We start from the raw sequence: 46,505 nt of genomic DNA, 5'->3' as shown, positions 1-46,505 counted from the left end.
GACCGCTCGGCCGCGCGCGGCGCGGCAGCGCCCGGGCAGGACTCGACGGCATCCCTGCCCACTGCCGGAGCGGTGGCGCCCACTGCCGGAGCGGTGGCGCCCTCGGCGGCCGCCGCGGCGGCCTCGTGCTCCGCCACCAGACGCCGGCCCTTCTCCAGGACCCCCGCCGGCAGGCGCACCGTGCCCTCGGCCGTGGCCACCAGGTCGATCCGGGCGTCGATCTCCTTCGCGAAGGCCTCCACGCGGCCCAGATCGGCCGCCGAGCGCATGTCGACGAGGGCGACGATCACGTACCGCTTGCGCGGGTATCGCTCGTGCAGGTCGCGGATCGTGTTCAGGACGGTGTTGCCCGTGGAGAACTCGTCGTCCACCAGGACCAGCGGACCCTCGCCCGCCAGCAGTTTCGGGTCCTCGGGGAGCAGGAGGTGCGAGGTGGCGTGGGAGTGCGACTCCTCGAAGCCACCGGCCTGGGCGAGGCCGTCGACGGGGCGCCGCGTCGAGTGCAGATAGGGCACGATGCCCAGCCCGTCGGCGACCGAGTGGCCGAGGCCGGTCGCGGTCTCCGCATAGCCGAGGACCATGGCGCGCGCGGCCTCCTCATGCCCGAGCAGCTCGCGTACGCGCAGGCCGAGCGCGAACCCGTATCCGTACACGACGGCCGGGCTCTGCGGCACATGCTTGCCCAGTACATGCGACACCAGCAGGTGTGCCCGCTTCGGGTTGCGCCGCAGGGCCAGGCCCAGCAGCGACCTCAGCTCGCCGTCGGCACCGTCGCCGTTTGCGACGAGCTCCACTCCCAGCCGCTGGGAGACCCAGCTACCCGACCACACCACTGCTTCTTCTTCCTCCTTCATCAGCCTGCCAGACCGGCGGTGAGCAGCTCCACAAAGCCCACGTCCTCACGAGCGACGCCGAACACCTCGGCGCGCAGCAGAGTGCGCTCCGCCCAGGCGCGGTGCGGCTTCACTTCATTCATCTTGTTCGTGTACGCCGAACGCATCACCCCTCCTCCTCCCCGCTCGGGGCGAAGGATGTCCTGCGCGTCGCTGAACTCCTCATGACTGACCACTGACAGTGCGTGTACGGGCAGTACGTGGGAGGGGTGGATGCAGGTCTTGCCGAGCAGTCCGTTGGCGCGGTCCAGCTCGATCTCCCGCAGAAGTCCGTCGAGGTCGTGCTCGATCAGCGTGGTGCGCAGTTTCTCGGCCCGTACCTCGAGGAACGGGCTGCGCCGGAGCTGCGGTTTGAACATCCGCTCCTGAAGGCGGAAGTACTCCCAGACGGGCCCGGTGATGGTGAATCCGCTCCCGTCGGCTCGGCCGAGGACATTGACGACGTCCGCGATGACATGGGCGACGATCTTGACGTCGTACGCCGTCATGTCGGGCGAGCGGCGCAGTCCGTACGCCGAGCAGAAGTCGGTGACGCCGAGGCGGAGCGCGAGGATCCGCTCCCGGTGCCTGCCGACGGCGCGGGAGATGCCGGCGAGCGTGTCGAACCTGGTCTCCAGGTGGAGCAGCTCGGGCGATTCGAGCACCGGCATCGCGTACAGCCGGCGGCCGGTCGTGGCCTCCGCGGCGCTGAGGGCCTCCAGGAACGGGCCGCCGCGCTCTTCGGTGAATTTGGGGAGTACGAATCCGGACAACAGCCGGACCGAGTCGCCGAGACGCCGGACGAGGTCCTCGATCTGGCCGGATTCGCGCACCCGGATGAAGAGCAGCGGCACCTCGACGCCGCGCGCGTCGAGGTCGGCGAACTGGCGGACCAGGTTCTCCTCGGCGTCGGAGACCTCGGCGTCGTCGATCGAATCCTCCAGGCAGAGCACCATGGAGACGACTCCGCGCGCACCCTGCTTGATCACGTCGTCCGCGAGTCGCGGCCGGGTCGCCGGGCTGTAGAGCGTCGCTCCGAGCGCGCAGGAGAGCATGCGGGCAGGGGAGCCGACGTCGAATTCGGACGGCTCCTGGTAGAACAATTCCTTCCGGGCAGCGGTCGAGATATGCCCGAAATGACGCATCTGAGTCCCCCGTACTGCCTATGCGGCCCTGTCGATTGGTGGCCGGTAATAGTACGTAGGGACAGGTGTCAAGAGTTCCCCAAGTGCATGAAATCCAGGTAACTCGTCCCCTTCGCGTCCCCGACACAGGCTGCCCCGTACCGGGCCGGGACATGCCCTGGCGCCCCCGCGTTGTCCGCCCGGGGCGTGGGAAGGCAGGATGACGGGCATGACGCACGCGATGCTGAAGGGCTCCAACGTTCCGCTCGGAGCGACCGCCGTCCGAGCCGTTCTGCGCTGGACCACCGGCGCCGGGGTCCCGGACGTGGACGCCTCCGCCCTGCTGCTCGGCTCCGACGGCCGTGTGCGCGCCGACGAGGACTTCGTCTTCTACAACCAGCCCCGCCACCCCTCCGGGCTGGTTCGGCTGCTGCCCAAGAAGCGTGTCGCCGATGGGCTCACCGACACCGTCCAGGCGGATGTCGGCTCGCTCGACGCCTCGGTCGACCAGGTGGTCATCGCGGCCTCCTCCGACGGCGGCACCTTCTCGGGCGTACCGGATCTGCGGATCATGCTGTACGACGCCGCCACGTCGGACGGCGAGCCGCTGGCCGTGTTCGACGTGCGGCCGGAGACCGGCGAGGAGACCGCGATCATCTGCGGTGAGCTGTACCGGCGCGGAGAGGGCTGGAAGTTCCGCGCGGTGGGTCAGGGCTATCCGACCGGGCTGATCGGCCTGGCCACGGCCTTCGGCATCTCGGTGGACGACAGCACCCCGGCGGAGGAGCCGCCCGCCCGGCCCGAGACACAGACCCAGGCACAGAACCAGGCACAGACCCAGGCACAGGCCCAGCCACAGCCGCAGGCACAGACCCAGCCGCAGGCACAGCCGCAGCCGGAGGCACAGCCCGGCTACGGCTACCCGCAGCCGGCCTCGCCCGCGACCCAGCCGGCCTACGGCTACCCCCAGCCCGCTTCCCCGGCGACGCGCCCCGCGTACGGCTATCCGCAGCCGGCGACGGCGCCCACGGATCCGCAGCCCGCGTACGGCTACCCGCAGCCCGCCGCCGCGGCCGCCCCGGCGCCCGACCCGAACTTCCGGCTGCCCCCGATGGGTCCCCAGTTCATCCGGCAGTAGCGGCGGGCGGGCGGCTGCTCAGATCTTGGTCTTGTAGCCGCGGCCCCACTGCAGTCCCCAGCCGTACAGCCGGTCCAGCTCGGCCTGGAAGCCGTATACGAACTTCACCTCGCGGCGCACGATGAGCTCGCCCTTGACGTTCTCCACCATGAACACCGCGCACGAGCGGGCCTGCGGGGCGCGCTCGTCGAGCTCGATCTCCACGCGCGGCCCGTTGCTCGGGTAGAGCGTCACCTTCGCGTGCGTACGGTCGAACGCCGGCGTCCGGTCGTAGATGTAGACGAAGAACAGCAGCCGCCTGATCGACTCGCGGTGGTCGAGATTGACGAAGAGCGTCTCGCCGGAGGGGGCGCCGAACCGGTCGTCGCCGCTGAGCCGCACGAAGGGCGGCTCATTGAGACTGCCGAAGAAGCTGCCCAGCGGCTGCACCACGCCCTTGCTGCCGTCGATCAGCTCGTAGAGGCAGCCGAGGTCGAGGTCCACATTGACCACGCCCTGGGTGTGCGCCTGGACCACATCGGGCTTGAAGAGCTTGAAAGGGTGCCTCAGCAGCCGGCCGCTCTGCTTGGAACGGCCCTCGATGTCGGACGTCCGCATCCGCCACGAGAGGTTGACCCGGAGGTTTCCGGTGGCGGCGCCCTGCTTGCTGAGCGAGACCGCGGGGTGCCTTCTGGTCAGCTGGATGGAGTTGGTCGAGGCGCTGCCCGAGTCGAACTGCGCTGCCCTGCCGCGCCACAAACCATCCCAGAAGGCCATGTCCCACCCCTGCCTGCGCCGGCCCCGCGAGGGCCGGTCCCGATACAACCGCGAGGGGCGGCCCGGAGGCCGGTGTGCCTCCTGGCCGCCCCGCTGAGAGCGTTCCTCAAACCCTGCGGCGTCACACTTCCTTCGCCGCGAGCTCCTTCTCCTCGGACTCTTCCGCCGCGAGCCGCCGGTTGCGCATCACCGACGAGAGGAAGGACCAGGCGATCAGCACGACGCCGATGGTACCGGTGACGAGCTCGGTGATCTCGTGCTCGATGGTGACGAGCAGGATGACGGCGAGAGCGCCGATCGCGTAGTGCGCGCCGTGCTCCAGGTAGACGTAGTCGTCGAGGGTGCCCTGGCGGACCAGGTAGACCGTGAGCGACCGGACGTACATGGCACCGATACCGAGGCCGAGGGCCATCCAGAAGATGTGGTTGGTGATGGCGAAGGCGCCGATGACTCCGTCGAAGGAGAACGACGCGTCCAGCACCTCCAGGTAGAGGAACAGGAAGAACGCCGCCTTGCCGGCCAGGCCGACTACCGAGACCTGCTTGCCCTCGGCCTTGGCCCTCTCCTCCTCCTCGTGCTCGCGCTCCTCCTCTTCCTCCAGCTTGTTCTCGAAGTAGCCGGAGAGGCCGCCGACGATCAGATACGTGATCAGACCGGCGACGCCGGAGAGCAGCACCGTGGCGGACTTGTCCGCGTAGCCGGTGCTGGTGTGGGCGTGGGTCGCGAAGGTCATGGCGCTGACCAGCAGGGCGATCAGGGCGACGCAGACCGACAGCATGTCGACCTTGCCGAGCTTGGCGAGCGGGCGCTCCAGCCAGGCGAGCCACTTGATGTCCCGCTCCTCGAAGATGAAGTCGAGGAAGATCATCAGCAGGAACATGCCACCGAAGGCCGCGATGGCCGGGTGCGCGTCGGTGACCAGGGCCTCGTACTTCTCGGGATCGTCCAGCGCGAGGTTGACGGCCTCGATGGGCCCGACCTTTGCACTGATGGCGACGATGGCGACGGGGAAGACCAGCCGCATACCGAAGACCGCGATGAGCACGCCGACCGTGAGGAAGATCTTCTGCCAGTAGGCATTCATCTTCTTCAGGATTCCGGCGTTGACGACCGCGTTGTCGAACGACAACGAGATTTCGAGGACCGACAGGATCAGGACGATCCCGAACGCCTCCCACCCCCACTGCCAGGCGGCGAATGCAAGGCCGATCGCTGTAATGGCGAACGACCAGCCGAATGTTCTCAGGACCACTGCCTATCCCATCGGTTGTACGGGCCCCGCCGTAGCGGGTCTCCCCCGTGCCGCACGCGGCTCCACGCTGCTTTCTCCCGGGGGGCGACCCCCGGACCCCCAGCACAAAGCCCTGAGGGCCGGCCCGGACTTGGACCGGGCCGGAGCAATGTTTTAGGAAACATTGACTCCGAAGTCTAGAGCGATGCCCCGGAGCCCCGACGCGTACCCCTGTCCTACGGCCCGGAACTTCCATTCGCCGCCGTAGCGGTACAGCTCGCCGAAGATCATCGCGGTTTCGGTCGAAGCGTCCTCGCTCAGGTCGTACCGCGCGAGCTCCTGGCCGTCCGCCTGGTTGACCACGCGGATGAAGGCATTGCTGACCTGGCCGAACGTCTGGCCACGGTTGTCGGCATCGTGGATCGAGACCGGGAAGGTGATCTTGTCGCAGTGGGCCGGCACCTTGGAGAGGTCCACGATGAGCGACTCGTCGTCCCCCTCGCCCTCGCCGGTGAGGTTGTCACCGGTGTGCTCGACCGAACCCTCCGGGCTCGTCAGATTGTTGTAGAACACGAACCACTCGTCACCGAGCACCCGCCCCGACTGGCAGAGCAGCGCGCTGGCGTCGAGGTCGAAGGGCGCTCCGGTGGTGGAGCGTGCGTCCCAGCCGAGACCGACGAGGACCTGGGTGAGGTTGGGTGCGGCCTTGGAGAGGGAGACATTGCCTCCCTTGGCGAGCGTGACGCCCATGACGGTGAGTCCTCCCCTGGATGTACGGAATTACAGGCGCGTCCGGCGCCGCACGGATGGTGTGCGGCGCCGGACACAGAGGTGATGTCGGCTCAGACGTTGACGCCGAAGTCCTGCGCGATGCCGCGCAGACCCGAGGCGTACCCCTGGCCGATGGCGCGGAACTTCCACTCCGCTCCGTTGCGGTACAGCTCACCGAAGACCATGGCGGTCTCGGTCGAGGCGTCCTCGCTCAGGTCGTAGCGCGCGAGCTCATCGCCGTTGGCCTGGTTCACGACGCGGATGAACGCGTTGCGCACCTGGCCGAAGGACTGCTGGCGGGTCTCGGCGTCGTAGATCGAGACCGGGAACACGATCTTGTGAACGTCGGCCGGCACGCCGGCCAGGTTCACCTTGATCTGCTCGTCGTCGCCCTCGCCCTCACCGGTGATGTTGTCGCCGGTGTGCTCGACCGAGCCGTCGGGGCTTTTCAGGTTGTTGAAGAAGACAAAGTTCCCGTCGAGCGCGACCTTGCCCTCGGCGTTGGCCAGCAGGGCGCTGGCGTCGAGGTCGAAGTCGGTACCGGTGGTGGTACGTACGTCCCAGCCGAGACCGACGGTGACCGCGGTCAGGTTGGGGGCGGCCTTGGTCAGCGAGACGTTGCCGCCCTTGCTGAGGCTGACTCCCACGAGTCCTCCCATATGGTTTTCAGGGGCAGCGCCCCCGTCGTGCGTTGGCATTCGGATCAACGACTGGATCCTAGTGACCGGTTCCCGGACGAAACAGTCTTTCGGACGGGGGTTCCGGGGGGTGTCCCCCGGAGAAGCACAGCGGCCGGGGGTTCCGGGGGGTGTCCCCCGGGAAAGCACAGCGGACGGGGGTTCCGGGGGTGTTCCCCGGGAAAGCACAGCGGCCCGCGGCCGGGGAGTCACAGAGTGTCGAGAGCCTTGACGTAATCGGTCAGGTCCCGCGCGTCGGGCAGGGCGTTGACCACGGTCCAGCGCACCACGCCCTCCTTGTCGATGATGAAGGTGCCGCGCACCGCGCAGCCCTTGTCCTCGGCGAAGACTCCGTACGCCCGCGAGACCTCGCCGTGCGGCCAGAAGTCCGACAGCAGCGGGTACTCCAGGCCTTCCTGGTCGGCGAAGACCCTCAGGGTGTGGATGGAGTCGTTGGAGACGGCGAGCAGCTGGGTGTCGTCGTTGACGAACCGGGGCAGCTCGTCACGGAGTGCGCAGAGCTCACCGGTGCACACGCCCGTGAAGGCGAAGGGGTAGAAGAGCAGCACCACATTCTTCTCGCCACGGAACTCGGCGAGGGTCACCGTCCGCCCGTGGTTGTCCTTCAGCTCGAAGTCCGGGGCCAAGGTGCCGACCTCGATCGCCATGACTCACGTATCCCTTCACTGGCCGCTCCGGCACCGGTCCGTGCCGGTGGCGTCCACCCTACGCACAAGGCCCCCGCCGACGGTCGTCGGCGGGGGCCCTCTACAGCTGCGCCTCAGCGCTTGGACTTGGGTGTGACCAGCCTGCTGCCGGTCCAGTCCTTGCCGGCATTGATGCTCTTGGTCTGCGACAGGCCCGCCGTCTGGGAGGCCTCGTTGATGTCGCTGGGCTCGACGTAGCCGTCACGGCCGGTCTTCGGCGTCAGCAGCCAGACCGTTCCGCCGTCGTCGACCAGACCGATGGCGTCCACGAGTGCGTCCGTAAGGTCGCCGTCCTCGTCGCGGAACCAGAGCAGGACGACGTCCGCGACGTCGTCGTAGTCCTCGTCGACGATTTCCTGGCCGATCACGGCCTCAATGCCCTCACGGAGCTCGTGCTCGACGTCATCGTCGTAGCCGATCTCCTGGACCACCTGTCCGGGCTCGAACCCCAGCCTCGCTGCCGGGTTGGTCCGCTCCTCCGCGTGGTCCGCGGTCGCGCTCACGGCTTGCCTCCTGATCTTGTTTCGGAAAATGCTTCAGCCGCGCGCGTACGCGAGGCATTGGCCGTAGTCCACACGGGCGGGACGGATCGCGCAAGTACCCGGCCGTTGAGACCGCCGAAACGGTGACGTTTACGGCCGTCTCGCCGCAACTACCGGCCCGGGGCTCCGTCCGCCCTGGTGAGATCCACTCACCCCTTCGCCACCTTTGTACGCTTCCGAGCCCGCGGTCCGCCAATCGGGGCCGGTTGGTTACCGTTCGGTAGAGATGACGTTTTGCTCCCCTGGGGTACACGATGGTGACCGGCGAAACGACACAGCAACCGACCAGCGAAGGAACAGCGTGGCTTCCGGATCCGATCGCAACCCGATCATCATTGGCGGCCTTCCGAGCCAGGTCCCGGATTTCGATCCGGAGGAGACCCGGGAGTGGCTCGACTCGCTCGACGCAGCCGTGGACGAGCGCGGCCGTGAGCGTGCCCGCTACCTCATGCTGCGTCTGATCGAGAGGGCTCGCGAGAAGCGCGTGGCCGTGCCCGAGATGCGCAGCACGGACTACGTGAACACCATCGCGACCAAGGACGAGCCGTTCTTCCCCGGCAACGAGGAGATCGAGCGCAAGGTCCTCAACGCGACCCGCTGGAACGCCGCGGTGATGGTGTCGCGCGCGCAGCGCCCCGGCATCGGCGTCGGCGGGCACATCGCCACCTTCGCCTCCTCCGCCTCCCTCTACGACGTGGGCTTCAACCACTTCTTCCGGGGCAAGGACGAGGGTGACGGCGGCGACCAGATCTTCTTCCAGGGCCATGCCTCGCCCGGTATCTACGCGCGCGCGTTCCTCCTGGACCGGCTGGGCGAGACGCAGCTCGACGCCTTCCGCCAGGAGAAGTCGAAGTACCCGAACGGGCTGTCGTCGTACCCCCACCCGCGGCTGATGCCGGGATTCTGGGAGTTCCCGACCGTGTCGATGGGCCTCGGTCCGCTCGGCGCGATCTTCCAGGCCAGGATGAACCGCTACATGGAGGCGCGCGGAATCGCGGACACCTCCGCGTCGCACGTCTGGGCCTTCCTCGGCGACGGCGAGATGGACGAGCCCGAGTCGCTGGGCCAGCTGTCCATCGCCGCCCGTGAGGGCCTGGACAACCTGACCTTCGTGGTCAACTGCAATCTGCAGCGCCTCGACGGCCCGGTGCGCGGCAACGGCAAGATCATCCAGGAGCTGGAGTCGCAGTTCCGCGGTGCCGGCTGGAATGTGATCAAGCTGGTCTGGGACCGCTCCTGGGACCCGCTGCTCGCGCAGGACCGCGACGGCATCCTGGTCAACAAGCTGAACACGACGCCGGACGGTCAGTTCCAGACGTACGCCACCGAGACGGGTGCCTACATCCGTCAGCACTTCTTCGGCGACGACCACCGGCTGCGCGCCATGGTCGACGGCATGACCGACCACCAGATCCTGATGCTGGGGCGCGGCGGCCACGACCACAAGAAGATCTACGCGGCGTACTCGGCGGCCCGCGCCCACAAGGGCCAGCCGACCGTGATCCTCGCCCAGACCGTCAAGGGCTGGACGCTCGGTCCGAACTTCGAGGGCCGCAACGCGACGCACCAGATGAAGAAGCTGACGGTCGACGACCTCAAGGGCTTCCGCGACCGGCTGCGGCTGCCGATCACCGACAAGCAGCTCGAGGACGGCCCGCCGCCGTACTACCACCCGGGCCGTGACTCGGAGGAGATCCAGTACATGCACGACCGCCGCAAGGGGCTGGGCGGGTACGTCCCGACCCGGGTCGTGCGGTCGAAGCCGCTGGTCCTGCCGGACGAGAAGACGTACGCGGCCGTGAAGAAGGGTTCCGGTCAGCAGTCGATCGCCACCACCATGGCGTTCGTCCGGCTGCTGAAGGACCTGATGCGGGACAAGGAGATCGGCAGGCGGTTCGTGCTGATCGCGCCGGACGAGTACCGCACGTTCGGAATGGACTCCTTCTTCCCGAGCGCGAAGATCTACAACCCGCTGGGCCAGCAGTACGAGGCAGTGGACCGTGACCTGCTGCTCGCGTACAAGGAGTCCCCGACCGGTCAGATGCTGCACGACGGCATCTCCGAGGCCGGCTGCACGGCCTCGCTGATCGCCGCCGGCTCTGCGTACGCGACGCACGGAGAGCCGCTGATCCCGGTCTACGTCTTCTACTCGATGTTCGGTTTCCAGCGGACCGGCGACCAGTTCTGGCAGATGGCCGACCAGCTGGCGCGCGGCTTCGTGCTGGGCGCGACCGCGGGACGTACGACCCTGACCGGTGAGGGTCTGCAGCACGCGGACGGCCACTCACAGCTGCTGGCCTCCACGAACCCCGGCTGTGTCGCCTACGACCCGGCCTTCGGTTTCGAGATCGCCCACATCGTCGAGGACGGTCTGCGGCGGATGTACGGCTCCGACGACGAGCACCCGCACGGTGAGGACGTCTTCTACTACCTGACCGTCTACAACGAGCCGATCCAGCACCCCGCGGAGCCGGAGGGTGTGGACGCCGAGGGCATCCTCAAGGGCATCTACCGCTTCAAGGCGGGCGAGGCCGGTGCGGTCCCGGCGCAGATCATGGCGTCCGGTGTCGCGGTGCCGTGGGCGCTCGAGGCCCAGAAGATGCTCGCCGAGGAGTGGAACGTACGGGCCGACGTGTGGTCGGCGACGTCCTGGAACGAGCTGCGGCGCGACGCCGTGGCGGCGGAGGAGCACAACCTGCTCCACCCCGAGGAGGAGCAGCGCGTCCCGTACGTGACGCAGAAGCTCAGCGGCGCGGAGGGCCCGTTCGTGGCCGTCTCCGACTGGATGCGGTCGGTGCCGGACCAGATCTCCCGCTGGGTGCCGGGCCGCTACAGCTCGCTGGGCGCGGACGGCTTCGGCTTCGCGGACACCCGCGGTGCTGCGCGCCGTTACTTCCACATCGACGCGCAGTCGATCGTGCTGGCGGTGCTCACCGAGCTCGCCAAGGACGGCAAGGTCGACCGCTCGGTGCTGAAGCAGGCGGTGGACCGCTACCAGCTGCTGGACGTGGCGGCGGCCGACCCGGGTGCGGCGGGCGGCGACGCGTAGCTCTCCGTGCTCTCCGTGCGGGGGGACTTCGTCCCCCCGCGCACCTTTACGATGCGCCCCATGAAGGAACGAACGGCCCAGGTCCGCTGGGAAGCGCGTACGCAGGGGCCACTCATTGCGCTCGCCGTGGTGTTCGGCGTCGCGTACGCCGTGCCGATCGTGGCGCCCGACGCACAGCGCTGGGTGCATCAGCTCTGCATGGTCGTGGAGTGGGTGGTGTGGGGCGCGTTCGCCTTCGACTACGTCGTACGGCTGACGCTGGCGCCGTACAAGCGGCTGTTCGTCCGCAAGCATCCGCTGGATCTGCTGGCGGTGATCCTGCCGCTGGTGCAGCCGCTGCGGCTGCTGCGGGTGGTCTCGACGCTGCTGCTGGTGGGGCGGCGGGCCCGGATGGCCCCGCAGATCACCCTGACCACCTATGTGGCCGGGGCGGTGGTCGGGCTGATGATGTTCGGCTCGCTCGCGGTGCTGCATGTCGAACGGGACGCGCCCGACGGGAACATCAAGACGCTGGGTGACGCCGTGTGGTGGTCGTTCACCACGATGACGACGGTGGGATACGGGGACCACGCACCGACGACGGGCCTCGGGCGGGTGCTCGCGGTCGGGCTGATGCTGTCCGGGATCGCCCTGCTCGGTGTGGTGACGGCGAACATCGCGGCCTGGTTCATCTCCCGCTTCGAGCGCGACGACGCCGAGGAGCGCCGGCAGACGGCGCTCCTCGAAGCCCTGACCAGGGAGGTCCAGGAGCTGCGGGCGGAGGTGGCGCAACTGTCGGGGGCGACGCGTGCCGTGCCCGACGTGCCCGGACAGGCCCCTACGTCTCCCACACCTTGAACGCCCGCACCTTGTACGGGGATTGCGGCACCCAGGTGCCGCCGCCCGGGTACGTGTCGAACTCGCCGGTCTCCGCGCACTCCGCCGACTGGTAGGTGGTGACGGGCCGTCCGGTGCGGTTGGCGAGGGCCTGGGCGGTGATGCCTGCGGGGAGCGGGACGCAGGACTCGATGTCGAGCCCGGACAGGTCGTACACGTGCTCGGTCCCCTTGAAGTCGGGCTCCTGCCAGAGGCACAGCTCGCCGGGGCCGCAGACACCGGGCGTGGGCCGGGGCGCGGCGGCGGCGGTGGGCGCCAGAAGGGTGGTCGCGGCCAGGGCGGCGGCGAGGACGGTCGTACGCATGGTGGATCAACCCCCGTGTCGTCGTGGATCACTTACCCGCACCCTGACCGGCGGTGACGGGGACGCGGAAGGGCCTTCGTGGACGGTCACCCGGATAGGCGACAGCCCCGCCGGAAGCTCCCCCATGGCCTTCGGCATGGGAGGGGCCCCCACGGCGGGGCTGTCGCACCACGCGATTGACGTCAGATGTGGGCCGCGCCCGCACCTGCCTCCGCGTTCTCACCGCGCTTGGTGAAGAGAGCGACCCCGGCGGCCAGCACCGCGACGATCCCGGCGACCGTGAAGGCCATGTGCATCCCCGAGATGAAGGTGTCGTGCGCGACTTCGGTGATCTGCGCGACGACCGGCTTCGGGGTCTGCGGGGTGACCGGGGCGATCCCGACCTCGACCGCTTCCTTCGCCTTGGCGAGCTGCTCGGGCGGGAGCGGCGGAAGCTTCGCGTCCGCCCAGTTGCCGGCGAGGTCGGAGCTGACCCTGGCCGACATGACCGCGCCGAGCACCGCCGTACCGAGGCTGCCGCCGACCTGCATGGCGGCCTGCTGCAGACCACCGGCCACACCGGACAGCTCCAGCGGCGCGTTGCCGACGATGACTTCGGTGGCGCCGACCATGACCGGCGCGAGGCCGAGACCGAGGAGGGCCAGCCAGACGGACATCGGCAGCGTGCCGGTGTCCGCCGAAAGAGTGGTCATGCCGAACATCGCGACGGTCGTGCACACCATGCCGCCGACCAGCGGGATGCGCGGGCCGAACTTGGTGATGAGCGCTCCGGCGAGCGGCGACGAGACGATCATCATCGCGGTGAGCGGCAGCAGATGCAGACCGCTGTCGATGGCGCTCATGCCGTGCACGTTCGCCAGGTAGAAGGTGACGAAGAACAGGCCGCCCATGAAGGCGAAGGCCATCAGCACCATCAGCACCGTGCCCGCGGAGACCGGGACGGAGCGGAACAGCCGCAGCGGGATGAGCGGCTCCCTGACCTTGCTCTCCCAGGCGGCGAACAGCGCGAAGAGGACCAGCGCCCCGGCGAGCCAGCCCAGGGTGCTCATCGAGCCCCAGCCCCACTCTCCGGCCTTGATCAGCGGCCAGATCAGGGCGAACATCGCGCCGGACAGCAGCAGGATGCCGGGGATGTCGAAGGACCTCGGCGCGCTGTGCTTGTCGAACGGCCCCTGGCCGAGGGCGGCGCGGTGGTCCTTGAGGATGACCAGTCCGAGGACCAGCGCGACGACGCCGACCGGCACGTTGATGAAGAAGACGGACTGCCAGCTGACGTGCTCGACGAGCACGCCGCCGAGGATCGGGCCGCCGGCCGTCGAGGCGCCGATGACCATGCCCCAGATGCCGATCGCCATGTTCAGCTTCTCGGCGGGGAAGGTGGCGCGCAGCAGGCCGAGCGCGGCCGGCATCAGCAGGGCGCCGAAGAGGCCCTGGAGCACGCGGAAGGTGACCACCAGGGCGATGGAGTCGGAGAGGCCGATGGCCCCGGAGGCGAGGGCGAAGCCCGAGACGCCGATGAGGAAGGTCTGGCGGTGGCCGAAGCGGTCACCGAGCTTGCCGGCGGTGATCAGCGCGACGGCGAGCGCCAGCAGATAGCCGTTGGTGATCCACTGGACGTCGGCGAGCGAGGCGCCCAGATCCTTCTGGATGGCCGGGTTGGCGATCGCGACGATCGTGCCGTCCAACGCGACCATCATCACGCCGATGGCCACGGCGAAGAGCGTCAGCCAGGGGTGGCCGCGGAGCCCCTTGGCCGGCGCCGGTACGGGACCGTGGTCCGCCGGCGCCTTTTCGACGGTGGTCTGACTAGTCATGCGTTCAAAACTAATGTCAGTCGCTGACAGTTGACAAAGCATTTCATGAGTCGGTGACTGTCACGTAGCTCACAGGTACGCTGAGCTGCGAAAAGCGGCGAAACGACAGGCGAGATGACAGCGATCACAGCAGAGAGAAGGCCGAGAGGTGACGGGAACCGGACTGCGTGAGCTGAAGAAGCAGCGCACCCGCGACGCTCTGCTGCGCGCCGCGCTCGAGCTCTTCACGACACAGGGGTACGAGCACACCACCGTCGACGAGATCGCCGACGCCGTCGAGGTCTCCCAGCGGACCTTCTTCCGGTACTTCGCCAACAAGGAAGAGGCCGCCTTCGCCGTCCAGGAGATGGTCGAGTCCCACTTCGTGGCGGCTCTGCGCGAACGGCCCGCCGAGGAAGGCCCGTTCACGGCGATGCGCAACTCGGTGCGGACCGCTTGGGACACCGTCGGTGAAGCCATCGAGGCGGTCGTCCCCGTCGAGCTGCACATGCGGGCGTACCGGATGATCGAGTCGACACCCGCACTGCTCGCCGTCCATCTGCGCCGCTCCGCCGAGCTGGACGAGGAGGTCGCCCGGCTGATCGCCGACCGCGAGGGCCTCGACGTGGACTCCGACCCCCGGCCGCGCGTCGCCGTCGCCGCCTTCACCGGAGTGATGCGGGTCACCGGCCGGCTCTGGGGGCAGGGCGAGGACCCCAGCATGGACGCCATCCGGGAACTGACCGAGAGCTACCTCGACCATCTGGCTCCCGCGCTCGCCGCGGACTGGCGTTCATCAGCCGCCAGTTCGACGACTCCGGGCGCACCAGAGCGTACGACCGGCGCACACGGAAAGTAGCCACACGCCCCTCTCCGCACCTCGGACACGTGATCTCTCTCACGGTCTTCGCGAGCGTCCCCGAGCGGCCCCTAGGCTGTCCCCTCAGTGACTGCTTTCGACTCCTCCCCCACACTGAACGTCTGGCGCGCCCTCCTCGCTCTCGCCGTCGTCTTCGTGCTGCTCGCCACCACCGGCTGGACAGCCGTACGACATCAGCGCGGTCCCGGCGAGCCCAGAGACGTCGCACGCGCCGCCTGGGACCACGCCCGGATAGGCACTCGTGCGCTGCCCGACCCCGACTCGCCGCCCGCTCTGCTGGCCGGATTCTTCGCGTCCATCAGCAAGCAGCAGGCGGCCGCGCTGGCGGACCGCCACCCGCTCGTGGTGGGCAACCTCAACGGCGCCCCGGTCACACTGCGCTACCGGGCCAATCGCGTCGCGCTCGCCCAGGCGCGCCAGGTGGAGCAGGGGCGGATGCACGACAGCAGGCTCTCCACGGACGGCCGCAACGAGGCGGGCCGGCGGATGCACCGGTACGAGTCGCTGCTGAGCCCGGGCCGGCAGATCCTCGCCTTCGACCCGTCCGGCAAGGGCCGGGTCGCCGAGGTGTTCGGCAGTCTCGACCGCGCCCAGCGGGTCTCGGTGATCGTCCCGGGCGTCGACACCACTCTCCTGACGTTCGAGAAGACCCGGCGCAAGTACACGGCACCGGTGGGCATGGCGGAGTCGCTGTACACCGCGGAGCGGGCCGCCGCCCCCTCCATCAGCACCGCGGTCATCGCCTGGGCCGACTACACCTCGCCGGCCGGGATCGGGCTGGACGCCTCGACCGGACGGCTCGCCGCGAGCGGCGCCGAACGGCTGGTGGCAATGACCACGGCGCTGCCCGGCCGCGACACCAAGGTGTCGTTGTTCTGCCACAGCTACGGCTCCGTGGTGTGCGGGGTCGCCGCCCGTGAACTGCCCGGCCGCGTCGCCGACATGACCGTCGCCGGCAGCCCCGGCATGCGCGCCGAGAGCGCGGCCCAGCTGCGGACGAAAGCGCGGGTCTGGGCGATGCGGGACAGCGACGACTGGATCCAGGACGTGCCGAACCTGAACGTCGGCGGGCTCGGCCACGGCCCCGATCCGATGGCTCCGGACTTCGGCGCGCGGGTGCTTTCGGCGGCGGGCGCGGTCGGCCACACCGGCTATTTCGAGCCGGGTACCGAGAGCCTCAGCAACTTCGCCGAGATAGGCATCGGTTCGTACCGGAAGGTCAGCTGCGCGGACGGCAACAGCGCGTGTCGCAGTGGAATTTACGGTGCGGAAGAGGTCTGACGCGCGTAGAGGGCGGAAGCGGGGCGCATACGTCCGCTTTGCGCTCGGGGGCGACGCGCGGGCGCACGCCGCATACGATGAGGCGCATGGGTGATGTGCTGGCCGGAAATCATGCCGACTGGGAGTTCGAACCGGACGCCGTACTCATCCGCTTCACACGGGGGAACCGCGGCACGCCGAAGCTGTTCCAGACGCTGGGCGAACGGCGCATCCCCCTCGAAGCGCTGGAGTCGGTGACCCTCTCCCCCGGCAAACGCGGCACGGTAGTGCTGCACGCGGCGCCGAGACCGGGCGCCGATCCGCTGATGGACGCGGCCGCGGGGCAGCTCAAGGAGGGCTGCGACCCGTACCGGCTGGTGCTGCCGGCGGACCGCGAGACGCTCGCCGAGTACTACGCGGACGAACTGCGCGCGATGCTCCCGGAACCGGGTCCTGAGCCCGCCGGGAAGTATCTGGTGTCTTCGGTCGCGGCGCCGCTGCGGTTCAAGGCGTACGACGGGAAGGCCACGTTCGACGGGGACAAGGTGTCGTTCCGCTGGTCGTGGAGCGGCGCGTCCACCGCCAAGTGGAAGGCGGGCGACCAGAGTTTCCCGGTCACCGAGCTGAGCGGGGTCGAGTGGCGCTCCCCCGACGTCTTCGACGGCTACCTGCGACTGCTGCCGCGCGCCGGGTCCACGTCGGGGTCCGGGTCCGCCGACCAGCCCGCACAGGCCGACCAGGACCCGGCCGCGGTCGTCTTCGGCCTGGGCTACGGCCCGGTCCACGAGTCCCTCCCCTTCGCCGCGGCAGTCCTCGAGGCGGTCCGAGGCTCGTCCCCCGCGCTCCCCTCGTCGCCGCACCCGCCCGGGTCGGTCCCGCACGACCCCGCGGGGGTCGCTGAGCGAATACGTCATCTGGGGGAGCTGCACAGTGCGGGGCTGGTGACGGACGAGGAGTTCCGGACGAAGAAGGCGGAGCTGCTGGCGGAACTGTAGGGGGTTGTTCTCGGGGGCTCACGCCCCCGAACCCCCTTTCGCGCTGCAGCGCTTGAGACCAGGGTGACCGGGGGCGGGCCGGTCGCCGTCGGGACGTGCGGGGTGACCGGGGCGGGCCGGTTGCCATCGGGGCATGCGGGGTGACCGGGGCGGGCCGGTTGCCGTCGGGGCGTGCGGGGTGACCGGGGCGGGCCGGTTGCCATCGGGGCATGCGGGGCGGCCGGTTGCCGTCGGGGCCGGGCCGCCGGGCCGCAGCCGGCCGAGGACCTCATACCCGGGTATGACATCGCGCCCGGCTCCGCGGTATGACGCCGCCGTGCCGTCGGCCGCCTACCCTTGACCGGGCCATGTCCCAGACACCCACGCCCCGTTCGGACGCCCTGCTCGGTGCCGGCCGGCGCTATGTGCGGGAGGCCCTGCGGGGCCTCGCACACCCCGCGCACGCGCCGGCCCGGGTGCTCGCCGACTCCCCGAAGCGGTGGCGGCGGGTGCTGCCGTACGCCGTCGTGCTCCTGCTCACGTCCGCGCTGCTGCCGGTGACGATCAATGTCCTCACCGCCCTGTACGGGATGAACGCCGGACTCGCCGGGGCGATCGCCACCGGGTCCGCCGCGCCGTTGCTGCTGATCGTGCACCGGCCGCTGCAGGCCTGGTGGATCATCTTCCCGGTCGACATCGTCTGCGCCCTCAACCTCGCGGGCCTGCCGCCGATGCCCGACACCATCTGGCCGTGGCCCCCGCCGGTCGTCGTCGGCTACGTCTTCCTGATGCTGGCCCTGGCGCTGCGCGAGCCGCGCCGCACGCTGATCACGGTCTGGCTGCTGACCGGCGCGGTCGGGTTCGTCCTGGGCCAGCTGGCCCCGAAGCACAGCGACGCCAGCAGCGTGCTGCTGTTCGTGCTCAGCGGGGTGGTCCTCTTCATCGGAGCGGCACTGCGCGAACGCGGCGACGTACAGCGGAAGCTGGCCGAGCAGGAGACCATCAGCGAGGCCGAGCGGGCGCAGCGCACACTGCTGGAGGAGCGGGCGCGGATCGCGCGCGAGCTGCACGATGTGGTGGCGCACCACATGTCCGTGATCACCGTGCAGGCGGACTCGGCGCCGTACCGGATCCAGGGGCTGCCGGAAGCCGCCCAGGAGGAGTTCGCGACGATCGCCTCCAGCGCGCGGGAGTCGCTCTCGGAGATGCGTCGGCTGCTGGCGGTGCTGCGCAGCGACGGCTCCGAGGGCGAGCGGGCGCCGCAGCCGGGCCTCGGCCGGGTGCAGCAGCTGGTCGAGGCGACGGTACGGGCCGGGGTGCCGGCCGAGCTGTCGCTCCCCGCGGAGCTGGGCGAGGTGCCGCAGGCGGTGGACCTCTCGGCGTACCGCATCGTGCAGGAAGCCCTGGCGAACGTGGTGCGGCACGCGCCGGGCGCGGCGACCCGGGTGTCGGTCACGGCCGACGACACGTATCTGACGGTGCTGGTGGTCAACGGCCCCGCGACCGGGTCGGCCCAGCCGCTGGAGACGACCGGTACGGGACACGGTCTGGTCGGCATGCGCGAGCGCGTACGGTTGACCGGCGGCACCCTGGACACCGGTCCGCTGCCCGACGGCGGCTTCCGGATCGCCGCACGCATGCCGCTGACCACCGAGGGGGACTCGACTTGACCATCCGCGTGATCATCGTCGACGACCAGGCCATGGTGCGCGCAGGGTTCGCGGCGCTGCTGGCCGCGCAGGCGGACATCGACGTCGTCGGTGAGGCACCGGACGGCCGCCAGGGCGTCGACGTGGCCCGTTCCACGCGCCCGGACGTGGTCCTCATGGACGTACGCATGCCGGAGCTGGACGGTCTGGCCGCGGCCCGCGAGATCCTTCAGCCGCCGCCGGGCGTCGTCCATGTCCCCAAGGTGCTGATGCTGACCACCTTCGACGTGGACGACTACGTCTACGAGGCGCTGCGCGCCGGCGCGTCGGGATTCCTGCTGAAGGACGCCCCGCCCGCCGACCTCATCTCGGCGGTCCGGGTCGTCGCGGCGGGCGAGGCCCTCCTCGCCCCCTCGGTGACCCGCCGCCTCATCGCCGACTTCGCCGCCCAGCGCCCCGCCCCGCGCAAGGACCGCGCCTCGCTCCGTCTGAACGGCCTCACCCCGCGCGAGACGGAGGTCCTGGAACTGATCGCCCGCGGCCTCTCCAACCAGGAGATCGCGGGCCGTCTGATCCTCGCCGAACAGACGGTCAAGACCCACATCGGCCGCGTCCTGGCCAAGGTCGGCCTTCGCGACCGCGCGCAGGCGGTCATCTTCGCGTACGAGTCCGGCCTGGTCACCCCCGGCGAGCAGTAGCCCTGGGGACGCGGGGCCGCGGGGCCGCGGAGCCGCGGAGCCGCGGAGCCGCTGCGGTATCGCCCCGGGGCCACCGCGGGACACCGCGAGCCGCCGTGGGCTGCCGTGGGCTGCCGCAGGTGGGCCGCCACGGAGCCACAGCCCGCCGTGGGCCGCCGCGGGATCGTCCACCCCCTACCCAGGTATCACCACGGAGTTGGCTCCGCGGTGTGACGCTCCCTCAGGCACCGTCTTCCTACCTTCCTCTCCGCCACGCAGTCGGAGGAGGAAGAGGGGATCATGCGACGGTTCAAGAGGACCCTGGTCGCCGCGGCACTGACGACGACCGTTGTCGCGGGAACCGCGGGCTGGGCCTCCGGCAATGCGCAGACGCCGGTGACCGGGCCGCCGCCTGGAGCCGCCGCCTGGGTGGCGGACCGCTCGCTGGGACGGGAACTGCCCGACCCGGCCACGGCCGCGCCGAGCGAAGTCGCCGCCTTCTTCGCCTCGCTGACGGGGGCTCAGCAGCGGGCGCTGGCCACGCGCCACCCCCTCGTCGTCGGCAACCTCGACGGAGTCCCCGTCGCACTGCGGTACGAGGCCAACGCCCGTGCCCTGCGCGCCGACCCGGCGCGGTACGGACGGCTGCTCACGGCCGGCCGGCAGATACTCGCCTTCGATCCGCGCGGCCGCGGTCAGGTCGCCGAGGTGTACGGGGATCTGGAGCAAGCCCGTCATGTCGCGGTGATCGTGCCGGGCTCCGACATCGACGCGGGGAGCTTCGACCGTACGAATGACGTGTACGGCACCCCGGCCGGGATGGCGAAGTCGCTGCGCGCCGCGGCTGATTCCCGTACCGCCGTGATCGCATGGGCCGGCTACACCACCCCCGTCGGCATCGGCGTCGACGCGGCCACCGGCGCACTCGCCGAGGCCGGCGCCGAGCGGCTGGCCCGTCTCACCGAGGGCCTCACCGCGACCGGCGCGCCGAAGCCCGCGCTGTTCTGCCACAGCTACGGCTCGGTCGTGTGCGGGCTCGCCGCCGGCGACGTCGACGCCTCGGACATCGTCGTGTTCGCCTCGCCCGGCATGCGCGCGGACACCGTCGGGGATCTGCACACGACTGCCCGGGTCTGGGCCGCCAAGGACCCCTCCGACTGGATCTCCAAGGTGCCGAACGTCGAGTTCCTCGGGCTCGGCCACGGCAACGACCCGGCCGACCCCGCGTTCGGCGCCCGCCGCGTGCCCGCCAACGACGCCGAGGGTCACACCGGCTACTTCGTCGCCGGCACCGCCTCGCTCCGCACCTTCGCCGCCATCGCACAGGGAGAACCCCGATGAAGGCACCGCAGACGCCGCAGACGCCGCGGACGCCGAGCGCACCGCGCACACCGCGCACACCGCGCACGTTGACGAAGGCAGTCGAAAAGATCGAGTCCGCCACCCCCGCCCACCGCGACCGCGCGATCGACGGCCTGCGCGCCCTCGCGCTGCTGGCCGTGCCGACCGGGCACTGGCTGCTCGGCGGCTTCACGCTCGACGCCGACGGCGCGATCCACAACGCCAGCCCGCTGTCCGCGTTCGGCTTCTTCGCGCCGGTCAGCTGGGGACTGCAGATGCTGGGGATCTTCTTCCTGGTGGGCGGCTACGCGTCGGTGCTCTCGTACCGCCGCCGCCCCGGCACGACGGCCCAGTGGCTGGGCGGACGCGTCGCCCGGCTGGGCCGGCCCGTCCTCGGGGTCACCGCCGTGTGGGCGACGCTGATCGCCGCCCTGTCCGTGGCGGGGGTGCCGGAGGACACCCTGCGCACCGGATCGACCCTGGTCGTGCAACCGCTGTGGTTCGTGGGCGTGTACGTCGTCGTCACGGCCCTCACGCCGCTGTGCGTGCGCGCCGCCCGTCGCATGGGCGGCTGGGCGGCGGCTCCGCTGCTCGGCTCGGTCGCCCTCGTCGACTTCCTGCGGTACGGGCCGTACGCGGATGCCGTGCCGTCCTGGCTGAGCGCGCTCAACATCCTTCCGGGCTGGCTCTTCGCGTACCAACTCGGCGTGTCCTGGGGCGAGAAGCGGATCGGGAAGCGGGGCGGGGCGCTGCTGCTGGCCGGTGGGGCGGTCCTCTTCGCCACGCTGCTGATCGTCTTCCACTACCCCGCGTCGATGGTGGGCGTGCCCGGCGAGACCCGCACCAACTCCCACCCGCCGTCGCTCCTGGTCCTGGCGCTCGCGGCGGCACAGAGCGGCGCGGCGATCCTGCTCCGCGAGCGGCTCGGGCGGCTGCTCGCGCGGCCGGCGCTGTGGGCTCCGGTCGTCGTGATCAACCTCTCGGCGATGACGATCCTGTGCTGGCACCAGACGGCGATGCTCGCGGCGGCGGTCCCTGCGTCGTACGCGGGCACGGTGCCGGGCCTGACGACGGCACCGGACTCACTGGGGTGGGTCCTGGCCCGGCTGGCCTGGCTGCCGCTGTTCGCGGCGCTGCTGGTGCTCATCGGGCGGTACGCACAGGGCTTCGAGTCCCCGTGGACGCGTGCGACGACGGCGCGCCGGGCGGTGGCGGGGCTGCTGGCGGCGGGGTTCGGGGCGTTCGCGCTGGGGTTGGCGTAGGCCTCGCTACTCGACGCGGTGTGCGGGATCCGGTGCGGGCCGGTGGGTGGGGTGTGCCCACCCACCCACCGGCCGGTACGGGGGGGAGCCCCCGGAGGTGGGTTACTCGCGCGTCTCGGGCGTCGACGACATGTCCATGTACCGATGCCCCACGACCTGCCCGGCGATCGGCTCCAACTGCGCCAGCTCGTCCGCGCTCAGCGTGATCCGGGTCGCGGCCACGTTCTCGGCGAGGCGCGTGCGCTTGCGTGTGCCGGGGATCGGGACGACCGTCACCCCGTGCACGGACGCCCGCTGCTGCACCCACGCGAGAGCGATCTGCGCGGGTGTCGCCCCGTGCGCCGCCGCGATCTTCTTCACCGGCTCCAGCAGCGCCGCGTTGGCCGCCGCGTTCTCCCCGGTGAAGCGGGGCAGGTAGCGCCGGAAGTCGCTCTCGGACAGGTCCGTGCCGGCGTCCGCGAACGCGCCGGTCAGGAAGCCCCGCCCCAGCGGCGAGTACGGCACCACACCGACACCCAGTTCCGCCGCCGCCCCCACCGCACTGCGCTCCACGTCACGGCTGAACAGCGACCACTCGGACTGCAGCGCCGCGATCGGATGCACGGCGTGCGCCTCCCGCAGCTCCGCGCCGGTGACCTCGCTCAGCCCCAGGTGCCTGACCTTGCCCGCCGCGACCAGCTCGGCCATCGCGCCGACCGAGTCCGCGAGCGGCACCGCCGGGTCGCGCCGGTGCATGTAGTACAGGTCGATCACGTCGACCCCCAGCCGCCGGAGGCTGCCTTCCACCGCCTCACGGATGTACGCGGGGTCGTTCCGTATACCCCGGAACTGCGGATCGTCGGTCCGCACGATCGCGAACTTCGTGGCGAGCGTGATCTCTTCCCGGTGGGCCTTCACGAACGGCCTCAGGAACTCCTCGTTCACGCCCCGCCCGTACACGTCCGCGGTGTCGAAGAGCGTGACCCCCGCCTCCAGCGCCGCATCCAGGGTGTCGCGGGCGGCGGCCTCGTCCGTGTCGCCGTAGAACTCGCTCATGCCCATGCAGCCGAGGCCCTGCAGGCCGACCTCGGGCCCTTCCGTTCCGAGCCGTACCTTTTCGAGCTTGCCGGCCGTCGTCTTGCTGTCCGTCATGAGGTTCAGGCCCTCTCCGGCGCCCTGGGGGCGTCCGCGTAGAAGCTGATCTTGTGGTCAAGTACGGCGAGCGTGTCGTGGAGCTCCGCGATCCGGGCGCGAACGTCGCGCCGTGTCGCCTCCAGCAGCTCCTGCCGCTTCTCGAAGGTGTGGTCGCCCTCGCGCACCAGCTCGGCGTAGCGGACCATGTCCGCCACCGGCATCCCGGTCAGCCGCAGCTTGCCGACGAACGTCAGCCAGTCCAGGTCGCGGTTGCGGAAGCGCCGCTGGCCGGTGTGCGAGCGGTCGATGTGCGGCATCAGCCCGATCCGCTCGTACCAGCGCAGCGTGTGCGCGCTGAGCCCGGTCCAGGCGGCGACCTCGCTGATCGTGTAGTGGTCCTGCCCCTCGGGCCTCGGGTGGGCCGGGGGCGCGGAAACGCAGACGTCGGTTGTCGCGGATGTGGTCTCCAGCACCGTCATGGCCTCCACGCTAGAAGGTTGGAGTGCACTCCAAGCAAGCCGGAGCGGGACCGGAAATTCCAGCGTGCCCGGACACCCCCTCCCACTAGGGCCTGTCCGGTGGATCAGGCTGGATCAGTGAGCGCCCGCCGCGAAGCGGCTGATGTCACTGATGCGGCTTCGGATCCAGGCGGAGGATGGGGGTCCCCCCGCCGGAGACAGGGGGAGAGTCATGGCGGAGCCATGCCGACTGACGACAACGCAGGAGACGGAGTCGCAGGGCGTCGCGAGCCCAGCAAGATCCACCGGACAGGCACTAGCCTCCACCCCTATGAGCCTCGCACGCCCCGCGGCCCCTGGCGACGCCGAAGAGCTGGTACGCCTGCGCACCGTCATGCACGACTCGCTGTCCGTCACGCCGAACCCCGACACCAGTTGGCAGCCGGCAGCCGTCGAGACCCTGCGCAAGCGGCTCGCGGACCCGGACGGGACCCTCACGGCCTTCGTGGTCGACCGGCCCGGCGGGCTCGCCGCCTGCGCGGTGGGGACGATCGAGTACCGGCTCGGCGGCCCCGGCAACCCCACCGGCGCCACCGGCTACGTCTTCAGCGTCGCCACCGACCCCGGCCACCGCCGCCGGGGGTACTCGCGCGCCTGTATGGAGGGTTTGCTCGGCTGGTTCGAGGAGCGCGGCGTGAGCCGGGTCGACCTGCGCGCCTCCCCCGAGGGCGAGCCCCTGTACGCCTCGCTCGGCTTCGCCCGCACCCCCGATCCGGCCATGAGACTGACCCTTTAGGCTCGTACGCATGCAGAGCCTGGCGTTGACCGAGAACTGGCCCGTCCCGACCGCGGCCGCCGCCGTCGTCCGCGCGGACGGCACCGTCGCCGGTGCGTACGGTCCCACCGCGCACCGCTTCCCGCTGGCCTCGGTCACCAAGCCGCTCGCCGCGTACGCCGTGCTCGTCGCGTACGAGGAGGGCGCGGTCGAGCTGGACGAGCCGGCCGGTCCCGAGGGGTCCACGGTCCGTCATCTGCTCGCGCACACCAGTGGTCTCGCCTTCGACGAGCACCGGGTGACGGCCGAGCCCGGCACCCGCAGGCTGTATTCGAACGCGGGCTTCGAGGTACTGGGCGATCACATCGCCAAGGCGACGGACATCCCGTTCGCGGAGTACCTGCGTCAGGCCGTGCTGGAGCCGCTCGGCATGACGTCCACGACGCTCGACGGCTCGCCCGCCAAGGACGGCGTCTCGACGGTCGACGACCTGGTGAAGTTCGCGGCCGAGGTGCAGGCGCCGCGACTGCTCGACGCGCGCACCGTCCTGGAGGCGATGTCCGTCGTCCACCCCGGACTGTCGGGAATCCTGCCGGGCTACGGACATCAGAAGCCCAACGACTGGGGTCTCGGCTTCGAGATCCGGGACTCCAAGTCCCCGCACTGGACGGGCGCGACGTCCTCGCCGCGCACCTTCGGGCACTTCGGCCAGTCCGGCACCTTCCTGTGGATCGACCCGGACGCGGGGGCCGCGTGCGTCGCGCTGACCGACCGGGCCTTCGGGCCGTGGGCGGTCGAGGCGTGGCCGCCGTTCACCGACGCGGTGCTGGCGGAGCTGCGCGGCTGACCACGGCGCCCGCGTACGGGACGGATACGGGCACGGGCACGGACACGGACACGGAACGGATACGGGCGCGGCTACGCAAAGGTGCCGGCAGCCCGGACAGGGCCTAGCCCCGCCCGCTCGACGGGCTCGGCATCCGCGTCGGGCCCGGCACACTTTCCGGGCGCGGTGCGCGGGAGGCGTCGACATCGGCGTCGCACTGGGCGGGCTCCAGGGCACTGTCCGTGCCCCTCAGATGCACCAGGATCCGGGCGTCGGCCTCCTCGGCGTACGCGATCGTGCAGATCAGCTGCCGCAGCGCGGTTTCGTCGAGCTCGTCGAGCGCAATCGACAGCGTGACCTCGACCCCGCCGTCAGCGGCCGGCCCGGCCTCCCGCAGCGCACTGCCGGTGGGCAGTACGGGCAGCCCGGTGGTGAGTCCGGCCGCGCGCTCGTTCTCCGTGGGCCCCCGGAACAGCGCGGCGAGAGTCCTGGCCATGGACTTCGGATCGCTCCGCGCATCCTCGAACAGCCCGTCCGGCTCCCGGGACACGGGCAGCAGCTCGCCCTCCGGGGAACGGAAGAAGAGCAGCATCCGTCGTTCGTTGCCGGGAAAGACCTCGATCGTGGCGGGGCCGCCCGCCTCGATGACGTCGGTCTCCTGGATGCCGCAGCCGGTGAGCAGCAGCGCGGCCGACGCTGCCAGTGCCGCGACCGCGGTGGGCAGACGTCTCATGCCGTCGCCTCCTCCGCGGCCAGGGGTATCCCGACGGTGAACACGGCGCCCACGCCCCCGGTGCCGTTCACGGCGCGGATCGTGCCACCGTGCAGGCGTACGTTCTCCAGGGTGATCGCCAGCCCGAGACCGCTGCCCGCCGAGCGGGTACGGGCGGCGTCGGCCTTGTAGAAGCGGTCGAAGATGTGTGGAAGCACCTCGGGACTGATCCCGGGGCCGCTGTCCGCGACCTCGGTGACCAGCAAGGCCGTACCGTCCTCGCGGGTCGTGGTGGCGAGCCGTACGGTCACGGGCGCGGCGCCGTGCCGCAGCGCGTTGCCGACGAGATTGGCGACCACGATGTCGAAGCGGCGCGGGTCGAGGCGGGCGCGGATGCCGTCGGGCAGCTCGGTGCGCACCCGGCCCGACCAGTGCCGGTTCTCCAGGGACTTGCGGATGGTCTCGGCCGCGTCGACCTCGTCGGTGTTCAGCTCGGCCGCGCCCGCGTCGAAGCGGGAGATCTCCATCAGGTCCTCCACGAGCACGGCGAGTCTTCCGGTCTCGGTGCTGATCAGCCTGACGGCCTGGGCGGTGTCGGGGTCGAGGCGGCCCGCGTCCTCGTCGAGGACCTCGGTGACGGCGAGCATCCCGGCGAGCGGGGTGCGCAGTTCGTGCGAGACGTCGGCGGCGAAGCGGCGGGCCCGCGCCTCGGCCTGCTGGAGCTCGACCACGGAGCGTTCGAGCTCGCCCGCCGACTCGTTGAACGTACGAGCCAGATCGGCGAGTTCGTCGCTGCCCCGGACCTGGATGCGGGTGTCGAGCCGGCCGCTGCCCATGCTGCGGGCGGCCAGCCGCAGCTCGCGGACGGGCCGCAGCACACTCCGCGCGGCGAGCAGGGCGGGCACCAGCGCGATCGCGAGGCCGGGCAGGGCGCCGTCCCGGGCCGCGGTGGACAGGGCCTCGACGTTGGCCTGGGCATCGTTCATGGTCATCACGGCGTACAGGACGAGCCCGGTGGGCAGCACACCGTCGACGCCGTTCCGGAACACGGCGGGCATGGCGATGGTCAGATACGGGGTGCCGTCCTTGTCGACCCGCTCGAAGCTGCCGTGGGGGATGGACGCGGCCGCGCGCCGCAGCTCGGGGGTGATCACGGTCGAGGTGGGCTGGGTCCCGGAGGAGACCCGGAGCGAGCCGTACTCGGCGAAGACCACCCACGGATGCGGCTTGCCCTTCCGGGCGATGTCACGGAGGCTCTCCTGCAGGGAGTTCCGCTCCACGGGCAACTCGATGGCGAGCGCCTGGACCTGGTCGCGGAACGACGCGACCGCGGTGTCCTGGGCCGTGGCGACGATGGCGTTGCGCGCCTCGCGGTAGGTCAGCGCGGCGGTGGTCCCGGCGCTGACGGCGGCGACCAGCAGGAACGCGAGCACGAGCCGGGTACGCAGCCCGAACGCGGCGATGCGTGCCCAGCCGACGCCAGTGCCGCCTGCGCCGACGCCAGTGCCGCCTGCGCCGACGCCGGTACCGACGCCTGCGCCGGTGTCCGTGCCGTGCCCGGCGCCGGTGCTCGCCGCGCGGCCGGACTTCGCAGTCGGCTTCACAGCGGACTTCACAGCGGACTTCGCGCCGGGCTCCGCACCGGGCTCCTCGCCGGACTTCACAGCGGTCCGAAGCGGTAGCCGAAGCCCCGCAGGGTCTGTATGTAGCGGGGGCTGCCCGGCACATCCTCGATCTTGTTGCGCAGCCGCCGCACGCAGGCGTCCACCAGCCGTGCGTCGGCGTGGTAGCTGTGCTCCCACACGTGCTCCAGCAACTGCTGTCGGCTGAACACCTGTTCAGGGGCGGCGGAGAGATGCAGCAGCAGCTTCAGCTCGGAGGGCGCGAGGGCGAGGTGCTGCCCGGACTTGGCGACGGTGAGCCCGGCGCGGTCGATGGCGAGCTCACCGTGGAACTCGACCGCGGGCCGCCCGCCGCCCGGCTCCTCGATCCGGCGCAGCACCGCCCGGATCCTGGCCTCGATCACTTCGGTACGGGCAGGCTTGACGATGTAGTCGTCGGCACCCGCCTCCAGGCCGATGACGACGTCGAAGTCGTCGCCGCGCGCGGTGAGCATGATGATCGGCAGCTGGCTGTCCTGGCGGACCCGGCGGCAGACCTGGACACCGTTCATCCCGGGCAGCATGAGGTCCAGCAGCAGCAGGTCGGGCCGGAACTCGCCGAGCGCTGCGAGCCCGGCCTCGCCGGTGGCGGCGGAACGTACCTCGTGACCGCGGCGGCGCAGGCCCAGTTCGACCCCTTCACGTACGGAGGGATCGTCTTCGATGAGAAGCACGCGTGGCATCTGTGGAGTATCCCAAGGGTGGTGAGTGGCCTCAGTGGCGGACGAGCCGTCGGCGGGCGCCGGACAGCAGTGCCTCGAGCTCGGTGAGCCGCAGGGGGCGTGCGAGCAGGGCGAAGGTCACCACGATCGCCACCGCCCCGGCCGCGGTGGCCGCGGCGGCGCCGAGCGGGGCGGCGCCCCGGGCCGCGAGGTGCCCGAGCGCCGCGGCCGGGACCGCGGCGAGCAGCAACCGGGCGTGCCCGGCGAACGCGGCCGAGCGCCACGGCGACGGACCGGTCGCGCGACCCGACGGCCCGCCCGCGGCCACCCCGCCGACCCCGCCGGCCCCGCGCTCCGGATCGCCCGCCCCGGCCGTGACAGCCGGGCCCGGCCCGGACTCGGAGCCCCGCCCGGACTCGGAGCCCCGCCCGGACTCGGAGCCCCGCCCGGACTCGGAGCTTGGCCGGGACTCGGAGCTTGGCCGGGACTCGGAGCTTGGCCGGGACTCGGAGCTTGGCCGGGACTCGGAGCTTGGCCGGGACTCGGAGCCCGGCCCCGGCACGGTCCCCGGCGCCAGGTGGCGGCCCGTGCCCGGGCCGGAGTTCTCCGCGCGCGGAAGCGAAAGGCGGCGGTTGAGGGTGTACGCCGTCAGCGCCCACCCGGCGGCCAGCGCCAGTGAGTACGCTCCGGCCATCCCCGTCACCGCCCAGCGCGCCGGCAGCAGCAGGTACGCGGCCGTCGACAGGCCCGCGTTGAGTCCCGCGATCACCAGGTTGAGCAGGAAGGGCGTGCGGGTGTCCGAGAGGGCGTAGAACGCGCGGGAGAGGACGTACTGGCCGGAGAAGGCGACGAGCCCGGGCGCGAAGGCCATCAGGATGCCCGCCATCACCGCCGTGTCGTCGGCGTCGGTCCTGCCGTACCCGAAGACGAGGGCCATCACCGGCTGTGCGAGGGCGAGCAGCGCGCAGGCGGCGGGGACGACGGCGGCCGCGCTGCTGCGCAGGGCGTAGGAGACGTCGCGCCGCACGCCCGCCGTGTCGCCGTCGGCCGCGGCGCCGCTCATACGCGGCATCAGCGCGGTGACCAGGGACACGGTCACGATGCCGTGCGGTACGGCCCACACCACATAGGCGTTGGTGTACGCACTGAACCCGGCGCCGCCGTCGATGCCTTCGGCCGCCGCGCGCTGGCCGGCGGCCGTGGCGAGCCAGGTCGTGACCCAGTACGCGAGCTGGTTGGTGAGGACCAGCAGCACCAGCCACCCGGCGGACCGCAGCGGCCGGGTCAGCCCGCTGCCCCGCCAGTCGAAGCGGGGCCGCCAGCGGAAGCGGGCCGCTCGCAGGGCGGGGACGAGGGCGAGCGCCTGGACGGCGATTCCGGCCGTCGTGCCCCAGCCGAGCAGCATGGTCTCGCGGGAGGTGAGCGTGCCTCCGTCGCCCGTGGCCAGGTAGAGCCCGAACACCGCGATGACGACGACGTTGTTGAGGACGGGCGTCCACATCATCGCCCCGAACCGCCCGCGGGCGTTGAGCACTTGCCCGAGCAGGGTGAACAGCCCGAGGAAGAAGATCTGCGGCAGGCAGTAGCGGGCGAAGGCGACGGTCATGGCGGCCTGGCCGCCGGTGTAGTCGGTGTACGTGCCGACGATCGCGGGCGCCGCCCAGACCGCACCCGCGGTGATCGTCAGCAGGCCGACGACGCAGACGGTCAGCAGCCGGTCGGTGTACGCGGCGCCGCCGTCCGCGTGCTCCTTGGCGGCCTTGACCAGCTCGGGCACGAACACGGCGTTCAGAGCGCCGCCGAGGAGCAGCATGTAGACGATCGTGGGCACCGAGTTGCCGACCGCGTACCCGTCGGCGACCAGCCCGATGCCGAGCGCCGCGGCGACCACGGCGGACCGTACGAATCCGGTGGCGCGCGAGACGACGGACCCGGCGGCCATGACGGCGCTGCTGCGCAGCGCGGACGGCGCCCGGCCGCCCTTGGCCGGTGCGGCGGCGGACGTGTCCGCGGGCGCGCTCACCGGCGGGCCAGATACGCCTGGAAGGCCCGGTACAGCGTGTGGTTGGCGGTCCCGCCCAATGGTTTCTCCCATTCCCCCAGCGTCTCGACGACCTGCCCACCGGTGCCGAGCTTCCAGCGCAGCAGCCCGTAAGGGCGGTCGTCGGGGTCGAGGGTGGAGGGTACCCCGCGCATGTCGTAGACGTCGGCGCCCAGCGCATGGGCGTCGAGCAGCATCCGCCACTGCAGGGCGTTGGAGGGGCGGACCTCGCGACGGTGGTCGGCGGAGGCGCCGGTCTGGTACCAGACGCGACGGCCCACCGTGATCATGGTGTGGGCGGCGAGTGTCTCGCCCCGGTGGCGGGCGAGACACAGCTTCATACGGCCCGGCTGCTCGGCGTTGAGGGCCGCGTACTGACGCTCGTAGTAGGCGAGGGAGCGGCCGAGCCGGAAGCCGTCGCGCTCCTCGGTGATGCGCAGGAGCTGGTAGAACTCGGGCAGTTCGGCCGCGCTGCCGACCACCACCTCCACGCCCTCCTTCTGGGCGCGGCGGACATTGCGCCGCCATTCCTGGTTGAGTCCGCACCACAGCTCGTCGGAAGTGCGACCGGCGAGCGGCACATGGAAGACGTGGCGCGGCTGGGCGTCCCCGTCGCCGCCGTTCCCGTCGTTCCCCGTCCCGTCGCCGCCGCAGCGCCGCCAGCCGCGTGCCCGCAGCCGTTCCGCGACCGCCGTGCCGAGCGGGTCGACCTCGCTGGCGAGGACGTCGGTCAGGCGGCGGCCGGGGCCGGTCAGCGACTTGAGCAGGGGCGCGTGCCAGCGGCGGTACGCGGGCGAGGGGCCGATGCGTACGGCGAAGGCGCCCGTGGCCCGCAGATGCTCCAGCAGCGGGGTGAGCCAGCCGTCGATGTCCGGGTCGGCCCAGTCGGCGACGGGACCTTCGGGGAGGTAGGCGAAGTACTTACGCGTGCCGGGGAACTGTCGCAGCAGGACCAGCGCGGCGCCGGTCAGCCGGCGGGCTTCCGGGTCCGGTCCCCAGCCGAGCAGTTGGGCGCGCCAGCCTTCTTTGACGTCCGCCCAGGACGGGCACTGGAGGAATCCGGCGCCCAGGGCCGCACCGGAGGGGGACGCGAGAAAGGCACGGTAGGTCTCGGCGGTGACGGGCCCCAGACGGATGGCATGGTTCCGTTCTTCGTGACCGCGGCCGGGCGGCACGAGCAGAGCTGACACGGTGTGAGCCTCTCTTCCTCCCCGTGCTGTCGCGGGGACGCCGAGGATGCTCACAGCCGCCCATGACCGTCCCACGCGGCGAATGTGACCGGACCATGACCGTTCCTCACCAGTCGCCGTCACATTGACCTCATGGCGCTCACCTGGGCTTTTCCGGTTCTAGAGTCGCGGCAACTCCCCTACTCCGACGGAGGATTCCGTTGCCTCAGATACGTGTACGGGTCGCGGCCGCGGCGGTGCTGCTGGCCCCGCTCGCCGCCTGCTCCTCCTCCGGCACCGCCCCGGCGCGCACCGACGCGAAGGCGGCCGACGACCGCCCCGCGACCGTCTCCGTCAGCCCTCGCGGGCAGCAGGCGAAGGCGGGTGTGCCGGTCTCGGTCACCGCGACGGGCGGCAGCCTCACCTCGGTCACGGTCACCGACGCCAAGGGCCGCAAGCTCGCCGGCAAGGTCGCGGCCGGCGGCATGCTCTGGACCTCGGACCGCAAGGCGGCGCCCGGCACCGCGTACACGGTCACGGCGGTGACCCGTACGAAGGGCGGCACGACCGGCACCACCAAGGCGTCCTTCACCACCGCCGAGGCCGGCAAGGTCAACAAGGTCGACTGGCGGCCGGGCGCCGGAACGACCGTCGGCATCGCCCAGCCGGTCTCCCTGGTGTTCGACAACCCGGTGAAGAACAAGGCCGAGGTGGAGAGGCAGCTAAGGATCACGACCTCGGACGGCACCGAGGGGTCGTGGGGCTGGCTGGAGGACTGGTCCGGCAAGGACCGCGTGGACTGGCGGCCGAAGGACTACTGGAAGCCCGGTACCAAGGTCACGCTGAACGCGGAGCTGAACGGCACCGATTCGGGCGCGGACGGCGGCTGGTTCGTACGCGACTACACGGCCGGCTTCACCGTCGGCGCGCGGCAGATCGTCAAGGTCGACCTCGACAGCCACCAGCTCACGCTGGAGCGCGACGGCAAGGCCGTACGGAAGATCCCGGTCTCCGGCGGCACGCCCGGCGGGGACAAGCGCTCCTGGCGCGGTACCGCCGTGCTGATGGCCAAGGAGGGCACGATCAACATGAACTCCGAGACGGTCGGGCTCGGCGACGCCTACGACAAGATGGTCGACTACTCGATGCGGCTGACCTGGTCCGGGATGTACGCCCATGCCGCACCCTGGAACGCCGAGTACTTCGGCAACGCCAACCGGAGTTCGGGCTGCATCGGGATGAGTGACGGCGACGCCGCGTGGTTCTACGGGCAGGTGCGGCCCGGCGACCCGTTCGAGATCAAGGGCGCGGACACCAAGGGCACGGTGGCTCCGGGCAACGGTTTCGGCGCGTGGAATCTGTCGTGGGCCGAGTGGCAGGGCAAGAGCGCTCTGCGCTGAAGGCAAAGGATGGGAGAGCGCTGCATGATCCTCGGCAAGATGCTCACCGGCGGTTCTTGAGGTGGTTGTTGAGGTGCTGGAGGCGTTGCCAGGCGATGGGGTCTGTGCCGTTGCCGAAGGCGTAGTGCAGAGCGGAGCTCGTTGCGGGACCGAGGCGCACAGGGCGCGGGTTCTGGACGGATTCGGCACGGGTGCGGCCGATGGTGCGTACGGCGTCGGGGCCGAGAGTGAAGGAGAGCGGGACCGGGGGCGGCTCGTGGTGCGGCGGGGTGGTCAGATCGGCACGGGCGGAGCGCAGATGCGTGAGCATCGAGGTGAGGTTGTGACGCGTGGCGAGGGTCTCGGCCAGCTCGGAAAGGGCGTCCAGCGGCGGGGTCCGGTCCGTGGTGTGGCCTACGGCAAGGGTGATGTGTTCCTCGACTCCGGCCGGGGTGCGGATGATGCGGAAGGTAGCGATCGCCGGGCTGTCCGGGGTTCCGACGGCGACCAGCCAGGTGGGGGCGGCCTTCTTGGCTCGGGCGCGGGCCAGTTCGGAGAGTTGTCTTGGTGACCAGGGCAGGTTGACGGGTTCGGCGGTGGACCAGCCGGTGGGTGTGGTGCCGGTGAGGGTCTGCCAGGCGGCTTCCACGGCGCCGCCGAGGAGGAGGTCGTCGACGGCGGGGTGGGTGGTGCGGATGGAGAGGTGGAGTTGCTGTTCGTCCTGGGCGCCGGCGCCGGAGTGGAACGCATCCGCGACCAGAGCACGGCCCTCCGTCGTGGTGGCCTGGGTGAAGCGGCCGTCGTGCCAGTGGAGTACGGCGCCGGTGAGACCGTCGTAGTAGCCGCACTCAGGGTCCTGGACCACCCAGCGCGCCGGCACGTTGGTCAGCAGGGTGCGGGTGGGCATGGTCAGGCGGCTGCCGGGCGGGGTGACGATCTGCAGTTCGCGTCCCGACGGGATGGTGGTGTGCAACAGGTCGGTGAGCCAGGTGGTCGCGGCGACGACGGGACGGTCCTGGAGGATCACGGCGGCGCGGGGAGTGAGGACGTCGCCGGCAAGCTGGCTGTCGTCGGGGCCCCCACCGTCCGCGGATGGCACGGCGACGACGCCGGTGTGCGCGGCGTCGGCCGGCCATGTGGACCCGCCCAGCAGCGTGGTCAGCCGCCCGGCCACCGACCCGGCCAGCCGCCCGGCTTCCGCGACCGCCGTGGCCGCCCGCACCTCGGTCCACCACACCGGCGCCTCGGCTCCGGCCTCAGCGCCGAGCAACCGCACGATCTCGCCCGGTACTTGCACGAGCACCGGCACCTCTACGGTCACGACCGGCTGTCCCTCCGGCGTACGCAGATGGACGACGGCCCCCTCCGCGCTGCTGCTCACGCGGAGATCGGGCCCGCCGGCGTACAGCCCGGCGAGCACGCTGCGGGCATCAGGCATGCTCGGGGTGAGGGCGATGACGTCCTTGCTCACTGCTCTGCTTCCCGATGGATATCGGCAAGAGGTACCTCAGCGGATACCGAGCTATGGGGGTTCAGTTTCAGAATGGCATGCTCCGGCAGTTCGGGCAGTACGGCCCGGAACAGCACTCGCTGTACTTCTGGGACTGAACTCGGCGCATGCACCGGGCTCGTATAGATTCCGACAACAAAGCGATCCTCATCGTGAAGGTATGGTTCTACCCTCCCGTTTGATCCCGGGATCACGTACACGATCGAGTCCAGAAGGGCGCTCTGCACGTCGAGGTCAGAGGCGTACCCCGTCGAAGCAAGCTGAATGACGGAATCCAGAGGATCCGTGGGTTCCTTCAGACCTCGAGCACGAGGCGATGGGCGATACTTTGGATTATGCCGGAACTCATCCGTGACATTCCCTTGATTATCCACTTTCCACGCGCCAACGACTCCGTAGGGCGGGACCTTACCGGCCGGGTCGAAGTGTGGGTCAATCGCGTAGACCCAGGCGCCAGGCGTCTCGGCGGCCTGCGCACGTACCGCATCTGACAGCGGTGGCACTGGCGGCTGGAACTCATCCATTGGTACGCCCCCTGCGTTGTTTATTTGCGGCCTCTTGCTCGTCCACGCTCGCGAGTCGCCAACGATCTCCGGAGGGTACGTCTTCAAAAATGTCCACCGTTGCAGGACGGCCTTTATGCGGCCAACGATATGCCCGCCGTCCGCCACCCATCTCAAGAGCCATCCTACTGGGATAGACATCCAGGCATGCCCCCTCAAGCGCGGGCGTCAAGCCCTGAGTCTCCAGGTTCCGCCTGACCTGCATGAGCGCTTGGAACAGATTCCATGCCGTGTGGGTTGCGATGTGTGAACCGTGTGCGATGCGTACGGTGTAGTCGGCTCCTGAGAATTTCGCCACGAGTCGCCCCGGAACTTCCCCTACCTCGGAGACGAGAGCGATCTCCTTGTCATAAAGAATCTCCGCCTCATTTGACACGTTCACCCTCGGGAAGATAGTTGGGATTCGGGATGAATTCGCCGAGCTCTCCGGTTCCGTAATCATAGGAGTACGCCCCCTTGATGTACTCGCTGCGAATCCCTCCCGGGAAGGCTACTTCTTCCTCGTACGATAGCGGATGATCCCCAAGCGTGCGGTTGACATCGATCCCACCTGGCGCATCGATTACGTAAGTGAACTTTCCACCGAACTCGTCACCGATGTCATCGCGGTACGAGGTACTGACGAAGGCTGAGGGTTCATCTTCCGCAACATACTCGGTGAGATTTGTGTTCGACGGGTCCCGAGGCTCAAAGCCATTCTCGAAGATGAAGTCTGGGGAACGGTTGTCGCTGCGATGGAGAGGTTCATGACCCTCACGCCAGACCACGGGTACGCCTAAGGGCTGTCCCGTAATCCCCGGTGGATCAGCGCGCGGCGTCAGATGCGGTGCATCGCAAGGCGGAGGGTCGTCCTCATACTGGGCGTATTCGGGCGATCCGACAACGCAGCGAGGTGCCGTAGCTGTCGTCGTGCGCCCGCCGGGGATTACGGGACAGCCCTTAGCTGATCCAGATCTATGTTGCGATCAGTCGCGACGGCCAAACGATCTGGCTCGTCACCCGACACCCCGGCGGCTGCAGATGAGTCGGGGCCATCGCCACCACCCCCATTCGATGTACCTCCCGCCCCGGGATGCTGCCCAGGACCGGTGTGTTCCACCTCAGTTCCGGGGTGCGCGTCGCCATGTGCTCCCCCCTTACCTGGCAACTCACCAGGATCGTGCGACGCACCGGTTCCACCCACGCCAGCACCGTCGTGGCTGGCACTTGGCGACAGGTGCTCCCCCGCGTGCCCCGTGGCTTCGGGTGCGCGGGCGCCCGCGCCGACCAGTTCGTGCCGACGGGGGGACTCGATCGACGGCGCGCGGTCGGCAGCGGCAGGTTCGTGGGGGGCCGGCGTGGTGTCCGGGACGCCCTTCTTGCCGGGGATGAATTCGCCGTCCGATACGCGGAGTTGGGAGCCGTCGGGGTATTCGATGAAGCTGTGCGTGGCGTTCGCGGCCGCGGTGGCGTCGGTGGCAGCGCGGACCCCCGCGGTGAGGTCGGCGACCCGGGGCAGGGCGCGCGCGGCGACACCGACCGTCTTCGCTGCCGCGCCGATCGGGTCCAGGACCTCGCCGACCTTGGCCAGGCCGCCTGCCACGCGGGAAGCCGTACCCGCCTTCCCGGCCGCCGAGCCGGCCTTCGAGGCCGCGCCCAACGGACCGGCGCCCAGGGTCAGGCCGTTGAAGATGACCGTGCCAACTGCCTTGCCAGGGTTGGTGGACCAGTCGTCCCAGCCCACGAACGACTTACCGAACTCCTTGGCGTACGGCTTGCTGTCGTCCATGAACTTCTTCATGAACGGCGAGAGGTCCTTCCGGTCGCCGCGCGGGTCGAGGAGATAGCCCTCAGCCCCGACGATCACCCGGACGAGTCCCTCGCGGGCGGCACCGCCTTCCTCGCCCGGGCTGAAGAGGTCGATCAATCCCTCGACCGAGCCGACGGCGTTGTCAACCAGGCTGATGCCGGCCTGCTCCAGGTGGTAGTCGATCCCGAACGGCAGGATCTCGTGGTGCTCCGGGCTGCCCCACGGAAGGGAATCGGCCTGGGCCAGCTGCTCGGCGCTGAAACCGTAGGCGTTCTCCTGCTTGGGGCTGCCGTCGTTGATGTGCCACTGGGTGCCGTCCACCAGGACAGTGATCTTGTCGGCGCAGGTCACCTCGGCCTGCTGGAACGCGGCGATCGCCGCGTTCACCCCGTCCCAGATCCCCTGGTGCTCGGCGACCTTCGCCTCGTCCTTCCGCCAGTTCTCAAGCGGACCGTCGTGGTCCTTGACCGACTGCACGAACACCGTGGCCTGCCAGCGCAGCATCTCCAGCTGCTTGACGATCTCGACGACCTCGACCGCGTACGTCTCCAGCGCCCCGGCCACCGTCTCCAGCCGGTCGGCGAAGGTGCCGGAGGTGTCCTGCACGGCCTGCGTGGTGGCAAACAGCTGCCCAGCCTCGGGAGCCTTGTACGAGGCGTCCAGGTGCTGGAAGCGCGTGTGGACGTCGCTGCCGTGCTCCCGAACCGCCTTCGCCGCCTGCCGCAGCGCGATGATCTCCCGCCCCAGCTCGGCCAGGTCGCCGGTGAAGGTGGGTATCTTCTCCGGGCTGATCACCTCTCGCCCGCTTTCTTTCGGGCAGCCTCGAGAAACGCCGTCACGTCAGACGCCAGCGACGCCTGACGCTGGGCGTTCCACGCCTGCTCCAGACTCCCCGCGATATACGCATTGGTCGCCTCGATGGCACCGTTCGCCGAGTTACTGGCACGCAGCGGCAGGAACGCCACGTCGGTCTCGGTCCCCGCGACGAACTCCCCCAGCGCAACTGCGACCAGCCCGGCAACCCCGCCGCTTCCGGCGCCCTCGCCGCCGAACGCCAGCGTGCCCGCCGACTCCATCGCCCCCTGAACGCCCGCCCCGTACAGCTTGATCCCGGCGTTCATGCCGTCAGCCGACTCTCTCACCTGCGAAATCACCGACTGCACCCCCGCGGGCGCAATGTCCCACCCCGTCACGCCAACCCCCGTCAATCCCCTGGTCAATAGGCCCCGTTGACCGTGCCCAGTATGGCCTGCGCCACCGACAACGGATCTTCATCTGTATCAACCCGTTGATTGCGATAGCAACGCACATTTGGCCAAAGCGCTGGTGGAACCGGCCCGTTGGGATGCAGCTCTGCCGCCTCGGCCACCTCGCGCATGTGCCGGCCGGCGAGGTCCAGGCGCAGGCGTCCATGGCGAAGTCGGCACGGTATCCCGCCTGGACGTCCGCCGCCTGTGGACCAGTTGTGTGATTCATGCCACCAGCGTGCGATGGTCTGATTACGCTCGGCTACGTACCTAAACGAACGCCGCGAGGCGTTGCAGGCCGGAGGTGCCGTCCGTGGTCAATGTCCAGTCACTCGACCCCAGCGCTTCCCCGTTGGACTACTACGGCTGGGAACTCCGCCGCCAGAGAGAGGCCCACGGCCTGACGCAGGGCCAGTTGGGCGGCGTCGTCTTCTGCACGGGTTCTCTGGTCGGTCAGATCGAGACCACGAAGAAGGTTCCCACCCGCGACTTCTCCGAGCGGGTGGACGCGGCACTCGGCACGGACTGCGTGTTCTCGCGGCTGGTCGGCCTGGTCCTGCGCAGCCAGCTGCCGAGCTGGTTCCAGCCGTACGCGGAGATGGAGGCCCGCGCCGCGTACATCTCCACGTACCAGGCGCAGTTGGTGTACGGGCTGCTCCAGACCGAGGAGTACGCGCGGGCGGTGCTGGCCACCGGTATGCCGGACGACCTGGACGGCCTCGTGGCGGCTCGCATGGAGCGCCAGCGCATCCTGGAACGGGAACGGCCGCCGCTGGCCTGGGCGATCCTCGACGAGGCGGTGCTGCACCGGCCGATCGGTGGCCACGAGGTCATGCGGAGGCAGCTCGCCCGCTTGTTGGAGTTCGTCGGGCACCGCTGGATGCGCATCCAGGTGCTGCCCTTCGCGGCCGGTGAACACGCCAGTCTTGATGGGTCGTTCAACCTCCTCCGCTTCGACGATGACCCGGACATCATCTACACCGAGGACCTCGTTTCCGGCCATATGACGGCCGACCCCGAATCCATCAGGGAAGCCGCACGCCGTTACGCTCACTTGCAGGCCGCCGCCCTCTCCGTGGAGGATTCGGCGGCACTGATCACCCGCGTGATGGAGGAACGCCATGGCGACCGGTCCCGACCTGAAGAACGCGCGGTGGCGTAAGTCGAGTTACAGCGGAAGCACCGGCGGCGACTGCGTCGAATGCACCGTGACCGGCGGCGCGGCTTGGCGCAAATCGTCGTACAGCGGAAACACCGGCGGCGACTGCGTCGAGGTGGCCGACGGCTCCTGCGGCTCCGTCCCCATCCGCGACAGCAAGAACCCCGCCGGCCCGGTCCTGGTCGTCGGGGCGGACGCCTGGCAGGCGTTCGTGGACGGACTCCGCTAGACGGCGTTCGGCGATGCGGGAGATCGAGGCGCTGATCCCGAGCGCCCGGCTCGAGCACGCAGCCGGTCTGCGCGCGTTCGACGCGGACGCGCTCGCGCGGTACGTGGCCGATCCGGCGCATCCGTGGTGGCGTCGCAGGCCCTGCGCACTCGCGTTGGACGGGCGGGTGCCGGAGGCGCGCGTGCCCGAGCTGATCGCGCGGGTGTGCGACCCCGACGACACCGGCGAGGTACGCCAGGCGCTGCTGGAGGTCGTGGCGGACCGCACGGAACTGCTGCCCTGGCTCCGGCACGAGGACAGGCAGCACGAGAGGTCGTTCGGCATGCCCGAGGCATTCCTGCTGGCGCGCGGCCGGCTCGGTGACCTCTCGGCTGTCGAAGCACTGGTGACGCTGGCGGCCGACCCCTGGGCCAGGGCACGAGACACAGGTCGGACCGGGCTGGACGCGCTGGTCGCCCAGCACGGGCTCGACGCGGTCCTGGCCGGTCTCGGCGACGCGCGGCCCGAGGACCGGATGTTCCGGATCCGGATGCGGGCCCGGAACGACGAGGACGTCACCGACGCACTCGCCGACCCCGACCGGACGGTCGCCCACCTCGCCCAGTCCCTCGCGGACGACCCGGACCGACTGCGCGCCTACATCGGCGAGGCGGCCGCGACGACCGAGGCGAAGCTGTGGGCCGCGTACGCCCTCTACCGCCTCACCGAGGACACCACCGAAACGCGGGCCATCTACGACACCCTCGAGCGGCCCCGGGTCGAGGTCGCCGGCCTGGACGACGAACTGCGGGCCGCGATCGTGCACGAGTACGCGCCCCACTGCCAGCGGCAGAGCGACCCTCGCTGGCGCATCGAGGCCCTGTGCACCGACCCGCCCATGGCTCCCGACATGGGCGACCGGCTCCACCGGGCGACGTCCGCGCTGACGACTGCGGGCCTTGCTCCCGGTACCCCGGTCTCCAGCGGCGACGACAATCAGCAGGGCGACGGCACGTACTACGTGATCCCGTACGGCGACACGAAGCTCTACGTCAGCAGCCTCGGCCCTTTCGCCACCGACGATGACGACGACCCCGTCGCCCGCCGGGCCCTCGAATCGGCCGGCTTCCGGTGGATCGACCACGCGACCGGCTCGATCCGGGTCACCGACCTCTGCGTCTACCACTTCGGCAGCCGCGGTCCGCTCGATGTCGGGACGCTGCTCTTCTACTGGCAGGACTGAGGCGCCATACCCGCTCCCGGGCCCGCGCCCGCCGGGACTCGCGTCCAGCAAGGGCGCGGATTCTCACCCGCTCAGCTCCCACATCAGTACCTCCGCGGCCACGACGGCGGCGAGTTCGAGCCCGTCGGCGTCCGTGATCCGCGCCGCGTCCCCCGGCCCGAGGTCGTCGCCCGCCAGCCGCACCACACCGCGTACGACATGCAGGTACACGAAGGGCGCGTCCGGCACGGCGGTCCGCTCGTCCGCCGCGAGGCGCCGTACGTGCAGCATCGCCCCGGCCTCCGGCAGCGCGTACGGCGTGGAGTCGGCGATGCCGTGCACGATCTCGTACGACGGCTCACCGCCGGGATCCTTCGGCGCGAGCCACATCTGCACGAACGTCAGGGGCACGTCGCCGTCGTTGCGCTCGGAGTGCCGCACTCCGCCCGCCGAGCTGAGCCGCTGCACATCGCCGGGCCGTACGACGGTGGCGTAGCCCGTCGTGTCCCGGTGCGTCAGTTCGCCCTCCACCACCCAGGTCACGATCTCGGTGTGGCTGTGCGGGTGCTCGTCGAACCCGGCGCCGGGGGCGAGCCGCTCCTCGTTGCAGGCGAGGATCGCCCCGAAGCGCAGATTGTCCGGATCGTAGAACTGTCCGAACGAGAAGGCGTGCAGCGACTCGATACCGGCGGGCGCGTCGCCGCCGAGGTAGCGCCCACCGGCGCGCCATACGGAAATCACGGGCTCCACGGTAGAGCCCGCGCGGGGGTCGCGTGACCGGTCCGGCCCGGCGCGGCCCGCGCCCGTGGACGCCTGCGGCGGGCCCACGCGCCGGAGCCGCACAGGGGTCGCTTCCCCACCCCGCCCTGTCCCGAACCGGGGCTCTGCCCCTGGCCCTCCCGCCGGTGCCGGGTGCGAATCAAGCCCGTCCGGCGTTTGAGGACGGACACCCCGGCCCACCCCGCGGTACCGGGCACGTTCCGAGCCCGTCCGGGGGTCCCGGGCGAAGCCCCGAAGGGAGATTGCGGATGAACACACACGAGACGCCCCGAGCTACCGGGAACCCGACACAGCGCCCCGGCCGGAGCCGACGCAGCGCCCCAGCCGGACCCGACGCAGCACCCCGGCCAAGGACCCGACGCAGCACCCCGCACCCCGCCGCTCCGCCCGGGCGTCCCGATAAGGCACTCTTGTCCCCGTGCCCCATCCCGAACCCGCTCTGCCCGCGAACGCCGCCCACCCGCACTCCGCGACCCTGAAGCGTCTGGAGCAGTCCTCAGGACGGCTGGCCGCGAACGCCATCGCCCGCATGGACGAGACGCTGCCGTGGTACCGAGCGATGCCACCGGAGAACCGGTCGTGGATCGGCCTGGTCGCCCAGGCGGGTATCGCCGCGTTCACGGAGTGGTTCCGGCACCCCGAGACTCCTCAGGCGATCTCCACCGACGTCTTCGGCACGGCTCCGCGCGAGCTGACCCGTGCGATCACGCTGCGCCAGACCGTGGAGATGGTGCGGACCACCATCGAGGTCATGGAGGCGGCGATCGAGGAGGTCGCCGCGCCCGGCGACGAGTCGGTGCTGCGCGAGGCACTGCTCGTGTACGCACGGGAGATCGCTTTCGCGACCGCCCAGGTGTACGCGCAGGCCGCCGAGGCGCGCGGCGCCTGGGACGCGCGGCTGGAGTCGCTCGTCGTGAACGCGGTGCTGTCCGGCGAGGCCGACGAGGGCGCCGTCAGCAGGGCCGCCGCGCTGGGCTGGAACTCGCCCGAGCATGTGTGCGTGGTGCTGGGCACGGCGCCCGACGGGGACAGCGAGCTGACGGTCGAGGCGATCCGCCGCGCCGCGCGCCACGCCAAGCTGCAGGTGCTGACCGGAGTGCTCGGCGACCGGCTCGTCGTCATCGCGGGCGGCAGCGACAATCCGCTGCATGTCGCCAAGGCGCTGATCGGCCCGTACGCGGCCGGCCCCGTGGTCGCGGGCCCCGTCGTGGCGGATCTGCTCGCCGCGACGAGGTCGGCGCAGGCCGCGGCCGCCGGGCTGAAGGCGTGCTCTGCCTGGCAGGACGCCCCGCGGCCGGTTCTGGCGGACGATTTGCTGCCGGAGCGCGCCATCGCGGGCGACCCGTCCGCGCGCGAGCAGTTGGTGGAGGAGATCTACAGACCGCTGGAAGAAGCGGGCTCGGCGCTCCTGGAAACCCTCAGTGTCTATCTGGAGCAGGCGAGCAGTCTCGAAGGCGCCGCCCGGATGCTCTTCGTCCATCCCAACACCGTCCGCTACCGGCTCCGACGTGTGACCGACGTCACCGGCTGGTCACCCTCCGATGTCCGCTCCGCGTTCACTCTGCGGATCGCACTCATCCTCGGGCGTCTGGTAGACGGCGATCAGCAGTCCTAGGATTTTGTCGGACACCAACAATTCCCCTGACGGTTCTTGGTCCCTGTCCTCACGGGCGGCCGGGACCATCCACAAGAGAGAGTGTGAGGGTGCTCGTACTCGTCGCTCCCGGCCAAGGCGCTCAGACGCCCGGCTTCCTGACTCCCTGGCTCGAACTCCCCGGCGCCTCCGACCGCATCGCGGCCTGGTCCGACGCCATCGGGCTCGACCTCGCCCACTACGGCACCAAGGCCGACGCGGACGAGATCCGCGACACCTCCGTGGCGCAGCCGCTGCTCGTCGCGGCGGGTCTGCTGTCCGCTTCCGCGCTGGGTGACATCGCGCCCGGTGCCGTCGCGGGCCACAGCGTCGGTGAGATCACGGCCGCCGCGTTCGCGGGTGTCCTCGACGACACCGCCGCGCTCGGCTTCGTACGGACACGAGGACTCGCGATGGCCGAGGCCGCCGCGATCACGAAGACCGGTATGTCGGCGCTGCTCGGCGGTGACCCGGACGTCTCCGTCGCGCACCTGGAGAAGCTCGGTCTGACCCCGGCGAACGTCAACGGCGCGGGCCAGATCGTCGCCGCCGGCACGATGGAGCAGCTCGCCGCGCTGGAGTCCGACATGCCCGAGGGCGTTCGGCGTGTCGTGGCCCTGAAGGTGGCCGGCGCGTTCCACACGCACCACATGGCGCCCGCGGTCGACGCGCTCGAAGAGGCCGCGAAGACCCTGACCGTCGCGGACCCGAAGCTGCCGTACGTCTCCAACAAGGACGGCCGGACCGTCGCCGCCGGTGACGAGGTAATCTCCCGGCTGGTCGGCCAGGTCGCCAACCCGGTCCGCTGGGACCTGTGCATGGAGACGTTCAAGGAGCTGGGCGTGACCGCGCTGCTGGAGGTGTGCCCGGGCGGCACCCTGACCGGTCTCGCCAAGCGGGCGCTGCCGGGCGTCAAGACGCTCGCGCTCAAGACCCCCGAAGACCTCGACGCGGCCCGCACGCTCGTCGCCGAGCACTCAGCCTGACGAAGGAGCCGTAGCGCATGCCGAAGATCAAGCCCAGCCAGGGCGCCCCGTACGCACGGATCATGGGTGTCGGCGGCTACCGCCCCACCCGGGTCGTGCCGAACGAGGTGATCCTCGAGACGATCGACTCCTCCGACGAGTGGATCCGCTCCCGCTCGGGCATCTCCACCCGCCACTGGGCCTCCGACGAGGAGACCGTGACCGCGATGTCGGTCGAGGCGGCGGGCAAGGCGATCGCCGACGCCGGGCTCACGCCGGAGCAGATCGGCGGCGTCATCGTCTCCACCGTGTCGCACTTCAAGCAGACCCCGGCCGTCGCGACCGAGATCGCGGACAAGATCGGCGCGGTCAAGCCGGCCGCGTTCGACATCTCCGCGGGCTGCGCGGGCTTCGGCTACGGCCTGACCCTGGCCAAGGGCATGGTCGTGGAGGGTTCCGCGGAGTACGTGCTCGTCATCGGCGTCGAGCGGCTCAGCGACCTGACCGATCTGGAGGACCGTGCGACGGCCTTCCTGTTCGGTGACGGTGCGGGCGCGGTCATCGTCGGCCCTGCGAAGGAGCCGGCGATCGGTCCGACCGTCTGGGGCTCCGAGGGCGACAAGTCGGAGACCATCAAGCAGACCGTGCCGTGGACGGACTACCGCGACGGCACCGTCGAGCGGTTCCCCGCCATCACGCAGGAGGGCCAGGCGGTGTTCCGCTGGGCCGTCTTCGAGATGGCGAAGGTCGCCCAGCAGGCGCTGGACGCGGCCGGGATCACCGCCGACGACCTGGACGTCTTCATTCCGCACCAGGCGAACATGCGGATCATCGACTCGATGGTGAAGACTCTGAAGCTGCCGGAGCACGTCACGGTCGCCCGTGACGTGGAGACCACCGGCAACACCTCGGCCGCCTCGATTCCGCTCGCGATGGAGCGGCTTCTGGCGACCGGGCAGGCGAAGAGCGGCGACACCGCGCTCGTCATCGGCTTCGGGGCGGGGCTCGTCTACGCCGCTACGGTCGTTACCCTCCCCTAGGCAGCATCCGGATCTTCCGGTCTTCCGGTTCTCCGGGCGACGCCCAGATCAACCCTCAGCTACACATCGAAGGAGCGCCACATGGCCGCCACGCAGGAAGAGATCGTCGAAGGTCTCGCGGACATCGTCAACGAGATCGCCGGTATCCCGGCAGAGGACGTCCAGCTGGACAAGTCCTTCACCGACGACCTGGACGTCGACTCGCTGTCCATGGTCGAGGTCGTCGTCGCCGCCGAAGAGCGCTTCGACGTCAAGATCCCGGACGAGGACGTCAAGAACCTCAAGACGGTCGGCGACGCCGCCGACTACATCCTGAAGCACCAGGCCTGATCCAGGCCGATCAGGTACGCCACCCAGCGGTGGCGCCGCTGATTCACGAACCCTCATAGACCGTGGAGAAAGAATTCCTGTGAGCCCGACCAATCGCACCGTGGTCGTCACCGGTATCGGCGCAACCACACCGCTGGGTGGCGACACCGCATCGACCTGGGAAGGTCTGATCGCGGGACGCTCCGGCGTCCGGCCCCTCGAGGGCGAACGCTTCGCCGAGCTGCCCGTCCGCATCGCCGCTCCGGCGGCGGTGGACCCGGGTGAGGTCCTGCCCCGGCCGCTCGCCCGCAAGCTGGACCGCTCGGCCCAGTTCGCGCTCATCGCCGCGCGTGAGGCGTGGGCCGACGCCGGCTACAAGGCCCCCGCCGGCGAGGACGAGAAGATCGTCCCCGAGCGACTCGGCGCGGTCATCGCCTCCGGCATCGGCGGTGTGACCACGCTGCTCGACCAGTACGACGTGCTGAAGGAGAAGGGCGTACGCCGTGTCTCCCCGCACACCGTGCCCATGCTCATGCCCAACGGCCCCTCCGCGAACGTCGGTCTGGAGGTGAACGCCCGGGCGGGCGTGCACACTCCGGTCTCCGCGTGTGCGTCCGGCGCCGAGGCGATCGGCTACGCCGTCGAGATGATCCGTACCGGCCGCGCCGATGTCGTGGTCGCGGGCGGCACCGAGGCGGCGATCCATCCGCTGCCGATCGCGGCGTTCGCCAACATGATGGCGATGTCCAAGAACAACGACGAGCCCGAGAAGGCGTCTCGTCCGTACGACAAGGCCCGGGACGGCTTCGTCCTCGGCGAGGGTGCGGGTGTGGTCGTCCTGGAGTCGGCCGAGCACGCCGCGGCGCGTGGCGCGAGGGTGTACTGCGAGGTCCTGGGCCAGGGCCTGTCCGCGGACAGCCACCACATCGCGCAGCCGGAGCCGACGGGTCGCGGTGTCGCCGCGGCGATGCAGAACCTGCTGGACAACACGGGTCTGAAGCCGTCCGAGGTGGTCCACCTCAACGCGCACGCGACCTCGACGCCGCAGGGCGACATCGCGGAGATCAAGGCGCTGCGCAAGGTGCTGGGCGACGATCTCGACCATGTGGCGATCTCCGCCACGAAGTCGATGACAGGTCATCTGCTGGGCGGCGCGGGCGGCATCGAGACCGTCGCGACGGTCCTGGCGCTGCACCACCGCATTGCCCCGCCGACCATCAACATCGACGACCTCGACGCCGAGGTCGAGGCGGACGTCGTCCGCGGCGAACCGCGCACGCTGCCCGAGGGCACGATCGCGGCGATCAACAACTCGTTCGGCTTCGGCGGCCACAACGTGGTGCTGGCGTTCCGTACGGTCTGACGTCTGTGACATGACCGAGGGCCCCATCTCCGCAAGGG

At 70.4% G+C, this 46,505-nt stretch carries 43 protein-coding genes and 1 pseudogene; 21 read left to right on the top strand and 23 right to left on the bottom strand.

What is annotated here, in order from left to right:
* Both ACWGI8_RS04805 and ACWGI8_RS04800 read right to left on the bottom strand, forming a co-directional pair.
* Positions 1-854, bottom strand: an 854-nt coding sequence (locus tag ACWGI8_RS04805; protein ID WP_453658666.1) for a phosphoribosyltransferase domain-containing protein, incomplete at its 3' end; no start/stop codon positions are given.
* The gene (locus tag ACWGI8_RS04800) at positions 854-2,017 is read right to left on the bottom strand and encodes an HpcH/HpaI aldolase/citrate lyase family protein (RefSeq protein ID WP_453658665.1); all 1,164 of its coding nucleotides are present in this window, start codon (positions 2,015-2,017) and stop codon (positions 854-856) included. The genes ACWGI8_RS04805 and ACWGI8_RS04800, both read right to left, overlap by 1 nt.
* Before the next feature lie 199 nt (positions 2,018-2,216).
* On the opposite strand from ACWGI8_RS04800, the gene ACWGI8_RS04795 reads away from it, so the two are divergent.
* Positions 2,217-3,134, top strand: a complete 918-nt coding sequence (locus tag ACWGI8_RS04795) for a TerD family protein (RefSeq protein ID WP_453658664.1) — start codon at positions 2,217-2,219, stop codon at positions 3,132-3,134.
* Between the two features lie 18 nt (positions 3,135-3,152).
* Here the strand turns inward: ACWGI8_RS04795 and ACWGI8_RS04790 are convergent, their stop codons facing one another.
* From ACWGI8_RS04790 to ACWGI8_RS04765, 6 genes are all read right to left on the bottom strand, one after another.
* Complete coding sequence (locus ACWGI8_RS04790) at positions 3,153-3,890, bottom strand: TerD family protein (protein WP_453658663.1); 738 nt, start codon at positions 3,888-3,890, stop codon at positions 3,153-3,155.
* 121 nt (positions 3,891-4,011) lie between these two features.
* Positions 4,012-5,142 carry a DUF475 domain-containing protein gene (locus tag ACWGI8_RS04785; RefSeq protein ID WP_453658662.1) on the bottom strand — a complete coding sequence of 377 codons (1,131 nt, stop codon included), beginning with the start codon at positions 5,140-5,142 and terminating at the stop codon, positions 4,012-4,014.
* Positions 5,143-5,295: 153 nt separating this feature from the next.
* Positions 5,296-5,871, bottom strand: coding sequence for a TerD family protein (locus tag ACWGI8_RS04780; RefSeq protein ID WP_453658661.1), 576 nt, complete (start codon positions 5,869-5,871; stop codon positions 5,296-5,298).
* A gap of 92 nt (positions 5,872-5,963) precedes the next feature.
* Positions 5,964-6,539: a TerD family protein gene (locus ACWGI8_RS04775; RefSeq protein ID WP_453658660.1), complete on the bottom strand. Its 576-nt coding sequence runs from the start codon at positions 6,537-6,539 to the stop codon at positions 5,964-5,966.
* Positions 6,540-6,778: 239 nt separating this feature from the next.
* Complete coding sequence (locus ACWGI8_RS04770) at positions 6,779-7,237, bottom strand: peroxiredoxin (protein WP_453658659.1); 459 nt, start codon at positions 7,235-7,237, stop codon at positions 6,779-6,781.
* A gap of 113 nt (positions 7,238-7,350) precedes the next feature.
* Positions 7,351-7,779, bottom strand: coding sequence for a DUF3052 domain-containing protein (locus ACWGI8_RS04765; protein WP_453658658.1), 429 nt, complete (start codon positions 7,777-7,779; stop codon positions 7,351-7,353).
* A gap of 340 nt (positions 7,780-8,119) precedes the next feature.
* Here ACWGI8_RS04765 and aceE point away from each other — a divergent pair, with 340 nt between their 5' ends.
* Positions 8,120-10,867 carry a pyruvate dehydrogenase (acetyl-transferring), homodimeric type gene (gene aceE / locus ACWGI8_RS04760; protein ID WP_453658657.1) on the top strand — a complete coding sequence of 916 codons (2,748 nt, stop codon included), beginning with the start codon at positions 8,120-8,122 and terminating at the stop codon, positions 10,865-10,867.
* Positions 10,868-10,927: 60 nt separating this feature from the next.
* On the top strand, positions 10,928-11,704 hold the full coding sequence (locus tag ACWGI8_RS04755; protein WP_453658656.1) for a potassium channel family protein: 777 nt from the start codon (positions 10,928-10,930) through the stop codon (positions 11,702-11,704).
* Here the strand turns inward: ACWGI8_RS04755 and ACWGI8_RS04750 are convergent.
* Both ACWGI8_RS04750 and ACWGI8_RS04745 read right to left on the bottom strand, forming a co-directional pair.
* Positions 11,685-12,047, bottom strand: coding sequence for a peptidase inhibitor family I36 protein (locus tag ACWGI8_RS04750; RefSeq protein ID WP_453658655.1), 363 nt, complete (start codon positions 12,045-12,047; stop codon positions 11,685-11,687). The genes ACWGI8_RS04755 and ACWGI8_RS04750 overlap by 20 nt on opposite strands.
* Before the next feature lie 182 nt (positions 12,048-12,229).
* Positions 12,230-13,861: an MFS transporter gene (locus tag ACWGI8_RS04745; protein WP_453658654.1), complete on the bottom strand. Its 1,632-nt coding sequence runs from the start codon at positions 13,859-13,861 to the stop codon at positions 12,230-12,232.
* Between the two features lie 148 nt (positions 13,862-14,009).
* Here ACWGI8_RS04745 and ACWGI8_RS04740 point away from each other — a divergent pair, with 148 nt between their 5' ends.
* The 7 genes from ACWGI8_RS04740 to ACWGI8_RS04710 all read left to right on the top strand — a co-directional run bounded on the left by ACWGI8_RS04740 (position 14,010) and on the right by ACWGI8_RS04710 (position 21,883).
* Positions 14,010-14,699: a TetR/AcrR family transcriptional regulator gene (locus ACWGI8_RS04740; RefSeq protein ID WP_453658653.1), complete on the top strand. Its 690-nt coding sequence runs from the start codon at positions 14,010-14,012 to the stop codon at positions 14,697-14,699.
* A gap of 87 nt (positions 14,700-14,786) precedes the next feature.
* Positions 14,787-16,001: an alpha/beta hydrolase gene (locus tag ACWGI8_RS04735; protein ID WP_453658652.1), complete on the top strand. Its 1,215-nt coding sequence runs from the start codon at positions 14,787-14,789 to the stop codon at positions 15,999-16,001.
* Positions 16,002-16,087: 86 nt separating this feature from the next.
* Complete coding sequence (locus tag ACWGI8_RS04730; RefSeq protein ID WP_453658651.1) at positions 16,088-16,975, top strand: DUF4429 domain-containing protein; 888 nt, start codon at positions 16,088-16,090, stop codon at positions 16,973-16,975.
* Positions 16,976-17,322: 347 nt separating this feature from the next.
* On the top strand, positions 17,323-18,624 hold the full coding sequence (locus ACWGI8_RS04725) for a sensor histidine kinase (RefSeq protein WP_453658650.1): 1,302 nt from the start codon (positions 17,323-17,325) through the stop codon (positions 18,622-18,624).
* A complete protein-coding gene (locus ACWGI8_RS04720; protein ID WP_453658649.1) occupies positions 18,621-19,301 on the top strand; it encodes a response regulator in 681 nt (226 codons plus the stop codon). Before ACWGI8_RS04725 ends, ACWGI8_RS04720 begins: the two co-directional genes overlap by 4 nt.
* A 279-nt stretch (positions 19,302-19,580) precedes the next feature.
* Positions 19,581-20,621: an alpha/beta hydrolase gene (locus tag ACWGI8_RS04715; RefSeq protein ID WP_453658648.1), complete on the top strand. Its 1,041-nt coding sequence runs from the start codon at positions 19,581-19,583 to the stop codon at positions 20,619-20,621.
* Positions 20,618-21,883, top strand: a complete 1,266-nt coding sequence (locus tag ACWGI8_RS04710; protein ID WP_453658647.1) for an acyltransferase family protein — start codon at positions 20,618-20,620, stop codon at positions 21,881-21,883. The genes ACWGI8_RS04715 and ACWGI8_RS04710 overlap by 4 nt, the downstream gene beginning before the upstream one ends.
* 102 nt (positions 21,884-21,985) lie before the next feature.
* Here the strand turns inward: ACWGI8_RS04710 and ACWGI8_RS04705 are convergent, their stop codons facing one another.
* Entirely contained in the window at positions 21,986-23,014 is a 1,029-nt protein-coding gene (locus tag ACWGI8_RS04705; protein WP_453658646.1) for an aldo/keto reductase, read from the bottom strand.
* 5 nt (positions 23,015-23,019) lie between these two features.
* A complete protein-coding gene (locus ACWGI8_RS04700) occupies positions 23,020-23,475 on the bottom strand; it encodes a MerR family transcriptional regulator (protein ID WP_453658645.1) in 456 nt (151 codons plus the stop codon).
* Positions 23,476-23,785: 310 nt separating this feature from the next.
* Here ACWGI8_RS04700 and ACWGI8_RS04695 point away from each other — a divergent pair, with 310 nt between their 5' ends.
* Together ACWGI8_RS04695 and ACWGI8_RS04690 are read left to right on the top strand one after the other, a co-directional pair.
* Complete coding sequence (locus ACWGI8_RS04695) at positions 23,786-24,250, top strand: GNAT family N-acetyltransferase (protein ID WP_453658644.1); 465 nt, start codon at positions 23,786-23,788, stop codon at positions 24,248-24,250.
* A 10-nt stretch (positions 24,251-24,260) separates the two neighbouring features.
* Positions 24,261-25,076, top strand: a complete 816-nt coding sequence (locus tag ACWGI8_RS04690) for a serine hydrolase domain-containing protein (protein ID WP_453658643.1) — start codon at positions 24,261-24,263, stop codon at positions 25,074-25,076.
* 103 nt (positions 25,077-25,179) lie between these two features.
* Here ACWGI8_RS04690 and ACWGI8_RS04685 read toward each other — a convergent pair whose 3' ends face one another.
* From ACWGI8_RS04685 to ACWGI8_RS04665, 5 genes and pseudogenes are all read right to left on the bottom strand, one after another.
* A complete protein-coding gene (locus ACWGI8_RS04685) occupies positions 25,180-25,788 on the bottom strand; it encodes a GerMN domain-containing protein (protein ID WP_453658642.1) in 609 nt (202 codons plus the stop codon).
* On the bottom strand, positions 25,785-27,230 hold the full coding sequence (locus tag ACWGI8_RS04680) for an ATP-binding protein (RefSeq protein WP_453658667.1): 1,446 nt from the start codon (positions 27,228-27,230) through the stop codon (positions 25,785-25,787). Before ACWGI8_RS04680 ends, ACWGI8_RS04685 begins: the two co-directional genes overlap by 4 nt.
* A gap of 197 nt (positions 27,231-27,427) precedes the next feature.
* Complete coding sequence (locus tag ACWGI8_RS04675; protein WP_453658641.1) at positions 27,428-28,111, bottom strand: response regulator; 684 nt, start codon at positions 28,109-28,111, stop codon at positions 27,428-27,430.
* A 553-nt stretch (positions 28,112-28,664) separates the two neighbouring features.
* Positions 28,665-30,032 (bottom strand): annotated as a pseudogene (murJ, locus tag ACWGI8_RS04670) (murein biosynthesis integral membrane protein MurJ); the annotation flags it as partial.
* Between the two features lie 77 nt (positions 30,033-30,109).
* Positions 30,110-31,321 (bottom strand): lipid II:glycine glycyltransferase FemX, encoded by a 1,212-nt coding sequence (locus ACWGI8_RS04665; protein WP_453658640.1) that lies wholly within the window; start codon positions 31,319-31,321, stop codon positions 30,110-30,112.
* Positions 31,322-31,521: 200 nt separating this feature from the next.
* Between ACWGI8_RS04665 and ACWGI8_RS04660 the strand changes: the two genes are divergently transcribed.
* Positions 31,522-32,700 (top strand): Ig-like domain-containing protein, encoded by a 1,179-nt coding sequence (locus ACWGI8_RS04660; RefSeq protein WP_453658639.1) that lies wholly within the window; start codon positions 31,522-31,524, stop codon positions 32,698-32,700.
* A gap of 43 nt (positions 32,701-32,743) precedes the next feature.
* Here the strand turns inward: ACWGI8_RS04660 and ACWGI8_RS04655 are convergent, their stop codons facing one another.
* The 5 genes from ACWGI8_RS04655 to ACWGI8_RS04635 form a co-directional block, all read right to left on the bottom strand.
* Positions 32,744-34,150 (bottom strand): DUF6177 family protein, encoded by a 1,407-nt coding sequence (locus tag ACWGI8_RS04655; protein WP_453658638.1) that lies wholly within the window; start codon positions 34,148-34,150, stop codon positions 32,744-32,746.
* Positions 34,147-34,713 carry a type VII secretion system-associated protein gene (locus tag ACWGI8_RS04650; protein WP_453658637.1) on the bottom strand — a complete coding sequence of 189 codons (567 nt, stop codon included), beginning with the start codon at positions 34,711-34,713 and terminating at the stop codon, positions 34,147-34,149. The genes ACWGI8_RS04655 and ACWGI8_RS04650 overlap by 4 nt, the downstream gene beginning before the upstream one ends.
* A 404-nt stretch (positions 34,714-35,117) precedes the next feature.
* Positions 35,118-35,519: a scabin-related ADP-ribosyltransferase gene (locus ACWGI8_RS04645; protein ID WP_453658636.1), complete on the bottom strand. Its 402-nt coding sequence runs from the start codon at positions 35,517-35,519 to the stop codon at positions 35,118-35,120.
* Between the two features lie 158 nt (positions 35,520-35,677).
* Positions 35,678-37,336, bottom strand: a complete 1,659-nt coding sequence (locus ACWGI8_RS04640) for a hypothetical protein (RefSeq protein ID WP_453658635.1) — start codon at positions 37,334-37,336, stop codon at positions 35,678-35,680.
* A complete protein-coding gene (locus ACWGI8_RS04635; protein WP_453658634.1) occupies positions 37,333-37,734 on the bottom strand; it encodes a DUF6507 family protein in 402 nt (133 codons plus the stop codon). The genes ACWGI8_RS04640 and ACWGI8_RS04635 overlap by 4 nt, the downstream gene beginning before the upstream one ends.
* Positions 37,735-38,101: 367 nt before the next feature.
* Between ACWGI8_RS04635 and ACWGI8_RS04630 the strand changes: the two genes are divergently transcribed.
* Genes ACWGI8_RS04630 through ACWGI8_RS04620 form a run of 3 tightly spaced genes read left to right on the top strand, consistent with a single transcriptional unit; the run spans position 38,102 to position 40,398 of the window.
* Complete coding sequence (locus tag ACWGI8_RS04630) at positions 38,102-38,950, top strand: helix-turn-helix domain-containing protein (RefSeq protein WP_453658633.1); 849 nt, start codon at positions 38,102-38,104, stop codon at positions 38,948-38,950.
* Positions 38,910-39,176, top strand: coding sequence for a DUF397 domain-containing protein (locus ACWGI8_RS04625; protein WP_453658632.1), 267 nt, complete (start codon positions 38,910-38,912; stop codon positions 39,174-39,176). The genes ACWGI8_RS04630 and ACWGI8_RS04625 overlap by 41 nt, the downstream gene beginning before the upstream one ends.
* Before the next feature lie 13 nt (positions 39,177-39,189).
* Positions 39,190-40,398, top strand: a complete 1,209-nt coding sequence (locus ACWGI8_RS04620; RefSeq protein WP_453658631.1) for a hypothetical protein — start codon at positions 39,190-39,192, stop codon at positions 40,396-40,398.
* A gap of 63 nt (positions 40,399-40,461) precedes the next feature.
* Here ACWGI8_RS04620 and ACWGI8_RS04615 read toward each other — a convergent pair whose 3' ends face one another.
* Positions 40,462-41,118 carry a pirin family protein gene (locus ACWGI8_RS04615; RefSeq protein WP_453658630.1) on the bottom strand — a complete coding sequence of 219 codons (657 nt, stop codon included), beginning with the start codon at positions 41,116-41,118 and terminating at the stop codon, positions 40,462-40,464.
* Positions 41,119-41,575: 457 nt separating this feature from the next.
* Between ACWGI8_RS04615 and ACWGI8_RS04610 the strand changes: the two genes are divergently transcribed.
* From ACWGI8_RS04610 to fabF, 5 genes are all read left to right on the top strand, one after another.
* Positions 41,576-42,772: a PucR family transcriptional regulator gene (locus ACWGI8_RS04610; RefSeq protein WP_453658629.1), complete on the top strand. Its 1,197-nt coding sequence runs from the start codon at positions 41,576-41,578 to the stop codon at positions 42,770-42,772.
* Between the two features lie 89 nt (positions 42,773-42,861).
* Entirely contained in the window at positions 42,862-43,776 is a 915-nt protein-coding gene (locus ACWGI8_RS04605) for an ACP S-malonyltransferase (RefSeq protein WP_453658628.1), read from the top strand.
* A gap of 17 nt (positions 43,777-43,793) precedes the next feature.
* Positions 43,794-44,795, top strand: coding sequence for a beta-ketoacyl-ACP synthase 3 (locus ACWGI8_RS04600; RefSeq protein ID WP_453658627.1), 1,002 nt, complete (start codon positions 43,794-43,796; stop codon positions 44,793-44,795).
* Between the two features lie 81 nt (positions 44,796-44,876).
* Positions 44,877-45,125 (top strand): acyl carrier protein, encoded by a 249-nt coding sequence (locus ACWGI8_RS04595; protein WP_453658626.1) that lies wholly within the window; start codon positions 44,877-44,879, stop codon positions 45,123-45,125.
* Between the two features lie 79 nt (positions 45,126-45,204).
* Complete coding sequence (gene fabF, locus ACWGI8_RS04590; RefSeq protein ID WP_453658625.1) at positions 45,205-46,467, top strand: beta-ketoacyl-ACP synthase II; 1,263 nt, start codon at positions 45,205-45,207, stop codon at positions 46,465-46,467.
* The last annotated feature ends 38 nt before the right edge of the window (positions 46,468-46,505 follow it).

Source organism: Streptomyces sp. NPDC054841, from assembly GCF_053611045.1.
This window is presented reverse-complemented; position numbering and strand designations above follow the sequence as displayed.

What these genes read in the sequence shown, in the direction of transcription:
- ACWGI8_RS04600 (WP_453658627.1), top strand. Translation starts at nt 43,794, where the DNA reads ATGCCGAAGATCAAGCCCAGCCAGGGCGCCCCGTACGCACGGATCATG.
- ACWGI8_RS04780 (WP_453658661.1), bottom strand. Translation starts at nt 5,871, where the DNA reads ATGGGCGTCACGCTCGCCAAGGGAGGCAATGTCTCCCTCTCCAAGGCC.
- ACWGI8_RS04710 (WP_453658647.1), top strand. Translation starts at nt 20,618, where the DNA reads ATGAAGGCACCGCAGACGCCGCAGACGCCGCGGACGCCGAGCGCACCG.
- ACWGI8_RS04620 (WP_453658631.1), top strand. Translation starts at nt 39,190, where the DNA reads ATGCGGGAGATCGAGGCGCTGATCCCGAGCGCCCGGCTCGAGCACGCA.
- ACWGI8_RS04745 (WP_453658654.1), bottom strand. Translation starts at nt 13,861, where the DNA reads ATGACTAGTCAGACCACCGTCGAAAAGGCGCCGGCGGACCACGGTCCC.
- ACWGI8_RS04675 (WP_453658641.1), bottom strand. Translation starts at nt 28,111, where the DNA reads ATGCCACGCGTGCTTCTCATCGAAGACGATCCCTCCGTACGTGAAGGG.
- ACWGI8_RS04705 (WP_453658646.1), bottom strand. Translation starts at nt 23,014, where the DNA reads ATGACGGACAGCAAGACGACGGCCGGCAAGCTCGAAAAGGTACGGCTC.
- ACWGI8_RS04700 (WP_453658645.1), bottom strand. Translation starts at nt 23,475, where the DNA reads ATGACGGTGCTGGAGACCACATCCGCGACAACCGACGTCTGCGTTTCC.
- ACWGI8_RS04725 (WP_453658650.1), top strand. Translation starts at nt 17,323, where the DNA reads ATGTCCCAGACACCCACGCCCCGTTCGGACGCCCTGCTCGGTGCCGGC.
- ACWGI8_RS04770 (WP_453658659.1), bottom strand. Translation starts at nt 7,237, where the DNA reads ATGGCGATCGAGGTCGGCACCTTGGCCCCGGACTTCGAGCTGAAGGAC.
- ACWGI8_RS04690 (WP_453658643.1), top strand. Translation starts at nt 24,261, where the DNA reads ATGCAGAGCCTGGCGTTGACCGAGAACTGGCCCGTCCCGACCGCGGCC.
- ACWGI8_RS04750 (WP_453658655.1), bottom strand. Translation starts at nt 12,047, where the DNA reads ATGCGTACGACCGTCCTCGCCGCCGCCCTGGCCGCGACCACCCTTCTG.
- ACWGI8_RS04650 (WP_453658637.1), bottom strand. Translation starts at nt 34,713, where the DNA reads ATGGATGAGTTCCAGCCGCCAGTGCCACCGCTGTCAGATGCGGTACGT.
- ACWGI8_RS04800 (WP_453658665.1), bottom strand. Translation starts at nt 2,017, where the DNA reads ATGCGTCATTTCGGGCATATCTCGACCGCTGCCCGGAAGGAATTGTTC.
- ACWGI8_RS04685 (WP_453658642.1), bottom strand. Translation starts at nt 25,788, where the DNA reads ATGAGACGTCTGCCCACCGCGGTCGCGGCACTGGCAGCGTCGGCCGCG.
- ACWGI8_RS04795 (WP_453658664.1), top strand. Translation starts at nt 2,217, where the DNA reads ATGACGGGCATGACGCACGCGATGCTGAAGGGCTCCAACGTTCCGCTC.
- ACWGI8_RS04790 (WP_453658663.1), bottom strand. Translation starts at nt 3,890, where the DNA reads ATGGCCTTCTGGGATGGTTTGTGGCGCGGCAGGGCAGCGCAGTTCGAC.
- ACWGI8_RS04595 (WP_453658626.1), top strand. Translation starts at nt 44,877, where the DNA reads ATGGCCGCCACGCAGGAAGAGATCGTCGAAGGTCTCGCGGACATCGTC.
- ACWGI8_RS04625 (WP_453658632.1), top strand. Translation starts at nt 38,910, where the DNA reads ATGGCGACCGGTCCCGACCTGAAGAACGCGCGGTGGCGTAAGTCGAGT.
- ACWGI8_RS04715 (WP_453658648.1), top strand. Translation starts at nt 19,581, where the DNA reads ATGCGACGGTTCAAGAGGACCCTGGTCGCCGCGGCACTGACGACGACC.
- ACWGI8_RS04695 (WP_453658644.1), top strand. Translation starts at nt 23,786, where the DNA reads ATGAGCCTCGCACGCCCCGCGGCCCCTGGCGACGCCGAAGAGCTGGTA.
- ACWGI8_RS04755 (WP_453658656.1), top strand. Translation starts at nt 10,928, where the DNA reads ATGAAGGAACGAACGGCCCAGGTCCGCTGGGAAGCGCGTACGCAGGGG.
- ACWGI8_RS04730 (WP_453658651.1), top strand. Translation starts at nt 16,088, where the DNA reads ATGGGTGATGTGCTGGCCGGAAATCATGCCGACTGGGAGTTCGAACCG.